47 protein-coding genes and 2 pseudogenes (1 of these 49 running past the window's edge) are annotated in these 57,671 nt (G+C 61.4%); 28 read left to right on the top strand and 21 right to left on the bottom strand.

Going from position 1 to position 57,671, the window contains the following annotated elements; all coding sequences use genetic code 11:
- Nucleotides 1-117 precede the first annotated feature (117 nt).
- Both HX839_RS05105 and HX839_RS05115 read left to right on the top strand, forming a co-directional pair.
- Nucleotides 118-216: pseudogene (locus HX839_RS05105) on the top strand (transposase); the annotation flags it as partial.
- 328 nt (nt 217-544) lie between these two features.
- Nucleotides 545-649, top strand: a pseudogene (locus tag HX839_RS05115) (transposase); the annotation flags it as partial.
- A 323-nt stretch (nt 650-972) separates the two neighbouring features.
- On the opposite strand, the gene gbcB reads toward HX839_RS05115, so the two are convergent.
- Entirely contained in the window at nt 973-2,073 is a 1,101-nt protein-coding gene (gene gbcB, locus HX839_RS05120; protein WP_003216947.1) for a glycine-betaine demethylase subunit GbcB, read from the bottom strand.
- 280 nt (nt 2,074-2,353) lie between these two features.
- Here gbcB and gbcA point away from each other — a divergent pair, with 280 nt between their 5' ends.
- Nucleotides 2,354-3,649 (top strand): glycine-betaine demethylase subunit GbcA, encoded by a 1,296-nt coding sequence (gene gbcA, locus HX839_RS05125; RefSeq protein ID WP_177066818.1) that lies wholly within the window; start codon nt 2,354-2,356, stop codon nt 3,647-3,649.
- An 863-nt stretch (nt 3,650-4,512) separates the two neighbouring features.
- On the opposite strand, the gene HX839_RS05130 is transcribed toward gbcA, so the two are convergent.
- The 6 genes from HX839_RS05130 to HX839_RS05155 form a co-directional block, all read right to left on the bottom strand.
- On the bottom strand, nt 4,513-5,283 hold the full coding sequence (locus HX839_RS05130) for an electron transfer flavoprotein subunit beta (RefSeq protein ID WP_102370063.1): 771 nt from the start codon (nt 5,281-5,283) through the stop codon (nt 4,513-4,515).
- A gap of 10 nt (nt 5,284-5,293) precedes the next feature.
- Entirely contained in the window at nt 5,294-6,514 is a 1,221-nt protein-coding gene (locus tag HX839_RS05135; protein ID WP_008430652.1) for an electron transfer flavoprotein subunit alpha/FixB family protein, read from the bottom strand.
- Entirely contained in the window at nt 6,514-8,454 is a 1,941-nt protein-coding gene (gene dgcB, locus HX839_RS05140) for a dimethylglycine demethylation protein DgcB (RefSeq protein WP_177066819.1), read from the bottom strand. Before dgcB ends, HX839_RS05135 begins: the two co-directional genes overlap by 1 nt.
- 158 nt (nt 8,455-8,612) lie before the next feature.
- Complete coding sequence (gene dgcA, locus HX839_RS05145; RefSeq protein ID WP_177066820.1) at nt 8,613-10,673, bottom strand: dimethylglycine demethylation protein DgcA; 2,061 nt, start codon at nt 10,671-10,673, stop codon at nt 8,613-8,615.
- 15 nt (nt 10,674-10,688) lie between these two features.
- Nucleotides 10,689-11,219, bottom strand: a complete 531-nt coding sequence (locus tag HX839_RS05150) for a DUF5943 domain-containing protein (protein ID WP_008430647.1) — start codon at nt 11,217-11,219, stop codon at nt 10,689-10,691.
- Between the two features lie 76 nt (nt 11,220-11,295).
- On the bottom strand, nt 11,296-12,273 hold the full coding sequence (locus HX839_RS05155; protein ID WP_003216932.1) for a dipeptidase: 978 nt from the start codon (nt 12,271-12,273) through the stop codon (nt 11,296-11,298).
- Nucleotides 12,274-12,492: 219 nt separating this feature from the next.
- Here HX839_RS05155 and HX839_RS05160 point away from each other — a divergent pair, with 219 nt between their 5' ends.
- Both HX839_RS05160 and HX839_RS05165 read left to right on the top strand, forming a co-directional pair.
- Complete coding sequence (locus tag HX839_RS05160) at nt 12,493-12,894, top strand: lysozyme inhibitor LprI family protein (RefSeq protein ID WP_003216930.1); 402 nt, start codon at nt 12,493-12,495, stop codon at nt 12,892-12,894.
- A gap of 42 nt (nt 12,895-12,936) precedes the next feature.
- Nucleotides 12,937-13,353, top strand: coding sequence for a DUF3010 family protein (locus tag HX839_RS05165; protein ID WP_177020216.1), 417 nt, complete (start codon nt 12,937-12,939; stop codon nt 13,351-13,353).
- A 139-nt stretch (nt 13,354-13,492) separates the two neighbouring features.
- Here HX839_RS05165 and HX839_RS05170 read toward each other — a convergent pair whose 3' ends face one another.
- Nucleotides 13,493-14,437, bottom strand: a complete 945-nt coding sequence (locus HX839_RS05170; RefSeq protein ID WP_003216927.1) for a GlxA family transcriptional regulator — start codon at nt 14,435-14,437, stop codon at nt 13,493-13,495.
- Between the two features lie 193 nt (nt 14,438-14,630).
- Between HX839_RS05170 and HX839_RS05175 the strand changes: the two genes are divergently transcribed.
- The 6 genes from HX839_RS05175 to HX839_RS05200 all read left to right on the top strand — a co-directional run bounded on the left by HX839_RS05175 (nt 14,631) and on the right by HX839_RS05200 (nt 20,103).
- On the top strand, nt 14,631-15,575 hold the full coding sequence (locus tag HX839_RS05175; protein WP_003216926.1) for a choline ABC transporter substrate-binding protein: 945 nt from the start codon (nt 14,631-14,633) through the stop codon (nt 15,573-15,575).
- 87 nt (nt 15,576-15,662) lie between these two features.
- On the top strand, nt 15,663-16,550 hold the full coding sequence (locus HX839_RS05180; protein ID WP_003216924.1) for a 3-keto-5-aminohexanoate cleavage protein: 888 nt from the start codon (nt 15,663-15,665) through the stop codon (nt 16,548-16,550).
- Nucleotides 16,551-16,707: 157 nt separating this feature from the next.
- The gene (locus HX839_RS05185; RefSeq protein ID WP_017476440.1) at nt 16,708-17,673 is read left to right on the top strand and encodes an L-carnitine dehydrogenase; all 966 of its coding nucleotides are present in this window, start codon (nt 16,708-16,710) and stop codon (nt 17,671-17,673) included.
- Between the two features lie 140 nt (nt 17,674-17,813).
- Nucleotides 17,814-18,290, top strand: a complete 477-nt coding sequence (locus HX839_RS05190) for a thioesterase family protein (RefSeq protein ID WP_177066821.1) — start codon at nt 17,814-17,816, stop codon at nt 18,288-18,290.
- A 9-nt stretch (nt 18,291-18,299) separates the two neighbouring features.
- A complete protein-coding gene (locus HX839_RS05195) occupies nt 18,300-19,460 on the top strand; it encodes a gamma-butyrobetaine dioxygenase (RefSeq protein ID WP_008430627.1) in 1,161 nt (386 codons plus the stop codon).
- A gap of 379 nt (nt 19,461-19,839) precedes the next feature.
- On the top strand, nt 19,840-20,103 hold the full coding sequence (locus HX839_RS05200; protein WP_003216918.1) for a hypothetical protein: 264 nt from the start codon (nt 19,840-19,842) through the stop codon (nt 20,101-20,103).
- 55 nt (nt 20,104-20,158) lie between these two features.
- Here the strand turns inward: HX839_RS05200 and HX839_RS05205 are convergent, their stop codons facing one another.
- A complete protein-coding gene (locus HX839_RS05205; protein WP_177066822.1) occupies nt 20,159-21,262 on the bottom strand; it encodes a GlxA family transcriptional regulator in 1,104 nt (367 codons plus the stop codon).
- Between the two features lie 540 nt (nt 21,263-21,802).
- On the bottom strand, nt 21,803-23,179 hold the full coding sequence (locus HX839_RS05210) for an L-serine ammonia-lyase (RefSeq protein WP_177066823.1): 1,377 nt from the start codon (nt 23,177-23,179) through the stop codon (nt 21,803-21,805).
- Between the two features lie 436 nt (nt 23,180-23,615).
- Here HX839_RS05210 and HX839_RS05215 point away from each other — a divergent pair, with 436 nt between their 5' ends.
- From HX839_RS05215 to choV, 3 genes are all read left to right on the top strand, one after another.
- A complete protein-coding gene (locus HX839_RS05215; protein ID WP_003216912.1) occupies nt 23,616-24,563 on the top strand; it encodes a choline ABC transporter substrate-binding protein in 948 nt (315 codons plus the stop codon).
- Between the two features lie 68 nt (nt 24,564-24,631).
- Nucleotides 24,632-25,477, top strand: a complete 846-nt coding sequence (gene choW / locus HX839_RS05220) for a choline ABC transporter permease subunit (RefSeq protein ID WP_003216909.1) — start codon at nt 24,632-24,634, stop codon at nt 25,475-25,477.
- Nucleotides 25,474-26,652, top strand: coding sequence for a choline ABC transporter ATP-binding protein (gene choV, locus HX839_RS05225; RefSeq protein WP_177027999.1), 1,179 nt, complete (start codon nt 25,474-25,476; stop codon nt 26,650-26,652). The genes choW and choV overlap by 4 nt, the downstream gene beginning before the upstream one ends.
- A 258-nt stretch (nt 26,653-26,910) precedes the next feature.
- On the opposite strand, the gene HX839_RS05230 is transcribed toward choV, so the two are convergent.
- Entirely contained in the window at nt 26,911-28,845 is a 1,935-nt protein-coding gene (locus HX839_RS05230) for a BCCT family transporter (RefSeq protein WP_371315626.1), read from the bottom strand.
- A 376-nt stretch (nt 28,846-29,221) separates the two neighbouring features.
- On the opposite strand from HX839_RS05230, the gene betI reads away from it, so the two are divergent.
- From betI to yccS, 10 genes are all read left to right on the top strand, one after another.
- A complete protein-coding gene (gene betI, locus HX839_RS05235) occupies nt 29,222-29,815 on the top strand; it encodes a transcriptional regulator BetI (protein ID WP_003216902.1) in 594 nt (197 codons plus the stop codon).
- A 61-nt stretch (nt 29,816-29,876) separates the two neighbouring features.
- Nucleotides 29,877-31,349 carry a betaine-aldehyde dehydrogenase gene (gene betB / locus HX839_RS05240; protein ID WP_003216900.1) on the top strand — a complete coding sequence of 491 codons (1,473 nt, stop codon included), beginning with the start codon at nt 29,877-29,879 and terminating at the stop codon, nt 31,347-31,349.
- 196 nt (nt 31,350-31,545) lie between these two features.
- Complete coding sequence (gene betA, locus HX839_RS05245) at nt 31,546-33,249, top strand: choline dehydrogenase (RefSeq protein WP_003216899.1); 1,704 nt, start codon at nt 31,546-31,548, stop codon at nt 33,247-33,249.
- A 211-nt stretch (nt 33,250-33,460) separates the two neighbouring features.
- Nucleotides 33,461-34,903, top strand: coding sequence for a TldD/PmbA family protein (locus HX839_RS05250; protein ID WP_177066825.1), 1,443 nt, complete (start codon nt 33,461-33,463; stop codon nt 34,901-34,903).
- Nucleotides 34,903-36,219: a TldD/PmbA family protein gene (locus HX839_RS05255; RefSeq protein ID WP_177066826.1), complete on the top strand. Its 1,317-nt coding sequence runs from the start codon at nt 34,903-34,905 to the stop codon at nt 36,217-36,219. Before HX839_RS05250 ends, HX839_RS05255 begins: the two co-directional genes overlap by 1 nt.
- Nucleotides 36,220-36,547: 328 nt before the next feature.
- Nucleotides 36,548-37,438: an alpha/beta fold hydrolase gene (locus HX839_RS05260; RefSeq protein WP_177020220.1), complete on the top strand. Its 891-nt coding sequence runs from the start codon at nt 36,548-36,550 to the stop codon at nt 37,436-37,438.
- A gap of 36 nt (nt 37,439-37,474) precedes the next feature.
- Nucleotides 37,475-38,902: a multidrug transporter subunit MdtD gene (mdtD, locus tag HX839_RS05265; protein WP_003216894.1), complete on the top strand. Its 1,428-nt coding sequence runs from the start codon at nt 37,475-37,477 to the stop codon at nt 38,900-38,902.
- A 130-nt stretch (nt 38,903-39,032) separates the two neighbouring features.
- Complete coding sequence (gene dbpA / locus HX839_RS05270) at nt 39,033-40,370, top strand: ATP-dependent RNA helicase DbpA (protein WP_236260841.1); 1,338 nt, start codon at nt 39,033-39,035, stop codon at nt 40,368-40,370.
- A 164-nt stretch (nt 40,371-40,534) separates the two neighbouring features.
- Complete coding sequence (locus HX839_RS05275) at nt 40,535-41,713, top strand: NAD(P)/FAD-dependent oxidoreductase (protein ID WP_177066827.1); 1,179 nt, start codon at nt 40,535-40,537, stop codon at nt 41,711-41,713.
- A gap of 234 nt (nt 41,714-41,947) precedes the next feature.
- Nucleotides 41,948-44,131, top strand: a complete 2,184-nt coding sequence (yccS, locus tag HX839_RS05280) for a YccS family putative transporter (RefSeq protein WP_003216889.1) — start codon at nt 41,948-41,950, stop codon at nt 44,129-44,131.
- Between the two features lie 104 nt (nt 44,132-44,235).
- On the opposite strand, the gene HX839_RS05285 is transcribed toward yccS, so the two are convergent.
- Nucleotides 44,236-44,973: an ABC transporter substrate-binding protein gene (locus HX839_RS05285; protein WP_102605038.1), complete on the bottom strand. Its 738-nt coding sequence runs from the start codon at nt 44,971-44,973 to the stop codon at nt 44,236-44,238.
- Between the two features lie 220 nt (nt 44,974-45,193).
- Here HX839_RS05285 and HX839_RS05290 point away from each other — a divergent pair, with 220 nt between their 5' ends.
- The gene (locus HX839_RS05290; RefSeq protein ID WP_003216885.1) at nt 45,194-45,646 is read left to right on the top strand and encodes a GNAT family N-acetyltransferase; all 453 of its coding nucleotides are present in this window, start codon (nt 45,194-45,196) and stop codon (nt 45,644-45,646) included.
- A gap of 116 nt (nt 45,647-45,762) precedes the next feature.
- On the opposite strand, the gene HX839_RS05295 is transcribed toward HX839_RS05290, so the two are convergent.
- The 3 genes from HX839_RS05295 to HX839_RS05305 are packed head-to-tail and all read right to left on the bottom strand — an operon-like array spanning nt 45,763 to nt 48,734.
- Nucleotides 45,763-46,059 carry a helix-turn-helix domain-containing protein gene (locus HX839_RS05295; protein WP_003216883.1) on the bottom strand — a complete coding sequence of 99 codons (297 nt, stop codon included), beginning with the start codon at nt 46,057-46,059 and terminating at the stop codon, nt 45,763-45,765.
- 19 nt (nt 46,060-46,078) lie between these two features.
- Nucleotides 46,079-46,579, bottom strand: coding sequence for a M48 family metallopeptidase (locus tag HX839_RS05300; RefSeq protein WP_003216881.1), 501 nt, complete (start codon nt 46,577-46,579; stop codon nt 46,079-46,081).
- A gap of 43 nt (nt 46,580-46,622) precedes the next feature.
- Nucleotides 46,623-48,734, bottom strand: a complete 2,112-nt coding sequence (locus HX839_RS05305) for a bifunctional diguanylate cyclase/phosphodiesterase (protein WP_177066828.1) — start codon at nt 48,732-48,734, stop codon at nt 46,623-46,625.
- A 308-nt stretch (nt 48,735-49,042) separates the two neighbouring features.
- Here HX839_RS05305 and HX839_RS05310 point away from each other — a divergent pair, with 308 nt between their 5' ends.
- The 3 genes from HX839_RS05310 (at nt 49,043) to HX839_RS05320 (ending at nt 51,873) form a co-directional block, all read left to right on the top strand.
- Nucleotides 49,043-49,708: a polysaccharide lyase family 7 protein gene (locus HX839_RS05310; protein WP_003216876.1), complete on the top strand. Its 666-nt coding sequence runs from the start codon at nt 49,043-49,045 to the stop codon at nt 49,706-49,708.
- Between the two features lie 141 nt (nt 49,709-49,849).
- Entirely contained in the window at nt 49,850-51,079 is a 1,230-nt protein-coding gene (alr, locus tag HX839_RS05315; RefSeq protein WP_177066829.1) for an alanine racemase, read from the top strand.
- 500 nt (nt 51,080-51,579) lie between these two features.
- The gene (locus HX839_RS05320) at nt 51,580-51,873 is read left to right on the top strand and encodes a fructose-bisphosphate aldolase (RefSeq protein ID WP_177066830.1); all 294 of its coding nucleotides are present in this window, start codon (nt 51,580-51,582) and stop codon (nt 51,871-51,873) included.
- 59 nt (nt 51,874-51,932) lie between these two features.
- Here the strand turns inward: HX839_RS05320 and fba are convergent, their stop codons facing one another.
- From fba to tkt, 6 genes are all read right to left on the bottom strand, one after another.
- Complete coding sequence (fba, locus tag HX839_RS05325; RefSeq protein ID WP_003177554.1) at nt 51,933-52,997, bottom strand: class II fructose-bisphosphate aldolase; 1,065 nt, start codon at nt 52,995-52,997, stop codon at nt 51,933-51,935.
- Nucleotides 52,998-53,194: 197 nt separating this feature from the next.
- Complete coding sequence (locus HX839_RS05330) at nt 53,195-53,530, bottom strand: MliC family protein (protein ID WP_003216869.1); 336 nt, start codon at nt 53,528-53,530, stop codon at nt 53,195-53,197.
- 60 nt (nt 53,531-53,590) lie between these two features.
- Nucleotides 53,591-53,818 carry a hypothetical protein gene (locus HX839_RS05335; RefSeq protein ID WP_008434073.1) on the bottom strand — a complete coding sequence of 76 codons (228 nt, stop codon included), beginning with the start codon at nt 53,816-53,818 and terminating at the stop codon, nt 53,591-53,593.
- Between the two features lie 29 nt (nt 53,819-53,847).
- The gene (locus HX839_RS05340) at nt 53,848-55,011 is read right to left on the bottom strand and encodes a phosphoglycerate kinase (protein ID WP_003216867.1); all 1,164 of its coding nucleotides are present in this window, start codon (nt 55,009-55,011) and stop codon (nt 53,848-53,850) included.
- A 19-nt stretch (nt 55,012-55,030) separates the two neighbouring features.
- Entirely contained in the window at nt 55,031-56,080 is a 1,050-nt protein-coding gene (gene epd, locus HX839_RS05345; RefSeq protein ID WP_008434077.1) for an erythrose-4-phosphate dehydrogenase, read from the bottom strand.
- Between the two features lie 170 nt (nt 56,081-56,250).
- On the bottom strand, nt 56,251-57,671 hold the 3' portion of the coding sequence (tkt, locus tag HX839_RS05350; RefSeq protein WP_177066831.1) for a transketolase. 577 nt of this gene lie beyond the right edge of the window; 1,421 of the gene's 1,998 nt are visible here — the last part of the coding sequence; its start codon lies off the right edge, out of view; it ends in the stop codon at nt 56,251-56,253.

Below are 57,671 nucleotides of genomic sequence, written 5' to 3' on the forward strand. Positions count from 1 at the left end.
GATCGTTCCCACGCTCTGCGTGAGAACGCAGCCCATGACGCTCCGCGTCACACAGCGGGACGCAGAGCGTCCAAGGAGGCATTCCCACGCGGAGCGTGGGAACGATCGATTCCTGTGAAGCGTGGTTATGTGGACTTGGCCGAGCACTGGCGGTATTCCAGCGCCCGCAACTATGCAGGACAGGATGGCCTGATTGAAATTCAGCGCTGGGCCTGATCGTTCCCACGCTCTGCGTGGGAACGCAGCCCGTGACGCTCCGCGTCACACAGCGGGACGGGACGCGGAGCGTCCAAGGAGGCATTCCCACGCGGAGCGTGGGAACGATCGATTCCTGTGAAGCGGGGTTGTGTGGACTTGGCCGAGCACTGGCGGTATTCCAGCGCCCGCAACTATGCAGGACAGGATGGCCTGATTGAAATTCAGCGCTGGGCCTGATCGTTCCCACGCTCTGCGTGGGAATGCAGCCCGTGACGCTCCGCGTCACACAGCGGGACGCAGAGCGTCCAAGGAGGCATTCCCACGCGGAGCGTGGGAACGATCGATTCCTGTGAAGCGGGGTTGTGTGGACTTGGCCGAGCACTGGCGGTATTCCAGCGCCCGCAACTATGCGGGACAGGATAGCCTGATTGAAATTCAACGCTGGGCCTGATCGTTCCCACGCTCTGCGTGGGAATGCAGCCCGTGACGCTCCGCGTCACACAGCGGGACGCGGAGCGTCCAAGGAGGCATTCCCACGCGGAGCGTGGGAACGATCGATTCCTGTGAAGCGGGGTTGTGTGGACTTGGCCGAGCTGGCGGTATTCCAACGTCCGTAACTATGCAGGACCGGACGGCCTGATCGAGATTCAGCGCTGGGCCTGATCGTTCCCAAGCTCTGCGTGGGAATGCAGCCCGTGACGCTCCGCGTCACACAGCGGGACGGGACGCGGAGCGTCCAAGGAGGCATTCCCACGCGGAGCGTGGGAACGATCATTAGAACTCGATGCGCACATCACCCTTCGGCACGCTGCAGCACGACAGGATGTAACCCTCGGCTTCGTCTTCCTCGGTGATCCCGCCGTTGTGGTCCATCTCGACCTCCCCGCCCAGCTTCAGCACCTTGCACGTCCCACAGATCCCCATGCCGCAAGCTTTCGGAATCAGCAGGCCAAGCTTGGCCGCCGCTGCGTGCACGGTCTCGCCCGGTGCCACGCGAATGCTCTTGCCAGAGGCAATGAATTCCACCTGATGCAGGTCCGCCAGGTCGATCTCCGGTGCATCCGCCGCTTGTTCGGCTTGTTCCACCGCGTCGGCCCGGGCTTCCGGTGGCGTCGCGCCGAAGGATTCTTCGTGATAACGCGCCATGTCGAAGCCGGCGGCTTCCAGCAGGCGCTTTACCGCGTTCATGTAAGGCGTCGGGCCGCAGCAGAAGACTTCCCGCTCCAGGAAGTCCGGCACCATCAGTTCGAGCATCTTGTGGTTCAGGTAACCGCGATAACCGGCCCAGGGCTCACCCAGGCCGTGTTTTTCGCAAATCAGGTGCAGGCTGAAGTTATCAATCCGCGACGCCATATGCTCCAGCTCGCGGTGGTAAATGATGTCCTTCGGCGAGCGGGCGCTGTGGATAAACGTCATGTCGACGTTGGCGTTGGTGTCGTAGAACCAGCGCGCCATGGACATCACCGGGGTAATACCGACACCACCACTGAGGTACAGCACTTTCGGGCTCGGGAAGTCGATGGCATTGAACAGCCCCACCGGCCCGTGCACCGCCAGCTCCTGGCCTTCGTGCAGCGTGTCATGCAACCAGTTGGACACCTTGCCGCCCGGCACGCGCTTGATGGTCACCGAAAAGCTGTAAGGCACCGACGGCGAACTGGAAATAGTGTACGAACGCATGATCGGCTGGCCGTCGATTTCCAGCTCCAGGGTGACGAACTGCCCGGGCTTGAAAAAGAACAGGATCGGCTGGTCGGCCATAAAGCAGAAGGTGCGCACGTCCCAGGTTTCCTGGATGACTTTGACGCAACGGACGATGTGCCGACCATTGGCCCAGGTCTGGGTTGTTACCGGGTTCAGGAAGCTGTTGGACATGCTGTTCTCCATAGCCGTGTGATCGGCCTTATGGTGGCGATTCTGCGTAACGCGCGAATCACCCATTTACCTATCTGCGACATTCACATACTTATCGCGACCAGCCCCCATACCACGGGGGTTGCGCGTCGGGAACAGAGTGGGCCATGTCGTTCATGGATAAGGTTCTGGCCGTTGTGGGGCCCACACTCGCTCCCAACAAAGACGCTTTCTTTACGCCTTGCTGCAAAACCTAGCCACTATTCGCCGGCCACACAGAATGGCCATGAGGACACACACGATGGACGTCACCGCAACCTTAAGCTTGGGCGATCCGCTGGAACCCGCACGCAAGGCCACTGCGCAAATGCTGCAAGAACGCGAGCGGACCTTTTCGCTGCCACAGCCGTTTTACTCTGATGAACGGCTGTTCGATATCGACATGCAGGAAATTTTCCAGAAAGAGTGGTTGATCGCCGGCATGACCTGCGAGATCCCCGCCAAGGGCAACTACATCACCCTGCAAGTGGGCAAGAACCCGATCATCGTGATCCGTGGCGCCGATGGTGTGGTGCACGCATTCCATAACGTGTGCCGCCACCGCGGTTCGCGCTTGTGCACCAGCGACAAGGGCAAGGTCGCCAAGCTGGTGTGCCATTACCACCAGTGGACGTATGAACTGGACGGCCGCCTGCTGTTCGCCGGTACCGAAATGGGCGCCGACTTCGACATGAAGCAATACGGCCTCAAGCCGGTGAATGTGAAGACCGCCGGTGGCTACATCTTTATCAGCCTGTCGGAGAACCCGCCGACCATCGACGACTTCCTGTCGACCTTGAGCCACTACATGGAACCCTACGACATGGAGAACACCAAGGTGGCGATCCAGACCACCTTGTTTGAAAAAGCCAACTGGAAGCTGGTGCTGGAAAACAACCGCGAGTGCTACCACTGCAACGCGTCGCACCCGGAACTGTTGAAAACCCTGCTTGAATGGGACGACGTCACCGACCCGCGGGCCGACCAGGCCTTCAAGGACCACGTGGCCGCCTCCGCCGCCGCCTGGGATGCCGAAAAGATCCCTTACGCCCACGCCAGCTTCGGCCTGCGTAACCGCATCGTGCGCATGCCGCTGCTCAAGGGCACCGTGTCGATGACCCTCGACGGCAAGCAAGGCTGCAACAAGCTGATGGGCCGCATCAAGAACCCGGACCTGGGCTCGATGCGCATCCTGCACCTGCCACACTCGTGGAACCACTGCATGGGCGACCACATCATCGTGTTCACCGTGTGGCCGATCAGTGCCCAGGAAACCATGGTCACCACCAAGTGGATCGTGCACAAGGACGCCGTGGAGGGTGTGGACTACGACGTCGAGCGCATGCGCAAAGTGTGGGACGCCACCAATGACCAGGACCGTCGCCTGGCCGAAGAGAACCAGCGCGGCATCAACTCCACCGCGTATCAGCCAGGTCCGTACTCCAAGACCTATGAGTTTGGCGTGGTGAACTTTGTGGACTGGTACAGCGAGCGGATGCTGAGCAACCTGGGGGCGGCGCCAGCGCCGTATCTGAAAGGCGTCGCCGTACACGAGTAACCGGCTGACACGCCGCCGATCAAAATGTGGGAGCCGGGCTTGCCCGCGATAGCGATTTAACATTCAACCCCTCTGTTGGCTGTTACTCCGTCATCGCGGGCAAGTCCGGCTCCCACACTGATTTGTAACTGTGCAAAATTCATCCAACACCCTGACAGATCGCTGCCCGCCTTACTTCCAGCCATTGCCCAACAACTTATCCACAAAGCCACCCACAGCAATTGTGGGCAACTGCGCTTTCCCGTCGAAATAAAACCAAGAAAATCCGTGACTTATTCAAAGGTACCGGTTTTATCCCACATTGATCATTTTTTGACCTAAAGCCTGAAAGCCACGTCCTGCATGGGCTACAGAGGAACGCAAACACCTTATCCACAGAAGCGCCAACAGACTTTGGGGGCAACTTTGGGCCATCTGTGGAAAACCGGCTTAAACCGAGGAAAATCGCGGCTTTGAGAGCAAAAACCAGCCGGAATAGCGATATTGGTTACATTTTAATCAACGCACTGTAAGCCACGCGTTATATGGCCTACAGCGGATAGCGAACATCTTATCCACAGAAGCACCAACAGACTTTGGGGGCAAGTCTGTCCCGGGCATTTTCCTTATCCACAGAAAAACCCAAGGAAAAACCGTCAGTTAGGTTGGTTATTTTTCGTACAGCGAGCTGGAGGGCTTGATTTGCATGGGGTGTGGACAGCCGCGAACAGGTTATCCACAGGTGGGTTAACAGGGATTGTGGGTAAAGCCACAATCGCCGCAAAACAGTGTGGGAGCGGGCTTGCTCGCGAAAGCGGCGGATCAGTCGGTACATGAGTTACCTGATACACCGCCTTCGCGAGCAAGCCCGCTCCCACAGTGGATCAGCGCACTACACCTTCTTCTATGAGCAATTTAAGAATGGCTTCAGCGCCCGCTTCCGGGCTCACGCCCTTGAGCACCTGCCCACCGCCACCGCTGGCCTTGGCCGTAGCGGCCTTCATCCGGTCGGCACCGCTTTTGGCCTTGATCACCTTGAGGCGCTTGGGCCGAGGCTTGGCCGGCTGCAATACAGCGCCTGTGAATAACTCATCCTCCAACACCTCGACGTCATGGGCCGTCAGCTCACCGCGTTGCGCCGGGCCGTAGGCGCTTTGCCGTGGCTTGGGCGCCGCGTTATCCACCGTGGCCATAAACGGCAGGCGCACCTTCAGCCGCCGCCGTTGGCCGCGAGGCAAGGCCTGCAGCACATGGGCCACGCCGCCTTCGATGGATTCCACCTGGGCCAGGCCGACAATCAGCGGCCAACCCAGTTGCTCGGCCAGCAGGAACGGCAACATCCCCGAGCCTTCGCCGGTTTCCGCCTGGCTGCCGGTGAGCACCACTTGGGCGCCCGCGTCCCGCAGATAGTCGCCGAGCACCGGCAAGGCGTCTGCCCCGGCCGGTTGTTCAAGCACGTGCAACTGCGGCAAGCCCATGCCCAGGTAAGCGCGCAGGGTGGGTTCGCCGATGTCGCCGGCGTGCAGCACTTGCAGGTTATCCCCAGCCAGTTGCAGGCCCAGTTCCACAGCGCGCGCGTCTTGCTCCGCCCGGCGTGGGCGGCCTGAAGTCGGGTGGGCACCGATGGACACCAGGCTGATTACATTCGTCGTCATGGCCATTTCCTTAAGCTGCATCGCGCTTGGCACCGTGGCGGTAGGCCTCGACCGCAACGATCAAGGCTTGCAGTATCGCGGCGCTTTCGCCGATCACCGACAGGTCGGCACGCTTGATCATGTCGCAGCCTGGGTCGAGGTTGATCGCCACCACCTTGTCGCAGGCACCAATGCCTTGAAGGTGCTGGATCGCCCCGGAAATCCCCACCGCCACGTAAACCCGCGCGGTGACCCAGGTACCGCTGGCGCCGACCTGGCGATCGCGCGCCATGAAGCCGTCGTCCACCGCCACCCGCGAAGCACCTTCGGTGGCGCCCAACGCGGCAGCAGTCTGGTGGAACAGCGCCCAGTCCTTGACCCCGTTGCCACCGGAGAAAATAAATTCGGCTTCGGCCATGGGAATCGCCGCCGGGTCCACGGCCACCGCACCCAAATCTTCGATACGCGCAAGGCTGCGGGCCAGGCTTGTGGATAACTCCACCGGCAGCACTTCGTGACGGGTTTCGCTGACGGGATCGGCGCACTCCGCCGCAGCCAGGATCATCCGTGGCAGTGGCCGGGCAAGATCCTCCTGACCCGCGCCTGCACGGCCAATACATTCCTGGCCCTTGATCTGCCAGACCCGCGTGGCCGGGCGCTCCTTGAGGCTCGCGGCAAAGCGCCGCCCCAATTCACCACCGCCGCTGCGGCTGTCCGGCAGCAACCAGTGGCGCGGGTTGAACTGGTTATCCACAGCCCGCAGACCGTGAACCCGTTGCTCCGGTGAATAACCGTCGAACTCATGCCCGTCCAACACCAGCAGCCGATCCACACCGGCAGTGGCGAAGGCGTTTTCCTTGTGTTCGCCGAACACCACGGCCAATACCGCACCGTCGTCGCCGGCCAGCTGCCGGGCCAGGCCCAGCAAGTCGCGGTCGTGGCTGCTCAGGCGGCCGCCGACCATGTCCGGCACCACGTTGATGTAGAAAGCGGGCGCCGGTACCTGATGCAGCGGCAACTGCACTTCCACCGCTGCCGTACGCTTGGCCGCGCCGCCCTGCTGGGCGCCGCTGCGGTCAATACGCTTGATGCCGTTGGGGCCGATAAAGCCGACACCGTGCACGTTCTTGCGGATGACCCCATTGGGCCCCATCCAGCTGTGTTGCACCGGCTGCATCGCCGCGTGCAGCGGGTGCAGGCGGTTACGGGCGATCCATTCGGCCCGTGGGTCGCGGCGAATAATGTCGCTCATCAATGCACCTCCGCAGGTTCGCGTTTCGGCGCCTTGGCCGGTGCCGCGTCTTCAAGCAACGCGTCAGCTACCAGTTCGGCAATGTCCTTGATCAAGGGACGCGGTTCGACCACGCCTTCCAGCATCGCCGTGCACTGTGGACAACCCACGGCCACCAGTTCGGCGCCGGTCTCGCGGATGTCTTCCATGCGCATGTCGGGAATCCGCTGCTTGCCGGGAATATCGGTGATCGGCGCCCCGCCACCGCCACCGCAGCAGCGCGAGCGGAAACCGGAGCGCTGCATTTCCTTGACCTCGATCCCCAGCGCCCGCAGCACTTGGCGCGGTGCCTCGTACTCACCGTTGTAGCGGCCCAGGTAGCACGGGTCGTGATAGGTCACGCTGTTGCCTTTGTGCTGGCCCAGGTTCAGGGCGCCGGCGTCGATCAGTTCGGCCATGTAGGTGCTGTGGTGCTGCACCAGGTAGTTGCCATCGAAGGCGCCGTATTCGTTTTTCAGCACGTGGAAACTGTGGGGGTCGCAGGTGACGATGCGCTTGAAGCTGTACTTGGCCAGGGTCTGGATATTGCGTGCGGCCAGCAGCTGGAAAGTCGCTTCATCGCCCAGGCGCCGGGCCACGTCGCCGCTGTCGCGCTCTTCAAGGCCCAGTACGGCGAAGTCGACCTTGGCGGCTTTCAGCACTTTGACGAACGAGCGCAGGGTGCGCTGGTTGCGCATGTCGAAGGCACCGTCGCCGACCCAGAACAGCACCTCGACGGTTTTCCTGTCGCTGAGCAAGGGCAGGTTCAAATCCGCCGCCCAGTTCATCCGCCCGCCCGGTGCGAAACCGCCCGGGTTGTCGGTGGCGATCAGGTTTTCCAGGACTTCGGCGCCCTTGTTCGGGGTCGCGCCTTTTTCCAGGGTGAGGTGGCGGCGCATGTCGACGATGGCGTCCACGTGCTCGATCATCATCGGGCACTCTTCCACGCAGGCGCGGCAAGTGGTGCAGGACCACAGGGTCTCGGCGTCCACCAGGCCATTGACGATTGGCTGGTGCGGGTTGCCGGCGTGTTCGCCGATGGCTTTGCCCGGATACGGGCTGCCGGCGAACTTGGCGTCGGTGCCACCGGCCAGGCCGACGACCATGTCCTGGATAAGTTTTTTCGGGTTCAGTGGCTGGCCGGCGGCGAACGCCGGGCACGCGGCTTCGCACTTGCCGCACTGCACGCAGGCGTCGAAGCCGAGCAGTTGGTTCCAGGTGAAATCCGCCGGTTTTTCCACGCCCAGGGGCGCGCTTTTATCGGCGAGGTCCAGGGGTTTCAAACCGGTGGAACGGCCGCCGCCGAAGCGTTCGGCGCGGCGGTGCCAGGCCAGGTGCAAGGCACCGGCGAAGGCGTGTTTCATCGGCCCGCCCCAGGTCATGCCGAAGAACATTTCCGACACGCCCCACAACACGCCCAGGCTCAGCAGCGCGGCGAGCAGCCAGCCGCCGAAGTCCGCCGGCAGAATCCCGGCCACCGGCAAGGTCACCAGGAAGAAGCTCACCGAGAACGCCATCAGGCTTTTCGGCAGGCGCATCCACGGGCCTTTCGACAGGCGTGCAGGCGGGTTGCGACGGCGCAGGTAGACGAAGGTGGCGCCGACAAACATCAGCACCGAAGCCAACAGCAAGGCGTAGCCGAGGATGCGGCTATGCAGGCCGAAACCGTGCACCAGGATCGCCAGCAACGCCGAGAGCACAAAGCCCAGGGCGGTGGCGACGTGGGTGTTGGCGATGTATTTGTCGCGGGCGACCACATGGTGCAGGTCGACCATGTAGCGCTTGGGCATGGCCAACAGGCCGCCGAGCAAGTCGACCTTGGAGGACCGGCCGCGGCGCCACATGTTCACCCGGCGCAGCGCGCCGAGGACGGCAAGGCCCAGGGCGGCGAAGAGCAGGATGGGAAGAAGGGTGTTCAACATGGTGAAGCTCCCGAAGACCACACAGGTCTACTGTGAAACTGGCCCGAAATGTGGGAGCGGGCTTGCTCGCGAAGGCAGCGTGTCAGTCGATGCATCCAGTGGCTGACACACCGCTTTCGCGAGCAAGCCCGCTCCCACATTTGACCGAGTACACCTCGTCAGAAATCCTTGCACAGGCGCAGGGCGTCATAGATGGCCGCGTGGGTATTACGCTGGGCCACGCAGTCACCAATGCGGAACAGCAAGTACCCCTCGCCCGGCTCGCTCAGGCACGGCTGCGGCTTGATCGCGAACAAGGCCTCGATGTCCATCTGGCCCTTGTTGCGCGAGCCTGCCTTGAGCCCGTAGTAGAGCTCTTCGTCCGGACGCACGCCGTTCTCGACCACCACCTGGTCCACCACCCGCTCTTCCCTGGCCCCGGTGTATTCGTTCTCCAGCACCGCCACCAGCTTGTCGCCTTCGCGGTAGACCTTTTCCAGCATCATGTCGCCGGTCATGATCACTTCCTTGGGGTACATGCTGCGGTAGTACGTCGGGAACGACGTACCGCCCACGGCCACGCCCGGCTTGATGTCGTCGGTGACGATCTCGACCTGGCTGCCCTTGTCCGCGAGGAAGTCGGCCACCGACATGCCGGTGAACTCGCAGATGGTGTCGTACACCAGCACGTTCTTGCCAGGTAGAACCTTGCCGTCGAGCACGTCCCAGCTGCTGACCACCAGGCCTTCAGCCGCGCCCCAGTGTTCGTTCTGCTCCAGGAACGGATGACCGCCCACCGCCAGCACCACCACGTCCGGGCGCAGGCCGAGGATGGTCGCCGCATCCGCCGCCACGCCCAGGCGCAGGTCGACGTTCAGGCGTGCCAGTTCCAACTGGAACCAGCGGGTGATCCCGGCAATCTGGTCACGCTGCGGGGCTTTCGATGCAGTGGTGATTTGCCCGCCGATAAATTCTTTCTTCTCGAACAGCGTCACGTCGTGGCCACGTTCGGCAGCCACCCGCGCCGCTTCCATCCCGGCCGGGCCGGCACCCACCACCACGACTTTGCGTTTTGGCCCGGTGGATTTCTCGATGATGTGCGGCACGCCCATGTATTCACGGGAAGTGGCGGCGTTCTGGATGCACAGCACATCCAGGCCCTGGTACTGGCGGTCGATGCAGTAGTTGGCGCCGACGCACTGTTTGATCTGGTCGATCTGGCCCATCTTGATCTTGGCGATCAGGTGCGGGTCGGCGATGTGGGCGCGGGTCATGCCGACCATGTCCACGTAGCCGCCTTCCAGGATGCGCGTGGCCTGGTTCGGGTCCTTGATGTTCTGCGCGTGCAGCACCGGGGCCTTGACCACTTCCTTGATGCCGGCCGCCAGGTGCAGGAACGGCTCCGGTGGATAACTCATGTTCGGGATAACGTTGGCCAGGGTGTTGTGGGTGTCGCACCCCGAGCCGACCACGCCGATGAAGTCGAGCATGCCGGTGTCGTCGTAGTACTTGGCGATCTGTTTCATGTCCTCGTGGGACAGGCCGTCCGGATGGAATTCGTCGCCGCACAAACGGATGCCGACGCAGAAATCCGGGCCGACTTCCTTGCGTACCGCCTTCAACACCTCAAGGCCGAAACGCATGCGGTTTTCGAAGCTGCCGCCCCATTCGTCAGTACGTTTGTTGACCCGAGGACTCCAGAACTGGTCGATCATGTGCTGGTGCACCGCTGACAGTTCCACACCGTCCAGGCCACCGGCCTTGGCCCGTGCCGCAGCGGTGGCGTAGTTGCCGATCACACGCCAGATTTCTTCAGGCTCGATGGTCTTGCAGGTGGCGCGGTGCACCGGCTCGCGGATGCCCGAAGGCGACAGCAGCGTGGGCCAATGCTCGCCGTCCCAGCGCGAGCGACGGCCCATGTGGGTAATCTGGATCATGATCTTGGCGCCATGCTTGTGCATGGCGTCGGCCAGGTTCTGGAAGTGCGGGATGATCCGGTCATCCGCCAGGTTCACCGACTTCCACCAGCCTTGCGGGCTGTCGATGGCGACACTGGAAGAACCGCCGCAGATCGCCAGGCCGATCCCGCCCTTGGCTTTCTCTTCGTAGTACTTCACATAGCGGTCGGTGGTCATACCGCCGTCGGTGGCATACACCTCGGCGTGGGCGGTACTGAGCACGCGGTTGCGGATGGTCAGTTTGCCGATCTGGATCGGCGCAAACATTGCTTCGAAAGCCATGGCAGGGTCCTCGACTTACAACGGCTTGACGGTGAACAGGCCGTCGTCGTGGCCCTCTTCGGAGCCGCCGTATACCTGTTCCGCAACGGTGCGGATCTTGCTGCCGCGGGCTTCGAGAATCTGGTCCATCGCGCCGGCAAACCAGCCGGTGAACATGTAGTCGACCTTGCGCCCGACCTTGCCGTACACGTAGACGAATGCCGAGTGCTCGAGCTTGACGCTGGCGGTGCCTTTGTCGAGGTCGATGTCCTGGATCTTGAACAGGCCCCAGCCGCGCTGCGACAGGCGCTTCATGTAGTGCTCGAACACTGCGACGCCTTCCAGGCCGTGGCATTCAGCTTCTTTTTCACACCAGTGCCAGGCGGATTTGTAGCCGGCCTTGTAGAGGATTTCGGCGTAGGCCTCGCTGCCCAGGACTTCTTCGATCCCCATGTGGTTGTTGACGAAGAAATGGCGCGGCACGTACAGCATCGGCAGGGCGTCGGAGGTCCAGACACCGGTTTCGCTGTCGACTTCGATAGGCAATTGAGGGGCGATCTTGGCCATGGAAACTTAACTCCGGAAAATGCTTTGGTAAGCCCCCGACGCATAAGGTTGGGGGAAAAGAGGCGTGAGTGGTGGCTTATTCGCCCCAGACGTCCTTCAGGACGTTGACCCAGTTTTCGCCCATGATCTTGCGCACCACGCGCTCGGGATGGCCGCGCTTGAGCAGGGTCTCGGTGAGGTTCGGGAACTCGCCCACGGTGCGGATGCCCAGCGGGTTGATGATCTTGCCGAAGCTGGTCAGGCGGCGGGCGTAGCCCTTGTCGTGGGTCAGCATTTCGAAGAAATCCTGGCCATGGCCCTGGGTGAAGTCGGTGCCGATGCCGATGGCGTCTTCGCCCACGATGTTCATGGTGTACTCGATGGCTTCGGCGTAGTCGTCGATGGTCGAGTCGATGCCCTTGGCCAGGAACGGCGCGAACATGGTCACGCCGACAAAGCCGCCGTGGTCGGCGATGAACTTCAGCTCTTCATCGGACTTGTTGCGCGGGTGCTCTTTGAGGCCTGAAGGCAGGCAGTGGGAGTAGCACACCGGCTTTTTCGATTCGAGGATGACTTCTTCGGAAGTCTTGGAGCCCACGTGGGACAGGTCGCACATGATGCCGACGCGGTTCATCTCGGCGACGACCTCGCGACCGAAGCCCGACAGGCCGCCATCGCGCTCATAGCAGCCGGTGCCCACCAGGTTCTGGGTGTTGTAGCACATCTGCACCACGCCAACCCCGAGCTGCTTGAAGATCTCGACGTAGCCGAGCTGGTCTTCAAACGCGTGGGCGTTCTGGAAGCCGAAGATGATGCCGGTCTTGCCCTGTTCCTTGGCGCGACGGATATCGGCGGTGGTTTTCACCGGGATCACCAGGTCGCTGTTTTCGCGAATCAGGGTCTGGCTGGCCACGATGTTGTTAATGGTGGCCTGGAACCCTTCCCATACCGACACGGTGCAGTTGGCAGCGGTGAGGCCACCCTTGCGCATGTCTTCGAACAGGTCGCGGTTCCACTTGGCAATGATCAGCCCGTCGATAACGATGCTGTCGGCGTGCAATTCGGCTGGGCTCATCAGGCGTCCCCTTATTGGCGATTCATGCGCCGAATCGTCTGCCGGCGCTTTGGGGCCAGCATATGCCCCGGGGCAGAAGGAGCCGGGTGCAAAAACGACAAGGGAATTGCCGAAAGCGTCAATCCGCGACAAAGGCCAACATGACATCTCTGACGGGTGTCTGTTCTTTGTCTTACGCTTGAGCCAGAATTTGCTCATCAACTGATATGAGACGGCGCAATGAAATCGATTTTCCTGGCTTTGGCACTCATCGCAACCGGCGTACACGCCGCTGAAGACACCGACAGCACGCCCTGCGATGGCATCGAGAACGACAAGCAAACCCTGGAATGCGCCACCTACAACAAAACCACCGCCGAACAACTGCTCAAGGATAACTACCAGGGGCTGCTGGAACGCATGGGTTCGACCTATGGCAGCAACAAGACGCAGCTGGCGGACATTACCGCTCGTCTGAAGGATGCCCAGCAGAAGTGGGAAAAGTTACGTGATGCGGATTGCGCTGTAGATACCTTCCCGGCAGTGGCGGGAAGCAAGGCATATGCGATCCAGCAGAATGATTGTCTGGCGCGGATGAGTGATGAACGGTCGGAGTTTTTGGAGTCGATTGGGCAGGAATAAGCGACAATCCCCTCCACTCTCTACTCAGAACCAAGGCTATTCATGACTATCTGCGGCATCGAAATCAAAGGCAGCGAAGCCATTATTGCTGTCGCCTCGCTCGACGGTCAGGCATTGGGCCATGTAGCCCTGGCCACCAAGAAAATCGCCCTTGAAGACGATGATGAGGCGGCCAACGTCAAGGCCTTCGCCACTCAGGTCAGCGCGTTTGTGCGGGAAAACGGCATCAGCCGCATCGCCATCAAGAAGCGCAGCAAGAAAGGCGAATTCGCCGGTGGCCCGACTACGTTCAAGATTGAAGGTGTGTTTCAGTTGCTGGAGGGCGTTGAAGTGACGCTGCTGTCGCCGCAGACCATCAATGCGCAGAACAAGAAACACGACTTTGCCCTGCCGGCGACGCTGAACAAGTATCAGCATGAGGCTTACAAGGCCGCGTGTTCAGCCCTGCTGAAGAAATAAGCTACATCGCACATCCCCCTGTGGGAGCGGGCTTGCTCGCGAATGCGGTGTGTCAGTCAATACATGTACCGACTGATCCACCGCTTTCGCGAGCAAGCCCGCTCCCACATTTGATCTGTATTGTTCTCAAGAGCGGTGTTCATACCGCTTCCCGGCGCCGATCTTCCCTTGGGCACTTGGCAAACCTTGCCCGGTAGCTGCGGGTGAAATACGACGGCGACTCAAAGCCGCAGGCGATGCTCACCTCCAGCACGCTCAGGTCGCTCTGGCGCAATAGCTGCCGGGCCTTCTCCAGGCGCAAGCCCAGGTAGAAGTTGCTCGGTGTGTCGTTCAGGTGCAGCCGAAACAAGCGCTCCAACTGCCGCCGCGTGACCTTGATCGCCTCCGCCAGCGCCAGTGTGCTCAACGGCGGTTCCGTGTGCTGTTCCATCTCCCCAATCACCTGCACCAACTTCTTGTTGTTGATGCCGTAGCGCGTGGCGATCTGCATGCGTTGGTGGTCTTTGCGCGGGCGGATGCGGCCGAGCACGAATTGCTCGGACACCTGGATCGCCAACTCTGGCCCGTGGGCCTGGCTGATCAGGTCGAGCATCAGGTCGATGGACGCGGTGCCGCCCGCCGAGGTGATGCGCCGGCGGTCGATCTCGAACAGCTCCTGGGTCACCGTCAGCTGTGGATAAGATTCCTTGAAGGCGTCGATGGCTTCCCAGTGCAGGGTCAAGCGGTGGCCGTCGAGCAGGCCGGCTTCGGCGAGTACGCAGGCGCCAGTGTCGATGGCGCCCAGGGTCACGCCGTCGTGGTCAAGGCGGCGCAGCCAGTGTTCCAGTGCGGGCGTGGCGAACTTCAGCGGTTCGAAGCCGGCCACCACCAGTAAGGTCGAGCCTTTCTTCAGCGGCTCCAGCGCGGCGTCGGCGTTGACCGACATGCCATTGCTCGCCAGCACCGCGCCGCCGTCGGCGCTCAAGACGTGCCAGCGGTACAGCTCGCCGCGAAAACGATTGGCGACACGTAAAGGTTCGATCGCGGAGATAAAGCCGATGGCGGAGAAGCCCGGCATCAGCAAAAAGTAGAAATCCTGGGACATGGAGCGCTCTCGTAGGACGGACAGCGTGGTCACTGTGATACGCCAGTTCAATCGGTCATTCAAGGGGGCAGGTCGCTGCAGTGCAAGAGCTGGTCGCCGCCGTGCGTTTTGTCGGGGACCAAGCTGCGTAACTTGGCTGCACGGTGCACAAAGACGCCGGAACCCACAATAACAACCTGCCGAGGGAACCACCATGAACCGACTGATCAGCCGCTGCGTGCTCGCACTCAGCGCCAGCGCCATTTTGAGCACCAACGTCATGGCAGCCGATGCGGCTTCTTGCCAGAACGTGCGCATGGGCGTGGTGAACTGGACCGACGTAATCGCCACCAGTGCCATGACTCAAGTGTTGCTCGACGGCCTCGGCTACAAGACCAAACAGACCAGCGCGTCCCAGCAAATCATCTTTGCCGGTATTCGCGACCAGCGCCTGGACATGTTCCTGGGCTACTGGAACCCGCTGATGACCCAGACCATCACCCCGTTTGTCGACGCCAAACAGGTCAAGGTGCTCGACAAGCCGTCCCTGGAAGACGCCCGCGCGACCCTGGCGGTGCCGACTTACCTGGCCGACAAGGGCCTGAAGACCTTCGCCGACATCGCCAGGTTTGAAAAAGAACTGGGCGGCAAGATCTACGGCATTGAACCGGGCTCGGGCGCCAACACCCAGATCAAGGCGATGATCGCCAAGAATCAGTTTGGCCTGGGCAAGTTCCAACTGGTGGAATCCAGCGAGGCCGGCATGCTCGCCGCCGTCGACCGCGCCGTGCGCCGCAAGGAGGCCGTGGTGTTCTTCGGCTGGGCGCCGCACCCGATGAACGTCAACGTGGCGATGACTTACCTCACCGGCAGTGATGACGCGCTGGGCCCGAACGAAGGCATGGCCACCGTGTGGTCCGTCACCTCGCCGACCTACGCCGAGCAATGCCCCAACGTGCACAAGTTGCTGAGCAACCTGACCTTCACCGCCGCCGACGAGAGCCGAATGATGCAGCCGCTGCTGGATCACAAGGACGCTTTCGAGTCGGCCAGGCAATGGCTCAAGGATCACCCGCAAGACCAGCAGCGCTGGCTCGAAGGCGTGACCACCTTCGACGGCAAACCCGCCGCTGCCAACCTGCAATTGACCAGCAAATAACCTGTCTTGAATCACCGTTTCGCAGCCGCTCCCGGCTGCGAACGGTATGACTACGCCTGAAAATCACGCCTGTAAGGAACCTGCCTCATGAACCACGACGTCATCATCACCTGCGCACTCACCGGTGCTGGCGACACGACCGCCAGAAGCCCTCACGTGCCGGTCACTCCGAAACAAATCGCTGCCGCGGCGGTGGAAGCGGCCAAGGCCGGTGCCACCGTGGTGCATTGCCACGTACGTGACCCCGAGACCGGCAAGTTCAGCCGCGACGTGGCGCTGTACCGCGAAGTGATGGAGCGCATCCGCGAGGCGGACGTCGACATCATCGTCAACCTCACCGCCGGCATGGGTGGCGACCTGGAAATCGGTGGCGGCGAGAACCCCATGGAATTCGGGCCCAACACCGACCTGGTGGGCCCGCTGACCCGCCTGGCCCACGTGGAAGAGCTGCTGCCGGAAATCTGCACCCTGGACTGCGGCACCCTGAACTTCGGCGATGGCGACACCATTTACGTCTCCACCCCGGCCCAGCTGCGGGCTGGCGCCAAACGTATTCAAGAGCTGGGCGTTAAAGCCGAGCTGGAGATTTTCGACACCGGTCACCTGTGGTTCGCCAAGCAGATGATCAAGGAAGGCTTGCTCGACAACCCGTTGTTCCAGCTGTGCCTGGGCATCCCGTGGGGCGCGCCGGCCGACACCACTACCATGAAAGCCATGGTCGACAACCTGCCGGCTGACGCGGTGTGGGCCGGCTTCGGGATTGGTCGCATGCAGATGCCGATGGCGGCGCAAGCAGTGCTGCTGGGCGGCAACGTACGGGTCGGCCTGGAAGACAACCTGTGGCTGGACAAGGGCGTGCTGGCGACCAACGGCCAGTTGGTGGAACGCGCCAGCGAGATCCTCAGCCGCCTGGGTGCGCGGGTCATGACCCCGGCCGAAGGCCGCGTGAAGATGGGCCTGACCAAGCGCGGCTAAGACACACCGCACGACGCCCTGCAGGAACCGAATCAAATGTGGGAGCGGGCTTGCTCGCGAATGCGGTGGATCAGCCACCGAATGCATCAACTGACAGACCGCTTTCGCGAGCAAGCCCGCTCCCACAGGAGATCACCGAACTCTTTAGGAATTTGCCATGAGCTTTATCACTGAAATCAAAACCTTCGCCGCGCTGGGCAGCGGTGTTATCGGCAGCGGCTGGGTATCCCGCGCCCTGGCCCACGGCCTGGACGTGGTGGCCTGGGACCCTGCGCCTGGCGCCGAAGCCGCCCTGCGCAAACGTGTCGCGAATGCCTGGGGCGCACTCGAGAAACAAGGCCTTGCACCCGGCGCCTCGCAAGATCGCCTGCGCTTTGTGGCCACGATTGAAGAGTGCGTGAAAGACGCCGACTTCATCCAGGAAAGCGCCCCGGAACGCCTGGAATTGAAGCTGGAGTTACACAGCAAAATCAGCGCGGCGGCCAAGCCGAATGCGTTGATTGGTTCGAGTACTTCGGGGTTGTTGCCGAGCGAGTTTTATGAAGGCTCCACGCACCCGGAACGTTGCGTGGTGGGCCATCCGTTCAACCCGGTTTACCTGTTGCCGCTGGTGGAAGTGGTAGGCGGCAAAAACACTGCGCCGGAAGCGATTCAGGCAGCAATCAAGGTGTACGAATCCCTCGGCATGCGCCCTTTGCATGTGCGTAAGGAAGTGCCCGGTTTTATCGCTGACCGTCTGCTGGAAGCCCTGTGGCGTGAGGCGTTGCACCTGGTGAACGATGGTGTGGCAACCACCGGCGAGATCGATGATGCGATTCGCTTTGGCGCCGGTTTGCGCTGGTCGTTCATGGGCACGTTCCTGACCTATACGCTGGCGGGCGGTGATGCCGGGATGCGGCACTTCATGGCGCAGTTCGGCCCGGCCTTGCAGCTGCCGTGGACCTATCTGCCAGCGCCGGAATTGACCGACAAATTGATTGACGACGTGGTGGACGGCACCAGCGATCAGTTGGGCAAGCACAGCATTTCGGCGCTGGAGCGCTATCGTGATGATTGCCTGCTGGCGGTGCTGGAGGCGGTGAAGACCACCAAGGAAAAACACGGTATGACCTTCGCCGAATAAGCCCTGTAAAGATCGTTCCCACGCTCTGCGTGGGAATGCAGCCCAGGACGCTCTGCGTCCCAACGCGTGACGCAGAGCGTCACAGGAGGCGTTCCCACGCAGAGCGTGGGAACGATCACGTACCTACCGGGAACCGAACCATGCCCGCACTCACCACCTACACCACCAAAATCCTCCCCGAGTGGGTCGACTACAACGGCCACCTGTGCGATGCGTTCTACCTGCTGATTTTCAGCTACGCCACCGATGCGCTGATGGACACCCTGGGCCTGGACAGCGAAAACCGCGAAGCCAGCGGCCACTCGCTGTTCACCCTGGAGTTGCACCTCAACTACCTGCACGAAGTGAAACTGGGCGCCGCCGTCGAGGTGCACACCCAACTCATCGCCCACGACCGCAAGCGCCTGCACCTCTATCACAGCCTGCACCTGGTGGGCGACGAAAAGGAGCTGGCGGGCAACGAACAGATGCTGCTCCACGTCGACCTCGCCGGGCCGCACTCGGCGCCATTCAGTGAAGCGGTGCTGGGCAAGCTTGCCAGCATCAGCGCCGAACAAACCGACCTGCCGAAGCCCGCCCTGCTCGGCCGCGTGATTGGACTGCCACCCCAAAAATAAGGAATCGCCATGCAAACCGCCGCCGCTGTTGCCGACTTCCGTACTTACCCACTGATCAGTGACCTGGCCGATGTGCAGGTGCACGGCGATCACCTCAGTGTGCGATGGGCCGATGGGCGGGTCAGCCCGTTTCATCACCAGTGGCTGCGGGACAACTGCCCGTGCCCTGTTTGCGTCTACAGCGTGACCCGTGAACAGGTGCTGGAAATCGTCGATGTGGACGAACACCTCACGGCCCTCAGTGCACGTATCGACCAGGGTCTGCTGACAGTGGAATGGAGCGGCGGGCATCGCAGCCAATACGATCCCGGATGGTTGCGGGCGCACGCCTACGACGATGAGTCCCGCGCCGAACGCCGGGCTGCCAAACCGAAATCCCTGCTGTGGGACCGTACGTTCGAGCTGCCCGTATTCGACTACGCAGCGCTGATGGAAGACCCGAAAGCCCTGCTGCAATGGCTGCTGGCCCTGCGTGACAGCGGCCTCACCCAAGTGCGCGGTGTGCCCACCGAACCTGGCTCGCTGGCGCTGATCGCCAAGCGCATTTCGTTCATCCGCGAGAGCAACTTCGGCGTGCTGTTCAACGTGCAGTCCAAGGCCGATGCCGACAGCAACGCCTACACGGCATTCAACCTGCCGCTGCACAGTGATTTGCCGACGCGGGAGCTGCAACCCGGGCTGCAGTTCTTGCATTGCCTGGTGAACGACGCCGACGGGGGCGAGAGTATTTTTGTCGATGGTTTTGCGATTGCGCGGGCGCTGCGGGACGAAGATCCGGAAGCCTTTCGCGCGTTGTGCGAGATCCCGGTGGAGTTTCGCAACAAGGACCGTCACAGCGACTATCGCCGGCTGGCGCCGATCATTGCGCTGGATGCCTTGGGTGAAGTCGCCGAGATTCGCATGGCCAACTTTCTGCGCGGGCCGTTTGAGGCGCCTGCAGAGCAGATGCCGTTGCTCTATCGCGCCTATCGCCGGTTTATTGCGATGACCCGGGAGGAGCGTTTTCGACTGGTCAAACGTCTGAATCCGGGCGAGCTGTGGTGCTTTGATAATCGCCGGACCCTGCATGCGCGCAATGCGTTTGATCCGGCGTCCGGCGCGCGGCATTTCCAGGGCTGCTATATCGATCGGGATGAGTTGTTGTCGCGGATATTGGTGTTGCAGCGGTAGACCGAGGCGCCCCCTTCGCGAGCAAGCACGCTCCCACATTTGACCGAGTTCCTCCTGAAAAAACGCGGTCAAATGTGGGAGCGGGCTTGCTCGCGAAGGGGCCAGCAGCTTCACCTCAAATTTCAGCTCAAAAAAAGCCCCGATCCAGCCGTGACAGGATCGGGGCAGAGTGCTTTGTGTGAGCGGCGCATCCCGAGGGTGACCAAACCTTCAAGCTGCTTGCTTGATGCCAGTGTGCACACTCCCCTGCCTTGCGAGTTAGCCGAAAACGACCTGTTCATAGGTGTGCCGGACATTCATGCATTCAGGCCTTGCCGACTCGGTGATGGCCTACCAGAATCGACTTCAATCCCCCGCTCCCCTAACAAGGATTAACGTCATGATGCACGCGGATTTGATTGACCAGGATGACCTGCTGGGCCAGCTGCGGTCGTTGGGTTTCGAGGTGTCCAGCGGCGCTACCGCCGAGCAGGCTTGCGAGTGTGCGGTGCGCGGTTTGAGCGCGGCGCGGGCCAAGGCGCTCAAGGGTATGGTTGAGCAGATGTACACCGGCAGCGCGACGATCTTGCCGGCGGTGAGGCAGGCGATCGACAAGCAGTTGTTGCCGGCGCTGGTGCAATTTCGGCAGAACTCTGGCGCCTGAACACCTACCTTGTGGCGAGGGAGCTTGCTCCCTCGCCACAAAAGCTCTGGTGGTGTTAGAGCCTTACGCTGGCGAAAGTCGACTCATTCCTGGCCTGGCTCAACGCCGACAACGGCCCGGACAACGGTGACAACACCAGCGCCTGCGGAATCGGCATCATCGCTACCTGCTGCGTGGTGTTGGAACCCACACGCTCATCCCGCGGCGGAATGCCGAAGTATTCGCGGTAGCACTTGGAGAAGTGCGGCGTGGAGACAAACCCGCACACCGACGCCACTTCGATGATCGACATCGGCGTTTGCTTGAGCAACTGCCGCGCACGGATCAGGCGCAACTTGAGGTAGTAGCGCGACGGCGAACAGTGCAGGTATTTCTGGAACAAGCGCTCCAGCTGACGCCGGGAAACCGCGACGTACACCGCCAGTTCATCGAGGTCGATCGGCTCTTCCAGGTTGGCCTCCATCAGCGCGACGATTTCCTGCAACTTCGGCTGGTTGGTGCCAAGCATGTGCTTGAGCGGCACGCGCTGGTGATCCTGTTCGTTGCGGATGCGCTCGTACACAAACATCTCGGAGATTGCCGCCGACAATTCACGGCCGTGGTCGCGGCTGATCAGGTGCAGCATCATGTCCAGCGGCGCGGTGCCGCCGGAGCTGGTGAAGCGGTTGCGGTCGAGGGTGAACAGGCGTGTGCTCATGGCCACGCGGGGAAAGGCTTCCTGCATCGACGCCAGGCATTCCCAGTGCACGCTGCAATCAAACCCGTCCAGCAGGCCGGCGCAGGCCAGGGCCCAGCTGCCGGTGCACACCGCGCCAAGGCGACGGGATTGGCGCGCCTGGCTTTGCAGCCACGACACATGTTCACGGGTCACGGTGCGCTGGATACCCACGCCGCCACAGACGATCACGGTGTCCAGGGCCGGAGCTTTGTGCATGGAAGCATCGGGGGTGATTTGCAGACCGTCGCTGGCCCACACCTGGTTTCCGTCCACACTCAACGTCGTCCAGCGAAACAGCTCGCGGCCGGAGAGTTGGTTGGCCATGCGCAGGGGTTCGACTGCGGAGGCCAGGGAAATCAGCGTGAAATTGTCCAGCAGCAAAAAGCCGATGGATTGAGGCGCACGGTTCTGGGGTTGAGCCCCGGAGTTGAACGACGTCATCGCGGTATCTCCTCACACAAAGCGGGTGATGGCCTCAGGCGAGGCTCTTGTTATTGCACTCATCGCCTTAAGGAAACTCCTATGGCGAGAGGCTTTGTATTGATACAGCAAATGCCATGCCTAAAGTTGAATGCGTATTCAATAACTCCTGAAAACGACCTCATGACGTGTCTATATAAGCCCGCGCATGGAGTGGGGGATATGACCCAGAAAAGACGTGAGAGAACGCAGGCTCAAGGTGTGTGAGCAGATCGGTAGCACTTGTGGGAAGGGAGAGAAACGACGTGGGAAAAGTCTGTCACCACAAGCACGGGTGACCGATGGTCATGAGGGGAAATCGTTCGGGAGCTACTTATCTAATTGCGACGCGCTAAAAGGTGGCGCTTTTGGTTCTGGTGTTCACTTTATGAGCAGTGTTGCCTGGTCTACCGCATTCGCGAGCAAGCCCGCTCCCACACTTGACCGCGTTTTTTCCGTAGGAACTCGGTCGAATGTGGGAGCGGGCTTGCTCGCGAATGCAGGCGACGCGGTCTTTCCGGATCAACACTCCACCGCACTCACCGCCAACCCACCCCGCGATGTTTCCTTGTACTTGTCATGCATATCCGCCCCGGTATCGCGCATGGTGCGGATCACCCGGTCCAGCGAGATGAAGTGCTGGCCATCCCCCCGCAGCGCCATCTGCGCCGCGTTGATCGCCTTCACCGCGGCAATCGCATTACGCTCGATGCACGGCACCTGCACCAGCCCGCCTACCGGGTCGCAGGTCAGGCCGAGGTTGTGCTCCAGCCCGATCTCCGCCGCGTTGCATAACTGCTCCGGCGTCGCACCGAGGATCTCCGCCAACCCCGCCGCCGCCATGGCGCACGCCGAGCCGACTTCACCCTGGCAGCCGACTTCGGCACCCGAGATCGACGCGTTCTTCTTACACAGGATGCCCACCGCCGCCGCGCCGAGGAAATAGTCGACCACGTTGGCCTCGGTCACTTCTTCGCTGAACTTCATGAAGTAGTGCAGCACCGCCGGGATGATCCCCGCCGCGCCGTTGGTCGGTGCCGTGACCATGCGCCCGCCGGCGGCGTTTTCTTCATTCACCGCCAGGGCGAACAGGTTGACCCATTCCATCGCGCTCAAGGTCGAGCCGATCACATTCGGCTTGCCCAGCTCCTGCAAGCTGCGGTGCAACTTGGCTGCACGGCGCCTTACATTGAGGCCGCCGGGAAGGATGCCTTCGTGCTTTAGGCCTTGCTCCACGCAATCCTGCATGGCGCGCCAGAGCTTCATCAGGCCGCTGCGGATTTCTTCTTCCGAGCGCCAGGTTTTTTCGTTCGCCAACATCAGCTCAGCGACGCGCAGGTTGTGGGTCTTGCACAGCTGCAGCAGTTCCACCGCACTGGAAAAATCATAGGGCAGCTCGGTGCGGTCCATGTCCGCCACGCCGCTGTTGGCCTGGGCTTCATCCACCACGAATCCGCCGCCCACCGAGTAGTAGGTGTCGCGGTGCAGCTCGCCGTTATCATCGAACACCACCAGGGTCATGGCATTGGGGTGGAACGGCAGGTTTTCGTCGATCAGGCGCATGTCCCGCGCCCAGATGAAAGGCACCGGCAAACGTGCGTCCAGCAGCAGGGTGTTGGTCTCGCGCAGGGTTTCGATGCGGATGCCGATCTGTGACGGATCGATCGCGTCCGGCCACTCGCCCATCAGGCCCATGATCACCGCGTTGTCGCTGCCGTGACCGATGCCCGTGGCCGATAAGGAGCCATACAGCTGAACTTCGACGCGCCTGACTTGTTCCAACACATCACGTTCACGTAATCCTTGAACGAACAACGCCGCGGCGCGCATGGGGCCGACGGTGTGAGAACTCGAAGGCCCAATGCCGATCTTGAACAGGTCGAAAACGCTGATAGCCATTGCCGTGAAACTCCTCGATGAGCACAGGCCAGGCGCACATAACGCCTGGTGACGGAGCTGCTACGCTCATGTCGCAATCCGCCCAGATGCGGCCATCATCAAGCTTTTGTTGGCGCTCACGGCGTCTCACACCGACGTACCCATGCTCATCAGCGCCGCTGTTGTGGAAGGCGACGTTTTGGCCGTTTTTTGCGGTGCAGATCGGTAAAAAGTGCAGTTTTGCCGTGGAAAAAATCTGTAAGCGACGTCACCGACACTGGATACGACCATCCCTGTACTGGATACGACGCCCCCTGTAGGCGTCAGATTTTCACTGGTACATGATCAGTCTCGACTCGTTTGCACAGTTGCGTGGCAGAGCTGTGCCGCACGCCCAACCGCAACACCTATAAGCGCGGTGTTATTGCCGCCAGAAAAACACCAGGAGTCCACCCCCATGAAAGGTTCCCCGTCGTTGTTGTTGGCCGCCATGCTGAGTCTGCCAGTCGTGGCTCACGCTGCAGAACCGGCGCAATGCCAGACCGTCAACTTCTCCGATGTCGGCTGGACCGACATCACCGTCACCACGGCCACCACCAGCGAAGTCCTCAAGGGCCTCGGCTACAAACCCCGCACCACGATGATTTCAGTACCCGTGACCTACAAGTCCCTGGCCGACGGCAAGAACATGGACATCTTCCTCGGCAACTGGATGCCGACCATGGAAAACGACATCAAGCAGTACCGTGATGCCGGCACCGTGGAAACCGTGCGCGCCAACCTGGAAAACGCCAAGTACACCCTGGCCGTACCGGAAGCGCTGTACAACAAGGGCCTGAAAGACTTCGCCGACATCGTCAAATTCAAGGACGAGCTGGGCGGCAAGATCTACGGGATCGAGCCAGGCAACGACGGCAACCGGACCATCCAGACCCTCATCGACAAGGACGCTTTCGGCCTGAAAACTGCCGGTTTCAAAGTGGTCGAATCCAGCGAAGCCGGGATGCTTTCGCAGGTGGAACGCGCCACCAAGCGCGACCAGGCCATCGTGTTCCTCGGCTGGGAACCGCACCCGATGAACACCCGCTTCAAGATGAAGTACCTGACCGGGGGTGATGATTCATTCGGCCCCAACTACGGCCAGGCCACCATCTACACCAACGTCCGCAAGGGCTACACCCAGGAATGCAGCAACGTGGGCCAGTTGCTGAAAAACCTGTCGTTCACCCTGAACATGGAAAGCACCCTGATGGGTAACGTCCTGGACGACAAAATGAAGCCTGACGCCGCCGCCAAGGCGTGGCTGAAGAAGAACCCGCAAGTGCTCGACACCTGGCTCGCCGGTGTCACCACGGTCGATGGCAAACCAGGACTGGAGGCCGTCAAAGCTTACCTCGCCAAGTAAACCGCTGACCCCGGGCCGGTACGCTGGCCCGGGATGTTTTTCCTCTTCGCATGTGGACATTCACTACCATGCTGACTGAACATAAAATTCCGCTAGGCCAGTACATCGCTGCCTTCGTTGAGTGGTTGACCCAACACGGGGCCGCCTACTTCGACGCAATCGCATCGACCCTGGAAACGATGATCCACGGCGTGACGTTCGCGCTGACCTGGTTCAATCCACTGGCATTGATCGGTCTGATTGCGCTGCTCGCTCACTTCATTCAACGCAAATGGGGCCTGACCGTTTTTGTCATCGCCTCCTTCCTGCTGATCCTCAACCTGGGGTACTGGCAGGAAACCATGGAGACCCTGGCGCAAGTGCTGTTCGCCACCCTGGTCTGCGTGGTGATCGGCGTGCCGCTGGGCATTGTTGCCGCGCACAAACCGATGTTCTACACCCTGATGCGGCCGGTGCTCGATCTGATGCAGACCGTACCGACCTTCGTCTACCTCATCCCTACCCTGACCCTCTTCGGGCTGGGTGTGGTGCCCGGGCTGATTTCCACGGTGGTGTTTGCGATTGCCGCGCCTATCCGTCTGACTTACCTGGGTATCCGTGATGTGCCGCAAGAGTTGATGGACGCTGGCAAGGCCTTTGGCTGCTCGCGCCGTCAGTTGCTCTCGCGGATCGAACTGCCCCACGCCATGCCGAGCATCGCCGCCGGCATTACCCAATGCATCATGCTGTCGTTGTCGATGGTGGTGATCGCGGCCCTGGTGGGCGCCGACGGCCTCGGCAAACCGGTGGTCAACGCGCTGAACACCGCCGACATCGCCCTGGGCTTTGAAGCCGGCCTGGCGATCGTACTGCTGGCCATCATGCTCGACCGCATCTGCAAACAACCCGACGCCAAAGTAGGGGGTGATGCATGAGCATTATCCGATTCGAAAATGTCGACGTGATCTTCTCCAAAGACCCACGCGAGGCGCTCAAGCTGCTGGACCAGGGCATGACGCGCAACGAGATCCTGAAAAAGACCGGGCAGATTGTCGGCGTTGAAAACGCCAGCCTGGATGTCGAGAAAGGCGAGATCTGCGTGCTGATGGGCCTGTCCGGCTCGGGCAAGTCGAGCTTGTTGCGCTGCATCAATGGCTTGAACACCGTCAGCCGCGGCAAGCTGTTTGTGGAGCATGAAGGTCGCCAGATCGACATCGCATCCTGCACCCCCGCCGAGCTGAAAATGATGCGCACCCAGCGCATCGCCATGGTGTTCCAGAAGTTCGCCCTGATGCCCTGGCTGACGGTGCGCGAGAACATCAGCTTCGGCCTGGAGATGCAGGGCCGCCCGGAAAAAGAACGACGCAAGCTGGTGGATGACAAGCTGGAACTGGTGGGCCTGTCGCAGTGGCGCAACAAGAAGCCCGACGAGCTTTCCGGTGGCATGCAGCAGCGTGTCGGCCTGGCCCGCGCATTGGCGATGGACGCCGATATCCTGTTGATGGACGAACCCTTCTCGGCACTCGACCCGCTGATCCGCCAGGGCTTGCAGGATGAGTTGCTGGAGCTGCAACGCAAGCTGAGCAAGACCATCGTATTTGTGAGCCACGACCTGGATGAGGCGCTGAAACTCGGCAGCCGCATCGCGATCATGAAAGACGGGCGGATCATCCAGTACAGCGTGCCGGAAGAGATCGTGCTGAACCCGGCGGATGACTATGTGCGGACCTTCGTGGCCCACACCAACCCGCTGAATGTGCTGTGTGGCCGCAGCCTGATGCGCACGGTGGATAACTGCACCCACGTCAACGGCTCCATCAGCCTGGACCCGGGCGGTGACTCGTGGCTGGACCTGGCCGAAGGCAACACCATCAAGGGCGCGCGGCAGAACGGTTCGGTGCTGAACTTGCAGAACTGGGCACCGGGGCAATCGGTGGAGGGCCTGGGCCGGATGCCGACGCTGGTGGATTCCAATATCGGAATGCGCGATGCGTTGCAGATTCGGTACCAGACAGGCAACAAGCTGGTGCTGCAGGACGACAACAAGGTGGTGGGGATTCTGGGTGACAGCGAGCTCTATCACGCCCTTTTGGGCAAGAACCTGGGCTAACAGACACCGCAAAATAAATGTGGGAGCGGGCTTGCTCGCGAATGCGGTGTATCAGTGTCAGATGTACTGACTGACACTGCGCATTCGCGAGCAAGCCCGCTCCCACATTTTGCTCAGGTGGTGTCAGTTTTGATCGTTCCCACGCTCTGCGTGGGAATGCCGCAATGGACGCTCTGCGTCCGCTCTTGAAATCGTGACGCGGAGCGTCACAGGATGCGTTCCCACGCGCAGCGTGGGAACGATCATCATCACCAACCTTTAGCTATAGACACGGCCAAGGAGCTGCCGATGGCTTTCAAACTGATCGAGCACGTCCCGGGTGATCTGCTCCTGGGTGAAGCCCATCAGGTCGTATTCCTGAGGCCCGTTGTGCAGGTAAACCTCGGCGCGGTAGTAGCGCGTGCGTTCTTCCTCGGGCAAGTCGTTCGGTGCCGACGAATAAGCATCCAGGCTGACCTCGTAGACAAACGGATTGCCCTCTTGCATCTCGATGCGCACACCAATGCAGCGCTTGGATTTGCCGAGCAGGGTCTGCACTTCCAGCCCCTGGTCACGCAACGCAGTCGCCGCTTCTTCCAGCGCCGGCGTGACGTGCTTGTCCATAAAGCGTTGCACGGTACCCTGGCTAGGTTGCAGGTCCAGGGCAGTCAAACGCTCGCTGAAACCACGCCGACCACGCTCGGCCAACTGCGCCTGCTCCAACTCGATCGCCACGTCCTGGCGCATCGCCTTGTGCAGGCCGAACATGAAGAACACCAGCACCACCGAGAACGGCAAGCCCGCCAGCACCACCATGGTTTGCATGGCTTCGAAGTTACCGGCGAACAGCAGGCCGATGGTCACCAGGGTGATCACCGCCGACCAGAAAATCCGCAGCCAGTGCGGCGCATCTTCGTCAACGTTGCCGCCCTTGCAGGACAGGTTCGCCATCATCACCGCGCCGGAATCCGCCGGGGTCAGGAACAGTACGAAGCCCACGAAGATCGACACACCGATGACGATTTTCGACGCCGGGTAATGCTCAAGCAGTTGGTAGATCGCCATGGACGGCTGTTCCAGCGCCGTCTTGCCCAACTCCACCGCGCCATGGTTCACCACCAGGTCCAGGGCCGAGTTGCCGAAGATCGACAGCCACGCCAGGGTGAAGCCCAGCGGGATCAGCAGCACGCCGGCCACCAGTTCACGCACCGTGCGACCACGGGAAATACGCGCGATGAACATGCCCACGAATGGCGCCCAGGAAATCCACCAGGCCCAGTAGAACAGGGTCCACAGGCCCATCCAGCGTTCGGTCTTGTCGGCGTCGCCTTCGTACACGTACAGGTCGAAGGTCTTCAGCACGATGCCGTTCATGTAGTCACCGATGTTCTGCACGAAGCCGTTGAGCAGGTGCAGGGTCGGGCCGAACAGCAGCACGAAAATCAGCAGGCCGCTGAACAGCACGATGTTCAGGTTGGACAGGCGGCGAATGCCGTTCTCCACACCCGACACGGCAGCGATGGTCGCCACGGTGCTCATCACGATGATCACGATCAGCAGGTTGGTGTTGCTGTGCTGCATGCCGAACAGGTTTTCCAGCCCGGACGACACTTGCATCGAGCCAATCCCCAGGTTCGTCACCAGGCCCAGCAGGGTCACGAACATGCCGAAGCCGTCCACCGCGTGACCGGCCGCGCCTTTGACCCAACGCTCGCCCACCAGCGGGTACAGCGCCGAGCGCAGGGCCAGCGGCTGGTTATGACGGTAGGCAAAGTACGCCACGGCCAGGCCGACCAGTGCGTAGATCGCCCAGCCGTGCAGGCCCCAGTGCAGGAACGTCAACTGCAACGCCTGGCGTGCAGCTTCGCCGGTGGCCGACGCGCCTTCAGGCGGGTTGAAGTAGTGGTCCAGCGGCTCGGAGGCGCCGAAGTACAGCAGCGAGATGCCGATGCCCGACGAGAAGAGCATGCCGGCCCAGGCGCCGTAGCTGAAGTCCGGGGTGTCGTCCTTGCTGCCCAGTTTCAATTTGCCATAGGACGAAAACGCCAGGCCCACCACAAACACCAGGTAGGCGGCGATCACGACCATGTAGTACCAGCCAAAGCTTTTCGACAACCAGGCTTGGGCCACACCGAGCATCCTGCCGGCTTCCTGCGGGGCGACGATCAGAATCGCGGTCAACAACAGAATCAGCGCGGTGGAGGTGTAGAACACCCAACCGTTGACCCGCACCTTTTCTGGCGGGGTCTTTATAAGAGAGGCAGAACTCATGGCACAGATGCTCCGGGCAGTGCAGAGAAACACAAGGCAACGCTTGACCCGAGCCATCGATTTTTCGGCAGTCGACGGACGGGTGTATAAAGACACCCCGAAAAACCATAAACCCCCGGCGAACCGCTGTGCCGGGCTGTTTCATGGGTTTTCCCGATGTCAGGTGGCGCCACATGCACGTAGGAAATACCTGTAGGCAGCGACCATTTGTCGCAGATCTTATTCTTTGTTGATTGAACGTTCAATCAAAACAAAATAGACTGGCCCTCAAGCCGACGGACGTTTATCGCCCGTTGGCAGGCCTAAGGAGAGGTGCACGATGCCCAAGGTCGGTATGCAACCCATACGCCGCCAGCAGTTGATCGAAGCCACATTGACGGCCGTCGATCAGGTCGGAATGGGGGATGCCAGCATTGCGCTGATCGCCCGTCTGGCCGGTGTCTCGAATGGCATCATCAGTCACTATTTTCAGGACAAGAATGGCCTGATCGCCGCCACGATGCGGTACCTGATGAACGTGCTGATCGAGAACGTCACCGAGCGCCGGTTGGCGCTGAAAGATGACAGCCCGCGGGCCCATCTTCAGGTGATCATCGAAGGCAACTTCGACGCCAGCCAAGTCAACGGCCCGGCTATGAAAACCTGGCTGGCCTTCTGGGCCACCAGCATGCACCACCCGTCATTGCACAGGCTGCAGCGGATCAACGATCACCGTCTGTATTCCAACCTGTGTTGCCAGTTCCGCCGAGCGTTGCCGTTGCCCGAGGCACGCAGCGCAGCCCGAGGCCTGGCGGCCCTGATCGACGGTTTGTGGTTGCGCGGCGCCCTGTCGGGAGACGCTTTCGACACGGAGCAGGCGCAACGGATCGCTTACGAATACATGGATTTCCAATTGGCCAAGCAGGTGAGTTAGAGCACACATAAACGCTCAACTCCCGAACCGCGCCAACCACTAATGCACTTGCGAGGACTTTATGGCCCGTTTCGAACTGCAAAAACTCTACATTGACGGCGGCTACTCCGACGCTGGCAGCGATGCCACTTTCGAAGCCATCAACCCGGCTAACGGTGAAGTTCTCGCCAACGTGCAACGCGCCACCAAAGAAGACGTCGAGCGCGCTGTGGTCAGCGCCGAAAAGGGCCAGAAAATCTGGGCCGCCATGACTGCCATGGAGCGTTCGCGCATCCTGCGTCGCGCCGTCGATATCCTGCGTGAGCGCAACGACGAACTGGCCGCCCTGGAAACCCTGGACACCGGCAAGCCGTATTCCGAAACCCAATACGTCGACATCGTCACCGGCGCTGACGTGCTGGAATACTACGCAGGCCTGGTGCCCGCCATCGAAGGCGAGCAGATCCCGCTGCGTGACACCTCGTTCGTCTACACCCGTCGCGAGCCGCTGGGCGTCGTGGCCGGTATCGGCGCATGGAACTACCCGATCCAGATCGCCCTGTGGAAATCCGCACCCGCCCTGGCGGCCGGTAACGCGATGATCTTCAAGCCAAGCGAAGTCACCTCGCTGACCACCCTGAAACTGGCTGAAATCTACACCGCCGCCGGCGTTCCGGATGGCGTGTTCAACGTCCTGACCGGCAGCGGCCGTGAAGTCGGCACCTGGCTGACCGAACACCCGCGCATCGAGAAAGTCTCCTTCACCGGCGGCACCGACACCGGCAAGAAAGTCATGGCCAGCGCTTCGAGCTCTTCGCTCAAGGAAGTCACCATGGAACTGGGCGGCAAATCCCCGCTGATCATTTTCGACGACGCCGACCTCGACCGCGCCGCCGACATCGCGATGATGGCCAACTTCTACAGCTCGGGCCAGGTCTGCACCAACGGCACCCGCGTGTTCGTTCCGACCGCCCTCAAAGGCGCGTTCGAAGCCAAGATCGCCGAGCGCGTTGCCCGCATCCGCATCGGCAACCCGGAAGATGAAAACACCAACTTCGGCCCGCTGGTCAGCTTCGCCCACATGGAAAGCGTGCTCGGCTACATCGCCAAAGGTAAAGAAGAAGGCGCCCGCGTGCTGTGCGGCGGCGACCGTCTGACCGACGGTGAATTCGCCAAGGGTGCCTACGTGGCCCCGACCGTGTTCACTGACTGCACCGACGAAATGACCATCGTCCGTGAAGAAATCTTCGGCCCGGTGATGAGCATCCTCACCTACGACACCGAAGAAGAAGTGATCCGCCGCGCCAACGACACCGACTTCGGCCTGGCCGCTGGCCTGGTGACCAAGGACCTGAACCGCGCCCACCGCGTGATTCATCAGCTGGAAGCCGGTATCTGCTGGATCAACGCCTGGGGCGAGTCCGACGCGAAGATGCCGGTGGGCGGCTACAAGCAGTCGGGCGTGGGCCGTGAAAACGGGATCAGCTCGCTGAACAACTTCACTCGCATCAAATCGGTACAGGTTGAGCTGGGCGACTACGCCTCGGTGTTCTAAAACCTGATTGAGCCTGGCATGGCCCATGTGGCGAGGGAGCTTGCTCCCGTCGGGCTGCGAAGCAGCCCCATGCCAGGTACCGCAGTTCTTTCAGACAGAACTCGAGCGCTGACTTTGCGACTGCTGCGCAGTCGAACGGGAGCAAGCTCCCTCGCCACAAAAGCAGCCTGAACCAACTTTCACGAGGGTGCATTTAATGTCCCAAGAATACGACTACATCATTGTGGGTGCCGGCTCCGCCGGTAACACCCTGGCGACCCGTCTGACCGAAGACGAAGGCGTCACCGTCCTGCTGCTGGAAGCCGGCGGCCCGGACTACCGTTTCGATTTCCGTACCCAGATGCCAGCCGCCCTGGCGTTCCCGCTGCAAGGCCGCCGCTACAACTGGGCCTACGAAACCGATCCAGAACCACACATGGACGGCCGCCGGATGGAATGCGGTCGCGGCAAGGGCCTCGGCGGTTCCTCGTTGATCAACGGCATGTGCTACATCCGCGGCAACGCGATGGACTACGACAACTGGTCGAAACTGCCGGGCCTGGAAGACTGGACCTACCTGGACTGCCTGCCGTATTTCCGTAAAGCCGAAACCCGCGACATCGGCCCGAACGACTACCACGGTGGCGACGGCCCGGTCAGCGTGACCACGCCAAAGGCCGGCAACAACCCGCTGTTCCACGCGATGGTTGAAGCCGGCGTACAGGCCGGTTACCCACGTACCGAAGACTTGAACGGCTACCAGCAGGAAGGCTTCGGCCCGATGGACCGTACCGTGACGCCAAACGGTCGTCGCGCCAGCACCGCTCGCGGTTACCTGGACACGGCCAAGAAGCGCTCGACGCTGACCATCGTCACCCACGCCCTGACCGACAAAGTCCTGTTCGAAGGCAAGCGCGCCGTTGGCGTTCGCTACCTGATCGGTGCCGCTGAAGAACGCGTTGAAGCCCGTGCCCGCAAGGAAGTCCTGGTGTGCAGCGGCGCAATCGCTTCGCCGCAACTGCTGCAACGCTCCGGCGTCGGCCCGGCGAAGCTGCTGGAAAGCCTCGACATCCCGGTGGTCCACGACCTGCCAGGCGTCGGCGAAAACCTGCAGGATCACCTTGAGCTGTACCTGCAATACGCCTGCACCCAACCGGTCTCGCTGTACCCGTCGCTGCTCTGGTACAACCAGCCGGCCATTGGTGCCGAGTGGCTGTTCAACGGCACCGGCATCGGCGCCAGCAACCAGTTCGAAGCGGGCGGTTTCATCCGTACCCGTGAAGAATTCGATTGGCCGAACATCCAGTATCACTTCCTGCCGGTAGCGATTAACTACAACGGCAGCAACGGTGTGAAAGAGCACGGTTTCCAGGCGCACATGGGTTCCATGCGTTCGCCGAGCCGTGGCCGCGTGCAGCTGAAGTCGAAGAACCCACGGGAATACCCGAGCATCCTCTTCAACTACATGTCTACCGAACAGGACTGGCAGGAATTCCGCGACGGCATCCGCCTGACCCGTGAAATCATGCAACAGCCGGCACTCGACCAATACCGTGGCCGCGAAATCAGCCCGGGCATCGACGTACAGACCGACGAGCAACTGGACAAGTTTATCCGTGAGCACGCCGAGACCGCGTTCCACCCGTCCTGCTCGTGCAAGATGGGCACCGACGAGATGGCCGTGGTTGACGCCGAAGGCCGTGTGCATGGCATGCAGGGTCTGCGCGTAGTTGACGCGTCGATCATGCCGATCATCACCACCGGCAACCTGAACGCACCGACGATCATGATCGCCGAGAAAATCGCCGACAAGATCCGTGGCCGCAAGCCACTGCCGCGCAGCACTGCGGATTACTACGTGGCAGGCGATGCGCCGGTGCGTGGCAAGCCGATGCGTGAAGTGGGTCCTACAGCGCAGTAACTGATGGACCGAGGTGCTCCCTTCGCGAGCAAGCCCGCTCCCACATTTTTGACCGTGTGAACCCGATCAAATGTGGGAGGGGGCTTGCTCCCGAAGAGGCCCGATCTGACACCGCAAGACCTCCCGCCCGCCTACACTTTCCTTGATCAGCTCCCAGCCCAGGCCTACTCTGTTTGCCTGCCCGCGCCGAGCCGCCCACAAGGAAGGCCCCATGTTCGAACACCACGCCACACTCAAAAAGCAGTTCAGTGCCCTGCGCACTACCGCCGAATTCTTTTCCCTGCGCTACGTCCGCGAGTCCGGCCAGTACCTGTCGGTACGCAAGAACGTCGCCGAGCCGCCACACCTCAGCCAGGACGAAGGCGCGATGCTCACCGTGCGCCTCAATGGCGTCGAAGCCTACGCCGCCACCCACGACATTTCCCTGCCCGGCCTGCAAGCCGCCCTTGAGCGCGCCGAACAGCAAGCCCGGCTCATCAAGCCCCACGCCCTGCTCGACCTGCGCGACCAGCCAGTGTCCAGCGACATTGCCGACTACCTGTCGCCGAGCCTCGACCAGCCCTTCCCGTCCCTGAGCGACTGCTACCAACTGCTCGGCGCCGAATCGGCCGCCGTGCCCAAGGACGAGCGCCTGGTGAACTGGGAAGTCAGCCTGGGCACCACCCACGTCGAACAGATCTACCTCAACAGCGCCGGCGCCGAACTGCGCCAGGCCCAGCGGTTTGTGTTCCCGGGTGTCAACGTCACGGCCTACGACGGCAACGACAGCCAGACCCGCACCCTGGGCGGCAGCAACTTCGGCCAGCAAGGCGGCTTTGATGTGATCAGCCGCTTCGGCCTGGTGGGCGCCGCGCCGCAGATTGCCGACCAGGCGCTGCAACTGCTGCTGGCACCGAACACACCCCAGGGCCCGCGCGACCTGCTGCTGATGCCCGACCAGATGATCCTGCAGATCCACGAATCCATCGGCCACCCGCTGGAACTCGACCGCATCCTGGGCGACGAGCGCAATTACGCCGGCACCAGCTTCGTCAAGGCCAGCGATTTCGGTCACCTGCAATACGGCTCCAACCTGCTGAACGTGACCTTCGATCCGGACATTCCCGAGCAGCTCGCCAGCTATGGGCATGACGACGACGGCACGAAGGCCAGCAAACAATTTCTGATCCGCGAAGGCTTGCTGCTCAAGCCGTTGGGCGGTGCGTTGTCGCAATACCGCGCCGGCATGCAAGGCGTGGCCAACAGCCGCGCCTGCAGCTGGAACCGCGCGCCGATCGACCGCATGGCCAACCTGAATATCGAGGCCGGCGACCAGAACATGGCGCAGCTGATTGGCGGCATCGAGAACGGCATCCTGATGTCCACCAACCGTTCGTGGTCGATTGACGATGCACGCAACAAATTCCAGTTTGGCTGCGAGTGGGGCCAGTTGATTGAAAACGGCGAACTCAAAGGCGTGGTAAAGAACCCCAACTACCGGGCGATTTCCGCGCAGTTCTGGCGCAACCTCAGCGCCGTCGGCGACGCCAGCACCTTCAAGGTGCTGGGCACGCCGAACTGCGGCAAGGGCGAACCCAACCAGGTGATCCGCGTCGGCCATGCCTCACCGGCCTGTGTGTTCAGCAACGTGGACGTGTTCGGGGGAGACGCCTGATGAATAATTTCAAAGCCCTGGTGGATTGGCTCAAGCAGGCCATCACCGAGACAGAACAATTCCACCTCGGCTACGCCGACGAGTCCTCCGAGTTTGTGCGTTTCAACCACGGCAAAGTGCGCCAGGCCGGCCAGGTGCAACAGGCCAGCCTGAACCTGAAGCTGATCAACGACGGGCGCCACGCCGACCTCGGAATCACCCTGGCGGGCGAGCCTGAACTGGATCGCCAGCGCCTGGCCGACGGCCTGCAACAACTGCGCGAGACCTTGCCGTTGTTGCCGCAGGATCCGTACCTGCTGCTCAACCACAACGCCTGGCAAAACAAGGACCAGCAGGACCGACCGCTGCCGGACCTGGCCCAGGTGCTGGAAGCAGTCAACCTGGCCGCTGAAGGTGTGGACATGGTCGGCTTCTACGCCGCCGGCCCTATCAGCCGTGGGTTCGCCAGCTCATCAGGCGCCTTCGGCTGGCACCAGGCCAACAGTTTCAACTTCGACTTCAGCCTGTTCCACGCCAACGGTGAAGCGGTGAAAGCCAGCTACGCCGGCAACGATTGGGACAGCGTGGCCTTCGCCCAGCGTTTCAAGCAGGCCCGTGAGCAACTGGAATACCTTGGTCGCCCGTTGCACCCGCTGGCACCGGGGCAATACCGCGCCTACCTTGCCCCGGCGGCCATGGAAGAAATCATCAGCATGCTCACCTGGGGCGGGTTTTCCGCCCAGGCCATCGCCAGCAAAGGCAGCCCGTTGCAACGGTTGTATGGCGGTGATCAGTCCTTGAGCCCGCTGGTGACCCTGGACGAACAGGTCAGCGGCTCCCTGAGTTCGGCGTTTTCCCGTGACGGCTATCCGCGCAGTGATGTGAAGCTGATCAATGCCGGCAAGGCTGAAGGCCAATTGGTGAACTCCCGCAGTGCTGCCGAATACGGCTTGAGCACCAATGGCGCCAGCGGCGATGAATCTCCCAGCGCCCTGCAGATGGCCGCCGGCGACCTGGCCCAGGCCGATATCCTCAAGCAACTGGGCACTGGTTTGTATATCAGCAACCTGTGGTACCTGAACTACTCCGACCAGCCCGCCGCGCGCCTGACCGGCATGACCCGCTTCGCCACGTTCTGGGTCGAAGACGGCGAGATCAAGGCGCCGGTCAGCACCATGCGTTTTGATGACAGCGTGTACAGCCTGCTGGGCTCGCAACTGGAAGCGCTGACCGCTGATCGGGAATTGCTGCTGTCGGCGAGTACGTATAGCCAGCGCAATACGTCATCCAATCTATTACCGGGGGCATTGGTAAAGCGCCTGACCCTCACTTTATAAACAACGCAAAACCCATGTGGGAGCTGGCTTGCCTGCGATAGCGGTGTATCAGTGCCAGATCTGCTAATGACATTGCGCTATCGCAGGCAAGCCAGCTCCCACATTTAATTGCATTCCACATCCAGATTCGTTTCAGCCTCAAAACCCCACTCCAGACACCTGGCCGTCCGGCCAGTTGTCGCTCGCGAAAAACCTCGTTATAAAGGTTGGTGGCACCTAGCCACGTCCGCGCGGTAAAAAAACTCAAACAACACCCCGCCGTCCTCAACCCACTTGCACGCAAGTGATGCACGACCTTGCCCGGGATAGGGCAAGCTGGAGCGTTGACATGAACCATGGAAGTTTTGTCATTGAAAAGCTGTTCAAGCACTACAACGTTCACGTAGAGCAGCTTGGTAACAACCCAGAGAAGAAAACCGTGCTGTTGGTCAACGGCGCGCTGTCCACCACCCGCTCGTTTGCACGCACCAGCAAGTGCCTGTCCGAGCACTTCAATGTGCTGATGTTCGACCTGCCGTTCTCCGGCTATTCACGCCCGCACAACACCGACCTCGACCTTGTGACCAAGGACGATGAAGTGCAGATCCTGCGCGCTCTGGTGGAACGCTTTGAGGTCAACCACCTGGTGTCTGCCTCATGGGGCGGGATTTCCACGCTGCTGACCCTCGCCCATAACCCGCCGTCGATTGAAAGCTCGGTGGTGATGGCACTGGCGCCCAACCTCAACCAGGCCATGCTCGAATACGTAGAGCGGGTGCGCGTGCTGATCGAGGCCGATGACAAATCCGCCGTCGGCCATCTGCTGAATGAAACCGTGGGCAAATACCTGTCGCCCCGGCTCAAGCGCAACAATCACCGGCACCTGTCGACCATGGCCACCACCGAGTATCGCCAGGCACGCTTCCATATCCATCAGGTGCTGGCGCTGGGTGACGGCAACTACCTGCCGCAACTGACCCGGATCGAAACCCCGGTGCACTTCCTCAACGGCGTGCTGGACGAGTACACCCCGGCAGACGAAGCCCAACTGTTCAAGAAATACGTAGGCCGCAGCAGCTTCGCCACCGCCGAACACACTGGCCATTTGCTTGATCTGGAATCCCGCGAGGCGGCCCTGGCCGTGCACCGCGCGCTGATTGATTTCCTGGTGGGCAAACACGTGGCGTTGTCAGATATAGACGAAGCGCCAGTGGGAAAAGGAGCTGCCGATGGCGCATAATCGCCGACACATAGGCTGCTAACAAAAAGGTAACTCATGCCGAATCGCGCCCCTCTCGATGCCAAGACCGCCCGCTGGCTACCCTGGGTGGTAGCGATTGCCTTCTTCATGCAGTCGCTGGATGGGACGATTCTCAACACCGCGTTGCCGGCCATGGCCCGAGACCTGGCGGAGAACCCGCTGCGCATGCAAGGCGTGGTGATCGCCTACATGCTGACCGTGGCGTTGCTGATCCCAGCCTCCGGTTGGGTCGCCGACCGCTTCGGCACCAAGAAGATCTTCTTCGGCGCGATCATGCTGTTCAGCATTGGCTCGTTGCTCTGCGCGCTCTCCAGCACGCTGACCATGCTGGTGGGCGCCCGGGTGATCCAGGGCCTGGGCGGTGCGTTGATGTTGCCGGTGGGCAGGCTGGTGGTGCTGCGCGCCTACCCGCGCTCGGAGCTGGTGCGGATCATGGGTTTCATCACCATTCCCGGGCTGCTCGGCCCACTGCTCGGCCCGACCATGGGCGGCTGGATGGTGCAATACCTGACCTGGCACTGGATCTTCCTGATCAACCTGCCGGTGGGCATCATCGGCTGCTACGCCGTCTGGAAATTCATCCCCGACCTGCGCGGCAGCGAACGTACGCGGTTCGACGGCGTGGGTTTCCTGCTGTTCGGCGCGGCGATGGTGCTGATCACTATCGCCATGGAAGGCCTCGGCGAATTGCACCTGCCGCACCTGCGGGTGATGTTGCTGCTGTTCGGCGGCCTCGCGTGCCTGGCGGCGTACTGGCTGCGCGCCGGGCATATCGACAACCCGCTGTTCTCGCCGGTGCTGTTCAAGACCCGGACCTTTGCGGTGGGCATCCTCGGCAACCTGTTCGCTCGCCTGGGCAGCGGCGCATTGCCGTTCCTGGTGCCGCTGTTGTTGCAGGTGGCGCTCGGTTACTCACCGTCCGAAGCCGGGATGAGCATGCTGCCCCTGGCGGCGGCGGCGATGTTTGCCAAGTCCATCGCCCGGCCACTGATCGAGCGCCTGGGCTACCGCGTGGTGCTGACCGGCAACACCCTGGCGCTGGGCATCATGCTCGCGAGCATGGGCCTGGTCAGCGAACACACGCCCTACCCGCTGCTGCTGAGCATGCTGGCGATCCTCGGGGCGATCAACTCGCTGCAATTCACCGCGATGAACACCGTGACCCTGATCGACCTCGACGACGCCCAGGCCAGCAGCGGCAACAGTTTGCTGTCGGTGGTGGCGCAGTTGTCCCTGAGCCTTGGGGTGGCCTGCGCCGGTGCGCTGCTGGGTGGTTTTACCGCCGAAGTGGGCAACGACGGGGTCGACACGGTGCTTGGGGCGTTCCAGTTGACCTTCGTCACCGTGGGCATCATGGCGATGCTGGCGGCGGCGATCTTCCTGCAATTGTCACCAAAAGACGGCAAACGCGTGGTCAGCCGTGAGCACGACATTGAGCATTAACAGGCTTCTCGTCTAGAACTTGCAGGGAAAATCCCACGAGGCTGGTACACTGCGCGACATTTTGTTTTGCAGAGCCAGTCCCGTGACTACCATCGCCACCGCTTTTAATACTTTGCCCCTGTCCGCCGCCATGCTGGCTAACCTCGACTCGCTGGGTTATGTCGAGATGACGCAGATCCAGGCGCAAAGCTTGCCGGTGATCCTCAAAGGGCTGGACCTGATTGCCCAGGCCAAGACCGGCAGCGGCAAGACCGCAGCCTTCGGCATCGGCCTGTTGAACCCGATCAACCCGCGCTACTTCGGCTGCCAGGCACTGGTCATGTGCCCGACTCGCGAGCTGGCTGACCAGGTGGCCAAGGAAATCCGTCGCCTGGCCCGCGCCGAAGACAACATCAAGGTGCTGACCCTGTGCGGCGGCGTGTCCCTCGGCCCGCAGATCGCCTCCCTGGAGCACGGCGCCCACGTCATCGTCGGCACCCCGGGCCGCATCCAGCAGCACCTGCGCAAGGGTTCGCTGGTTTTGGACGGCTTGAACACGCTGATCCTCGATGAAGCCGACCGCATGCTCGACATGGGCTTCTACGACGCCATCGAAGACATCATCAGCAAGACCCCGGCCCGCCGCCAGACCCTGCTGTTCTCGGCCACCTACCCGGTGAGCATCAAGCAGCTGGCCTCGAAATTCATGCGCGCGCCGCAGCAGGTCAAGGCCGAAGCGTTCCACTCGGACGACCAGATCGAGCAACGCTTCTACGAGATCTCCCCGGAAGAGCGCATGGACGCAGTGACCAAGGTCCTGGCGCATTTCCGCCCAGCTTCTTGCGTAGCCTTCTGCTTTACCAAGCAGCAAGTGCAGGAAACCGTGGATCACCTGACCGCCAAGGGCATCTCCGCCGTTGGCCTGCATGGCGACCTGGAACAGCGCGACCGTGACCAGGTACTGGCGATGTTCGCCAACCGCAGTACTTCGGTACTGGTCGCCACTGACGTTGCCGCCCGTGGCCTGGACATTGATGCACTGGACATGGTGATCAACGTCGAACTGGCCCGCGACTCGGAAATCCACATCCACCGCGTGGGCCGTACCGGTCGCGCGGGTGAGACTGGCATCGCTATCAGCCTGGTTGCCCCGTCTGAAGCCCACCGCGCCCAGGCCATCGAGCAGTTGCAGAAGTCGCCGCTGAACTGGGACCAGTTGGACAACCTCAAGCCGCAAAGCGGCGGCCCGTTGCTGCCGGTGATGAGCACCCTGTGCATTGCCGCCGGCCGTAAAGACAAGGTTCGCCCGGGCGACATCCTCGGCGCACTGACCGGTGAAGCCGGGATTCCGGGGGCCCAGGTCGGCAAGATCGCGATCTTTGATTTCCAGGCGTTCGTGGCCGTTGAACGCGGGATCGCCAAGCAGGCGCTGCAGCGTTTGAATGACGGCAAGATCAAAGGCCGTTCGTTGCGCGTGCGTATCCTGTAAAAAAACCGCGTTCCTGTTGAAGGAACCGAATCAATGTGGGAGCCGGGCTTGCCCGCGATGCAGGCGACTCGGTCTGACAGATTGACCGAGTTGATGCCATCGCAGGCAAGCCAGCTCCCACATTTGATTGCATTTCAGATCAATATTTTTGTGAGGACATGGCTGTGCGCTCGACCGAAGTTGTGATCATTGGCGCCGGCGCCGCAGGCTTGATGTGTGCGCTGACCGCCGCCGGGCGTGGGCGCAAGGTAATGTTGATCGACCACGCGAACAAGGCCGGCAAAAAGATCCTGATGTCCGGCGGTGGCCGCTGCAACTTCACCAATATGTACACGGAGCCTGCCAACTTCCTCTCCCACAACGCGCACTTCTGCAAGTCCGCCCTGGCCCGCTACACCCAGTGGGATTTCATCGGGCTGGTGGCCAAGCACGGCGTGCCGTACCACGAGAAAAAACTCGGCCAGCTGTTCTGCGACAACAAGTCCAGCGACATCCTCGGGATGCTGCTGGATGAGTGCATCCAGGTCGGCGTGAGCATGCACCTGGACACCTCGGTGCAGGAGATTGCCAAGGTCGATGGCGGCTATCAGTTGCAAACCACCCTGGGTGAGTTGCGCTGCGAATCACTGGTGATCGCCACCGGCGGGCTGTCGATCCCGACCCTGGGGGCCACCGGCTTTGGTTATCAAGTGGCCAAGCAGTTCGGCCATGAACTGCTGCCAACCCGCGCCGGGCTGGTGCCGTTCACCATCACCGACCAGCTCAAGGAATTGTGCGCCGAGCTGTCCGGTACATCCGTGGATTGCCTGGTGAGCTGCAACGACCAAAGCTTTCGCGAGAACATCCTGTTTACCCACCGTGGCCTGAGCGGGCCGGCGATCCTGCAGATTTCCTCCTACTGGGAACCCGGCGACACCGTGGAAATCAACCTGCTGCCCGACCACGACGCCCACACCTGGCTGCAAGCGCAACAGGTGGAGCGCCCGAACAGCGAGCTGAAAACCCTGCTGGGTGAGATCTTCACCAAGAAGATGGCCAACCTGCTGGCCGAAACCTGGTTCGTTTCCAAGCCGATGAAGCAGTACACCCACGCCGAGATTGCCGACATCGCCGGCAAACTGGGGAGCTGGCAACTGGTGCCGGCGGGTACTGAAGGCTATCGCACCGCCGAGGTCACCCTGGGTGGCGTGGACACCCGGGAAGTCTCGTCCAAGACCATGGAATCCCTGAAAAGCCCCGGTTTGTACTTCATCGGAGAAGTGCTGGATGTGACCGGTCACCTGGGCGGGTTCAATTTCCAGTGGGCGTGGGCCTCCGGTTATGCCGCTGCCCAATTTGCCTGACGGAACGCGGTAAAAAAATGTGGGAGCGGGCTTGCTCGCGAAGGCGGAGTGTCAGCTAATACATCAGTGACTGATACACCGCCTTCGCGAGCAAGCCCGCTCCCACATTTGGTTCGTGGTGTGCTTGGAAGTAATGACTGGAATAAATTTTGCTCTCAGATGTGATCGCCACGCTTGCCGTGGCGTCATTACTGGCTCAATTTAGCGGCATCGTCCCGGAAGACCCCAGACTTCATGTCATCGACCTCCTTCAAGCAGTCCATGCGGCGCCTTTGGGCACTGGATAAGTTCAGTTACAGCGTACGGGTATTCATCGCCCTGACCGGCAGCATGGCGCTGTGCTGGTACCAGAATGAAATGGCGCTGCTGATCCCGCTGTTCCTGGGGATTATCGCCAGCGCCCTGGCCGAGACCGATGACAACTGGCAAGGCCGGCTCAACGCCCTGGCCGTGACACTGGTGTGCTTCAGCACTGCGGCACTGTCCGTCGAACTGCTTTTCCCTTATCCCTGGATCTTCGCGATCTTCCTGGCTCTATCCAGCTTCGGCCTGACCATGCTCGGTGCCCTCGGCGAGCGTTATGGGGCGATCGCTTCGGCCACCCTGATTCTCTCGGTCTACACCATGATCGGCGTGGACCAGCGCGGTGGCGCCGTCACCGACTTCTGGCATGAACCCTTGCTGCTGGTGGCCGGCGCCGCGTGGTATGGCGCGCTGTCGGTGTTGTGGCAGGTGCTGTTTTCCAACCAGCCGGTGCAGCAGAGCCTGGCGCGACTGTTTCGGGAGCTGGGGCGTTACCTCAAGCTCAAGTCGTCGCTGTTCGAACCGATCCGCCAACTGGATGTGGAAGCGCGGCGCCTGGAACTGGCGCAGCAGAACGGCCGGGTGGTGGCAGCACTGAACGCCGCCAAAGAGATCATCCTGCACCGGGTCGGCAATGGTCGCCCGGGCTCCAAGGTCAGCCGCTACCTCAAGCTGTACTTCCTGGCCCAGGACATCCACGAGCGCGCCAGCTCCTCGCACTACCCTTACAACGCCCTCGCCGAAGCCTTCTTCCACAGCGACGTGCTGTTCCGCTGCCAGCGCCTGCTGCGCCAGCAAGGCAAAGCCTGCCAGACCCTCGCCGAATCGATCCAGATGCGCCAGCCTTTCGTCTATGACGACAGCTTTGCCGAAGCCCTGGGCGACCTGAATGCCTCCCTGGAACACCTGCGCATCCAGAGCAACCCGGCCTGGCGCGGCCTGCTGCGCTCCCTGCGCGCCCTGGCCGCCAACCTGTCGACCCTGGACCGCCTGCTGGGCGACGCCGCCAACCCCGACAGCCTGGCCGATGCCACCGACAGCAGCCTGCTGGACCGTGCACCGCGCAACCTCAAGGAAATGTGGACACGCCTGCGCACGCAGTTGACGCCGACTTCGTTGCTGTTCCGCCATGCCCTGCGCCTGCCCCTGGCGCTGAGTATCGGCTACTGGATGGTGCACTTGATTCACCCGTCCCAAGGCTATTGGATCATCCTCACCACGCTGTTCGTGTGCCAGCCAAACTACGGCGCCACCCGACGCAAGCTGGGTCAGCGGATCATCGGCACGGCCATCGGCCTGACCATCGCCTGGGCGCTGTTCGACCTGTTCCCCAACCCGCTGATCCAGTCGATGTTCGCCATTGCCGCCGGCCTGGTGTTCTTTATCAACCGCACCACGCGCTACACCCTGGCGACCGCTGCGATCACGCTGATGGTGCTGTTCTGCTTCAACCAGGTGGGCGACGGCTACGGGCTGTTCCTGCCACGGCTGTTCGATACCTTGCTCGGCAGCCTGATCGCCGGGCTGGCGGTGTTCCTGTTCCTGCCGGACTGGCAGGGCCGGCGCCTGAACAAGGTGCTGGCCAATACCCTGACCTGCAACAGCATCTACCTGCGCCAGATCATGCAGCAGTACGCCGCGGGCAAAAGCGACGACCTGGCTTACCGCCTCGCCCGGCGCAATGCCCACAACGCCGACGCCGCGCTGTCCACCACCCTGGCGAACATGCTGATGGAGCCGGGGCATTTCCGTAAGGAAGCGGACGTGGGGTTCAGGTTCCTGGTGCTGTCCCACACGCTGCTCAGCTACCTGTCGGGGCTGGGCGCCCACCGGGAAACCCAACTGCCGGCGGAAGTGCGCGAGCACTTGATCGAAGGCGCCGGGAAGACGCTGGCGGCGAGCATCGACGAGATCGCCACCGGGCTGGCGAACAAGCAGCCAATTGCGATTCAGAGTGATGCCGAGGAAGCCTTGGCAGTGGACCTGGAGCAGATGCCGGATGAAATTGACGAAGGGCAGCGGCTGGTGCAGACGCAATTGGCGCTGATCTGCCGGCAACTGGGGCCGTTGCGCACGTTGGCGGCTCACCTGATCAAAGATACCAGCGAAGCCTGAACCCTCTTCGCGAGCAAGCCCGCTCCCACATTCGGCCGAGTTCCACCTTTGGAATGCGGTCGAATGTGGGAGCGAGCTTGCTCGCGAAGGGGCCATTAGCCTCACTACATCCCGTGCTGCTTCATCAACCGCGCATAACTGCCATCCACTTTCATCCTGGCAATCTCCCGATCAAACCCGGCAACAATCTGCTGATGCTGAGGATTTTTCAGGCTAACCAGAATGTGCAGGCTGTTTTCGCTCAGCGGCACCGGCAAAAACTCCACCGCGTTGCGCACGGTGGCGGACTCCCGAGCCAGGTAGTAGCGGGCGACGAATTCGTCCTCCAACGTCAGCCGCACCCGCTGCGCCGCCAGCATGCGCACGGCCATGGCGAAGTTATGCACCGGGACTTTCTGCAATTGCGGATCGGCATCGAACGCCGCTGAATAGGCATAGCCACGCACCACCGCGACGGGGTAGTCGTGCAACTGCTCCAGGTTCTGGTAGTCGATGGGATCGTCGCGGCGCTTGAGAAACAGCACCCGGTTGAGCAGGTATTCACCGGAAAACTGCCCCAACTGAGTACGCGCATCGTCGTACCAGGCGTTCACCAATACGTCGTAACGCCCATCGCCCACACCCATCAGGGCGCGGGCCCAGGGCACCTGTTCAAACTCACTGGCGTAGCCGGCACGGGCCAGGGCGGTGGTCACGATGTCGGTGGCCAAACCACCATTGACCAGGGTGGCGTCAGTGAACGGCGGCCAGGCATCCGCCACCAGTCGCAAGCGTTCTGCCGCCACCGCCTGGGCCAGCAACAACAAACCGATCAAAGCAACGGCACGAGAAAATCGCGGCATGCTCAAGTCCTTGGCGGGCATTCTATGGCCTGACCTCTGGGGCAACCCGAGGATTTAACAGTAGCTCATCAATGAGCCTGTACTGCAGATTACACAAAGACGGCAGCGTCGCATGCAGAGAATGATGGCAAATTGATCTCACTCACAAAAAAACCGCAATTTAGACACTCGCCTCCCGCGCGCTTACTATCCTGACCAGACAATCAGCCGAGAGAACACCATGACAGTCGAATGGGTCTGCAAACACCACAGTGACCTGGGCAAGGAGCAGCTGTACGCCATTTTGCGCCTGCGCTCGGAGGTCTTCGTGGTCGAGCAGAAATGCGTGTACCAGGACATCGACGGCCAGGACCTGGACGGTGATACCCATCACCTGATGGCCTGGGATGATGGTCAACTGCAGGCCTACCTGCGCCTGCTGGATCCTGAATCACAGGGTGGTGATGTGGTGATCGGCCGGGTGATCGTTGCGCCGAGCGCGCGGGGTACCGGGCTGGGCCACCAGATGATGGATGAGGCCCTCAGGCAGGCAGAGAAACAGTGGCCCGACGTGCCGATCTATCTGTCGGCCCAGGCGCATTTGCAGGGGTATTACGGGCGGTACGGGTTTGTGGTGGCGGGTGAGGAATACCTGGAGGATGACATTCCACATATAGGCATGCGCCGGGCATGAGGGGCCTCTTCGCGAGCAAGCCCGCTCCCACATTTGACCGAGTTCCACCTTTGGAATGCGGTCGAATGTGGGAGCGGGCTTGCTCGCGAAGGCGTCAGCCCGGTCACCACAAGCCTTCAGGGGTAATCCAACACCTGTTTAATGCTCGCCAGGTTCGCCTCGATCCAGCGCCGATCAATCGCGCCCCAATCACGAATCCGATAGCGCCCGGCATGATTGCGGGCGCCGTCTTCCTGTTCAAACTCACACACGATATCCAGGTCCGCCAACGCCGCAATCGTGTCCTGTGCAGTACGCCGGGGCATGCCCGTCACCTCGGTCAGTGCCGGCACGCTGCTGGCCAGCTGGCTATCAATCAGGTACGCCACATACAGGCGCCGGTAGAAGCTGCTTTTGGTCTTGCTCACATCCATGCTCGATCGCCTTTGAAGGTCAGGGCTTGCCCTGCAGGTCCCGCCAGGTCAGGTACACCCGCAGGTCGAATTCCACCTGATGGTAGCCCGGCAACATGTATTCACAGAGTTTGTAGAACGCCTTGTTGTGGTCCGATTCCTTGAAGTGCGCCAGTTCGTGTACCACGATCATGCGCAGAAATTCCGGCGCGGCTTCCTTGAACAGCGAGGCGATACGGATTTCTTTCTTCGACTTGAGGTTGCCACCCTGCACCCGAGAGATGGTGGTGTGCAGGCCGAGGGCGCGGTGGGTCAGGTCCAGGCGGTTATCGAACAGCACCTTGTCGATGGCCGGGGCGTTGCGCAGGTGTTCCTGCTTCAGGGCCTGGGCGTAGCTGTACAGCGCTTTGTCGCTCTGCACACCATGTCGCTCGGGGTAGCGCTGAGTCAGGTAGTCGCCGAGTTGGTCCTTGGCAATCAACTGGCGCACTTGCTCCTGCAATGCTGGGGGGTAGGCCTGGAGGTACTTCAGCGCGGTCATGGGGTCAACAACGGGTATTTGAATGGGCGCCAGTGTAGCGAATTCAGCGGGCCGCTGCGCGCAGGCGCCAGTCGGCAATTTCATCCGCGATCAACGGCGGCGCCACCTGCGGGCCCTGGATGAACTGGCAGCCGTTGGCCTTGAGCCACTCAACTTGCTCCTGGGTCTCGACGCCTTCGGCAATCACCAGCAGATCAAAATGCCGGCACAATTCGATAATGCTGCGCGCCATCGCCGCGTCCCGGGATGAACCCGGCAGGCGGGCGATCAGCTTCGGGTCGAGCTTTAGGGTGTCGAATTCCAGGTCCCGCAGGTGGGCCAGGGAGCAGTTGCCCGCGCCGAAATCATCCAGGGCAATCCGCACGCCGGCCCGGCGCAACAGCTTGAGCTGCTTGGTGGACTCATCCAGATTGTGCATCAGGCTTTCTTCACTGATCTCCACCTCAAGCTGCCGGCCTTGCAACCCATGTCGCTCCAGCACCTGCTGCAGCTGGCTGGCCAGGTTCGGCATATTGAACTGGCTGCTGCTCAAGCTCACGCTCAGGACCAACTCATCGCTGAACACCCCTGCCCATGCCTGCCGCTGGGCGGCCACCTGCTGGTAGATCCAGGTGCTCAACTGGCTGATCAGCCGCGCCTCTTCGAGCAACGGCAGAAACAGCCCCGGCGGCACATCGCCGACACTCGGGTGCTGCCAGCGCAGCAGCGCTTCGACGCCCCGCAGATGGCCGTCGTGCAACGACACCTGCGGCTGGTACACCAGGGTGAAATCCTTGCTGTCGATGGCGCTGCGTACGCTGTCTTCGAGCATCAGGCGCGAGCGGGCCCGGCCGTTCATTTCCTGGTCGTAGTAGCGATATTGCTGACGCCCGGCGCGCTTGGCCTCGTACATCGCGACGTCGGCCGCGCGCAGCAGGCCGTTGAGGTCCGAGCCGCAGTCCGGGAAAGTGGCGATGCCGATACTGACGCCCAGCATCACATCCAGACCGTCGACCTGCTGACAGATCGACACCCGTTCGATCAGTTTTTCCGCAATCTTGGCCGCCTGCTCCGGGAATTCCAGCTCCAGCAGCGCGGTGAATTCATCCCCGCCCATGCGCCCGAGAATGTCGTAGGAGCGCAGGCACGCCTTCAACTGTTCCGAGACCCAGCGCAGCACGCGGTCTCCGGCGTCGTGGCCGAGGGAATCGTTGACCCGCTTGAACCCGTCCAGGTCCAGGTACAGCAGCACCAGCGACTGCTCGTTACGCTCGCTGCGCAACAGCACATTCTCCACCGACTGGTGAAACCCACGCCGATTGAGCAGGCCCGTCAGCGGGTCGGTGACGGCCTGGAACTCCAGTTGCTGATGCAGATGGCGCACCTCGGACATGTCCAGCACCGTGACCACCATGGCTTTCTGCTCGGCCGGCAGCGGGGCGCACGACATCGCCACGGGCAACTGCTGGCCGGGCGCGGTGCGCAAGATGGCGTCGTGCAGGCGCCAGGTTTCACCACGTTTGTAGCCTTCATACAAGGCAGAATCGGACCACCCAGGCACATGGGGCTTCTGTAGGAAGCCCAGGAACTCGGCACCCTGGATCTCAGCGACCGGCGCATTGATCAGCCGCGAAATCGCCGGGTTGGCGTAGCTGATCACGCCGTCTTCGCCCACCACCAGGATGCCTTCGGCGGCATTGTCGAGCACCGAGGCATTGAAGGCCCGGGCCGATTCCAGATCGTGACTCAGGCGCTGCAAGGCACGGCGGTTGCGCTGGTGCTCCAGCAGGGCCTGGACCTTGGGCTTGAGGATATTCGGGTCGAAGGGTTTCAGCAGGTAGTCGATCGCGCCGCTGGCATAGCCTTCCAGAATCGCCGCTGGCGATTGGGCGTGAGCGCTGAGAAAGATGATCGGGGTCATTTGTGTGCGCTGGCTGCCGCGCATCAGCCGGGCCACCTCGAACCCGTCCATGCCGGGCATCATCACATCCAGCAACACCAGGTCGACGTCGTGTTCGAGCAGCAATCCCAGGGCTTCCACCCCGGAGGCCGCCGTCACCACATGCCAATCTTCACGCTGCAATAGCGCACGCATGCTGATCAGGTTTTCGGGATAGTCATCGACCACCAAAAGCACTGAACAACCATCGCGAGGCTTGATTGGAGCGCATTCCATTGCTGCTTCTCTTTCGTCGGAGTCATTCCGGTCATTTTTGCGACAAAACCGGATAAACAATAAGGGCTCACTCTAGCCCTGGATCCCATAAAGCAGAAGCCACGACGGTGCCATCATTGCGCCAAAGCCCAGACAACCGACTAACGGTCAGTGCCTACAGCCCGCGGTTTACGGGAAACATGGCTTTTTGACATTTCATTGGCGCCAACAATCCGCCACAAAGCCATTAACAATCCATTTCGAGCCACCTATAAAGAAAGTGCCGGCTCCCGAGCCAAGGCCTTCTCTCCCCGTTAAAGGCGTATTCAATGATTGATCTGTCCACCTGGAACCTGAGCATCCCCGTCGGCTCCCCGCCCTCGACCATCGACACGCCGAAACTGCTCAGCGGGTTCAAGGACCAATACTTCCAGGCCGAAGGCAGCAGCGTGCAATTCTGGACCCCGGTCACCGGCACGCGTACCGAGAACGCCGTTTACCCTCGCAGCGAACTGCGGGAAACCTACGCCGACGGCCGCCTGCGTAACTGGCTGTACAGCGACGCCGACAATTTCCTGCGTGCCACGTTGGCGGTCAACAAGGTGCCGTCGTCCGGCAAGGTGGTGATCGGTCAAATCCACGCCTACGAAAGCCAGAAGCCACTGATCAAGGTCGAATACCAATACAAGGAAAAAACCCAGACCGGCAACATCGTCGCCAAGGTGCGCATGCGCCCTGACGAGTCGGAAGGCCGGGTGATCATCGTCGCCGAGAACGTACCGCTGGACCGCGACTTCACCTATGTCATCCACCTGAACAAGGCCGGATTGTTGAGCGTCGACGCTGCCAATGGGCAATGGAACGAACGCATCGGCGCTGCGTGGGGCAAACAACCGCTGTACTTCAAGGCCGGTGCCTACGTGCAGGACAACAGCGGCAACAGCAAGGAAGGCGCCCGCGTGACGTTTGCCAAGCTGGACATTGACCACGACTGAAGCTGATTCGCTTCAGCGACCGGTCCCACGACGCTTTAGGACAGAACCGCGACCCAGGGTCTCGACTTTCTTGTAGGACAATCCGAGTATGGCGCCGCGCACGCGCACTACCCCCTACAAGAAAGTCATGGAGACTGCCCAATGCCCTTTTCCCGCACCCTGCTAACCCTCTCTATGGGCATGGCACTGCTGCAAAACCCGGCCTTTGCCGCCCCGCCCCTCTCGATGGCCGACGGGGTGGCCCAGGTCAATATCCAGGACAGCAACGCCTGGGTCGAAATCAACAAGGTCGCCTTCGAAAACAATATCCGCACCCTCCAAGCCAGCCTCGCTGACAAGTCGAAAATCTGCGCCGTGCTCAAGGCGGATGCCTACGGTCACGGCATCGGTTTACTGATGCCCTCGGTGATCAAACTGGGCGTGCCCTGCGTCGGCATCGCCAGCAACGAAGAAGCCCGCGTGGTCCGTGAAAGCGGCTTCAAGGGCCAACTGATCCGCGTACGCACCGCCGCCCTGAGCGAGCTGGAAGCTGCGTTGCCGTATAACGTCGAAGAGCTGGTGGGCAATCTGGACTTCGCCGTGCGCGCCAGCCTGATCGCCGAAAACCACGGCCGCCCACTGGTCGTGCACCTGGGCCTGAACTCCAGCGGCATGAGCCGCAACGGTGTGGAAATGACCACCGCCCAGGGCCGCCGCGACGCCGTAGCCATTACCAAGGTGCCAAACCTGCAGGTGACGGCGATCATGACCCACTTCGCCGTTGAAGACGCCGCCGACGTGCGCACCGGCCTCAAGGCGTTCAACGAACAAGCCAACTGGCTGATCAACGTCGCCCAGCTCGACCGCAGCAAAATCACCCTGCACGCCGCCAACTCCTTCGCCACCCTGGAAGTGCCCGAGTCGCGGCTGGACATGGTTCGTCCGGGCGGCCTGCTGTTTGGCGATACCGTACCGTCGTTCACCGAATACAAGCGGGTGATGCAGTTCAAATCCCACGTGGCGTCGGTCAACAGCTACCCGAAAGGCAACACCGTAGGCTACGACCGCACCTACACCCTGGCGCGGGATTCGAAACTGGCGAACATCACCGTGGGTTATTCCGACGGCTATCGCCGAGCGTTTACCAACAAAGGCATCGTGCTGATCAACGGGCACCGGGTGCCGGTGGTGGGCAAGGTGTCGATGAACACCCTGATGGTCGATGTCACCGACGTGCCGACCGTGAAGAGCGGCGATGAGGTCGTGTTGTTCGGCAAGCAGGGCGCGGTGGAGACCAGCCAGGCGGAGGTTGAAGACATCAACGGTGCGTTGCTGGCGGATCTGTATACGGTGTGGGGTAACTCGAATCCGAAGGTGCTGGTGGAGAACTAAGTCTCCTCACATCTCGTAGGCACTGTCCTATGGACCCAAGGATCATTCGGTGATTAACACAATCAATTAAACAACACTTATCCCTGTGGGAGCTGGCGGTGCGACGATTCGACTTGCCCGCGATGGCGGTGTATCAGCCAACTTATTCTTCGACTGGCACACCGCCATCGCGGGCAAGTCGAATCGTCGCACCGCCGGCTCCCACAGGGGTTCTGTGTCCTACAGGGCCGTTGCGGTGAATCGGAGCGCCGCTTATAGTTCGCCCCGTCGCCGGCATTGAACGGCGATAGGGTTTCGCAGCCCTACAGAGTTAATACCGTACCCGTCAAAATACGACATAGGCAGTCCTGCCAATGCTCGGCTTTTTATGGCGGTTGTACGTGGGAGACCTTCGGGTCTGCCGGGTCTTAACTCCTCGGTCTGCGAACCCGCGTACAGCTGCCACCCTATTTGTTTCGCAGCAAACGGTGGCCAATTTTCTTTTGAGTTAAGGATTTGCCATGAAGCCACAACTCCCACCCCGCCGTTTCACCCCTTGCACCGAAACAGCCACCGAATACCCCGTGCTATTGATCGACAGCGATGCACCACTCACGGACCTGCACGCCTGCCTGCGTGAACGCCTCAACGCCGCCCTCGAACACCTCAACTTGATGGCCTGCTCCAGCCTGCCCGATTTTGCGGAGCGTGACCTGAACCACGTAACCAACACCGCCCGCATCCTGGTGCAGGACGTAAGCGACGTATTCCGCGTCATCGAATACCGCGGCTTCGACACCCCCGCAGCCGCCTGATCAAATTTCAGCCACAAAAAAGCCCGCATCGCTGCGGGCTTTTCATTAACGCGTAAGGCTTAGTTGACCTTGGCGTTCAACTCACCTTTCAGGTAACGCTGGTACATCGCTTCCAGGGAGATCGGCTTGATCTTCGAAGCGTTGCCCGCAGTACCGAAGGCTTCGTAACGTGCGATACATACATCACGCATGGCCGTCACGGTAGCGCCGAAGAATTTACGTGGGTCAAATTCGCTCGGGTTCGTGGCCATCAGGCGACGCATCGCACCGGTGGAGGCCAGGCGCAGGTCAGTGTCGATGTTGACCTTGCGCACGCCGTACTTGATGCCTTCGACGATTTCTTCAACCGGCACGCCGTAGGTTTCTTTGATGTCGCCGCCGTACTGGTTGATGATCGCCAGCCACTCTTGCGGTACCGAGGAAGAACCGTGCATCACCAGGTGGGTGTTCGGGATGCGCTTGTGGATTTCCTTGATGCGGTCGATGGCCAACACGTCGCCGGTAGGTGGCTTGGTGAATTTGTAGGCGCCGTGGCTGGTGCCGATGGCGATGGCCAGGGCGTCAACTTGGGTCTTTTTCACGAAGTCAGCAGCTTCTTCCGGATCGGTCAGCATTTGGCTGTGATCCAGCACGCCTTCGGCGCCGATGCCGTCTTCTTCACCGGCCATGCCGGTTTCCAGGGAACCCAGGCAGCCCAGCTCGCCTTCAACCGAAACGCCGCAGGCGTGAGCCATGGCCACGGTTTGTTGGGTGACGCGTACGTTGTATTCGTAGTCGGTCGGGGTCTTGCCGTCTTCGCCCAGGGAACCGTCCATCATTACCGAGCTGAAGCCCAGCTGGATGGAGCGCTGGCACACGTCAGGGCTGGTGCCGTGGTCCTGGTGCATGCACACCGGGATGTGCGGGAATTCTTCGATCGCGGCGAGGATCAGGTGACGCAGGAACGGGGCACCGGCGTATTTGCGCGCGCCGGCCGAAGCCTGGACGATCACTGGAGAGTCAGTCTTGTCAGCGGCTTCCATGATGGCGCGCATCTGCTCAAGGTTGTTGACGTTGAAGGCTGGAACGCCATAGCCGAATTCGGCTGCGTGGTCCAACATCTGGCGCATGCTGATAAGTGCCATTGTGAGTCTCTCTCCCGGTCGAGGGTCGTTAATCGTGCAAGCCTGCCGTAGCGGCGGCTGCTATTCAAGTTATTGAAGGTCAGGCTTTCAAAGCCTGCCCTGCTTAATCGTTAAACCTGTCTGTAGGACCCGGCTTGCCGGCGATGGCGGCTGACGCTATCGCCGGCAAGCCGGCTCCTACGGGTGATCGCGGCGTGTTATTGCGCTTTACAGCCACGCCCGATCAAATCATCGGTGGCAACCCAGTAAACCAGGCCTTCCTCACCTTTTGTGTGAAACGCCAACTGGCCGTCGCTGTACAGCACGCCCGAGGCCGCCACATCCTGCTTGAGGCGATACACCTGGTCCGAGCCGCCGAGGCGCACATCCACCTGGGTGCGGGCCTGGTCGGCAAATCGCCAGTTGACTTGCGCCTGGCTGTCACACGTCCAGGTGGTCCACTTGTCTGCCGGCTCTGCCTTCTTGTCGAACATGTTCAGGTTGGTGCATCCGGCCAATAACGCCAGTGCCGCCAGGGCGAAAACGCCTTTCATTGCCAATCCTCAAGCGGCGACCTGCGGCCACCGCGGCTGTCGGTTAGTGAATCAGACCCGTCAAGGGCAACCCTGTTCCTGACCGTTGGGCGCAGAGTCGTATTTCTCCAACCCGTCCGGCCCGATGCGCTTGTTGATCACCGGCATGGTTTCGGCTTGCCAGTCAGCCTGATAGCAACTCTTTTGCCGAGCCGCCCCGGCCTTTTCAGACTCGGGCGCCGCTTTCGGCGTGCTGCCGCAGCCGGCCAGCAGGCCCGCTGCAATCACCAGTGCCAACGACCTGATCATCGGAATGCTCCTTTTCCTCAGCAAGTGCCTTATCCCTTGGCCCGGCTTTCCAGCACTTCGACAGCCGGCAGTACCTTGCCTTCAACGAATTCGAGGAACGCACCACCCCCCGTAGAAATGTAGGAGATCTGGTCAGCAACGCCATATTTATCGATGGCCGCCAGGGTGTCGCCACCGCCAGCGATGGAAAATGCCGAGCTTTCAGCGATGGCGTGGGCCAGCACTTTGGTGCCGTTGCCGAACTGGTCGAACTCGAACACGCCGACCGGGCCGTTCCACAGGATGGTCTTGGACGACTTCAGCAGTTCAGCGAAGTTGGCTGCCGTTTGCGGGCCGATGTCCAGGATCATGTCGTCAGCGGCAACGTCAGCGATCAGCTTGACGGTGGCTTCGGCGCTTTCAGCGAATTCCTTGGCCACCACCACGTCTACCGGCAGCGGCACGCTGACCTTGGCGGCAATGGCGCGGGCAGTGTCCAGCAGGTCCGGCTCGTACAGCGATTTGCCCACCGGGTGACCGGCAGCCGCCAGGAACGTGTTGGCAATGCCGCCGCCGACGATCAGCTGGTTGCAGATCTGGCTCAGGCTGTTCAGCACGTCGAGCTTGGTGGACACCTTGGAGCCGGCAACGATGGCGGCCATCGGTTGGGCCGGAGCGCCGAGGGCCTTGCCCAGTGCGTCCAGTTCAGCCGCCAGCAACGGGCCAGCTGCGGCAACTTTGGCAAACTTGGCCACGCCATGGGTCGAACCCTCGGCACGGTGAGCAGTACCGAAAGCGTCCATCACGAACACGTCGCACAGGGCAGCGTATTGCTGGGCCAGTTCGTCGCTGTTCTTTTTCTCGCCCTTGTTGAAGCGCACGTTTTCGAACAGCACGATGTCGCCAGCCTTCACGTCCACACCGTTCAGGTAGTCGGCTACCAGCGGCACGTCGCGGCCCAGGGCCTTGCTCAAATATTCAGCTACAGGCTTGAGGCTGTTTTCTGCCGAGAATTCACCTTCGGTCGGACGACCCAAGTGGGAGCAGACCATCACGGCCGCACCTTTTTCCAGGGCCAGCTTGATGGTCGGCAGCGAGGCCAGGATTCGCGCATCGCTGGTGACAACACCGTCCTTGACTGGGACGTTGAGGTCTTCGCGGATCAGTACGCGCTTACCTTGCAGATCGAGGTCGGTCATCTTCAACACGGTCATGGGGGGCAATTCCTGAGAGCTAAAGTTGTGGAGAGGCTGTTTGCAGATAGTGTTCTGCAACGTCCAGCATTCGGTTGGCAAAACCCCATTCGTTGTCGAACCAAGCCAGGATGTTCACCAGCCGTGGGCCGGAAACGCGGGTCTGGCTGGCATCGACGATGGCCGAATGCGGGTCGTGGTTGAAATCACAGCTGGCGTGCGGCAACTCGGTGTAGGCCAACAGGCCTTTGAGCGGGCCGCTGGTGGCGGCGTCGCGCAGGATCCGGTTGACTTCGCCGGCATCGGTGTCGCTGACGGTTTGCATGGTGATGTCCAGGCAAGACACATTCACCGTCGGTACCCGTACGGCTTTGGCCTGGATTCGCCCGGCAAGTTCCGGCAACAGTCGCTCGATACCGCGCGCCAGGCCGGTGGACACCGGAATCACCGACTGAAACGCCGAACGCGTACGGCGCAGGTCTTCATGGTGGTAAGCGTCAATCACCGGCTGATCGTTCATTGCCGAGTGAATGGTGGTGATCGACACGTATTCCAGGCCAATCGCCTGGTCCAGCAGGCGCAACAGCGGCACGCCGCAGTTGGTGGTGCAGGAGGCGTTGGACACCAGCAATTCGGCACCGGTCAGGCAATCCTGGTTCACGCCGTAGACGATGGTGGCGTCGACATCCGCCTCGCTGGCCATCGGCTGGGAAAACAGGACCCGTGGTGCGCCGGCGTCGAGAAACCGCTGGCCGTCGGCACGGGTGTGATAGGCACCGGAGCATTCCAGCACCAGGTCGACGTCCAGCGCCGCCCAGTCGATGCCCTCAGGGGTGGCACTGCGCAGGACCTTCACGCAGTTGCCATTAATATGCAGACAATCGTCCTCGACCCGCACTTCGCCGGGGAACCGGCCGTGGGTGGAGTCAAAGCGTGTCAGGTATTCGATGCTGGCCATGTCCGCCAGATCGTTGATCGCGACAATTTCAAACCCGGCCGCCGGCCCTCGCTCGAACAGAGCACGCAAGACGCAACGACCAATCCGGCCGTAGCCGTTGAGTGCAACTTTGTAGGGACGCGGTTGAGGCATGGGGTTCTCGCATTGTGGGCGACACAAACCATTGTAGGAGCGAGCTTGCTCGCGAAGAACCCGAGAGCGCCGCGTTAAACCAGAAACGCTGCGATATCGTTGACGATCTTCGCGAGCAAGCTCGCTCCTACAGTGGATGCGGCAACCAAAGGGTCACCGCGTTCGAGCTTTTAGTCTTCCAGCAGCTCTTCAGCCTGACCCAGGATGTTTTCCAGGGTGAAACCGAACTCTTCGAACAACGCTGGCGCCGGCGCCGACTCACCGTAGGTGGTCATGCCGATCACGCGACCTTCCAGGCCCACGTACTTGTACCAGTAGTCGGCGTGAGCCGCTTCGATGGCGATACGTGCGCTGACCTGCAACGGCAACACCGATTGCTTGTAGTCGGCGTCCTGGGCTTCGAAGACGCTGGTGCACGGCATCGAAACCACACGCACGTTACGACCGGCGGCAGTCAGCTTGTCGTAAGCCTGAACCGCCAGGCCCACTTCGGAACCGGTGGAGATCAGGATCAGTTCCGGCTCGCCGATGCAGTCTTTCAGCACGTAGCCACCACGGCTGATGCCTTCGATCTGCGCCGCGTCGCGGGTTTGGTGCTGCAGGTTCTGACGGGAGAAGATCAGCGCCGAAGGACCGTCCTTGCGCTCGATTGCGTGCTTCCAGGCCACAGCCGACTCGACTGCGTCCGATGGGCGCCAGGTGTCCAGGTTCGGCGTGGTGCGCAAGCTGGTCAATTGCTCGACCGGCTGGTGCGTCGGGCCGTCTTCGCCCAGGCCGATGGAGTCGTGGGTGTAGACGAAGATCACACGCTTTTTCATCAACGACGCCATGCGTACGGCGTTGCGCGCGTATTCCATGAACATCAGGAAGGTCGCGCCGTAAGGCACCAGGCCGCCGTGCAGGGCGACGCCGTTCATGATGGCGCTCATGCCGAACTCGCGCACGCCGTAGTACATGTAGTTGCCGCTGGCGTCTTCCGCCGAGACACCTTTGCAACCTTTCCACAGGGTCAGGTTGGAACCGGCCAGGTCAGCCGAACCGCCGAGGAACTCAGGCAGCAGCGGGCCGAACGCGTTCAGGGTGTTCTGGCTGGCTTTACGGCTGGCGATGGTTTCGCCCTTGGCCGCCACTTCGGCAATGTAGGCCGAGGCTTTTTCAGCGAAGTCGGCAGGCAGGTCACCGGCCAGGCGGCGAACCAGTTCGTTGGCCAACTCAGGGAATTCGGCGGAGTAGGCCGCGAAACGCTGGTCCCACTCGGCTTCGACCGCCAGGCCGGCTTCCTTGGCGTTCCACTCGGCGTAGATGTCAGCCGGGATTTCGAACGGGCCGTGGTTCCACTTCAGCGCAGCGCGGGTCAGGGCGATTTCCGCGTCACCCAGTGGGGCGCCGTGGCAGTCTTCTTTACCTTGCTTGTTCGGCGAACCGAAGCCGATGGTGGTCTTGCAGCAGATCAGGGTCGGCTGCTCGCTCTTGCGGGCGGTGTCGATGGCGGTCTTGATCTCTTCAGGATCGTGGCCGTCGACGTTGCGGATCACCTGCCAGTTGTAGGCTTCGAAACGCTTTGGCGTGTCGTCGGTGAACCAGCCTTCGA

The sequence above is a fragment of the Pseudomonas sp. I8001 genome, from assembly GCF_013385345.1.
GTDB lineage: Bacteria > Pseudomonadota > Gammaproteobacteria > Pseudomonadales > Pseudomonadaceae > Aquipseudomonas.

Bases quoted from the DNA above. Each gene is read 5' to 3' on its own strand.
- betB (WP_003216900.1), top strand. From the start codon at position 29,877: ATGGCCCGTTTCGAACTGCAAAAACTCTACATTGACGGCGGCTACTCC.
- HX839_RS05300 (WP_003216881.1), bottom strand. From the start codon at position 46,579: ATGACCGCGCTGAAGTACCTCCAGGCCTACCCCCCAGCATTGCAGGAG.
- dgcB (WP_177066819.1), bottom strand. From the start codon at position 8,454: ATGTTGAACACCCTTCTTCCCATCCTGCTCTTCGCCGCCCTGGGCCTT.
- yccS (WP_003216889.1), top strand. From the start codon at position 41,948: ATGTCATCGACCTCCTTCAAGCAGTCCATGCGGCGCCTTTGGGCACTG.
- HX839_RS05335 (WP_008434073.1), bottom strand. From the start codon at position 53,818: ATGATCAGGTCGTTGGCACTGGTGATTGCAGCGGGCCTGCTGGCCGGC.
- HX839_RS05175 (WP_003216926.1), top strand. From the start codon at position 14,631: ATGAACCGACTGATCAGCCGCTGCGTGCTCGCACTCAGCGCCAGCGCC.
- gbcA (WP_177066818.1), top strand. From the start codon at position 2,354: ATGGACGTCACCGCAACCTTAAGCTTGGGCGATCCGCTGGAACCCGCA.
- HX839_RS05160 (WP_003216930.1), top strand. From the start codon at position 12,493: ATGAAATCGATTTTCCTGGCTTTGGCACTCATCGCAACCGGCGTACAC.
- dgcA (WP_177066820.1), bottom strand. From the start codon at position 10,673: ATGGCTTTCGAAGCAATGTTTGCGCCGATCCAGATCGGCAAACTGACC.
- betI (WP_003216902.1), top strand. From the start codon at position 29,222: ATGCCCAAGGTCGGTATGCAACCCATACGCCGCCAGCAGTTGATCGAA.
- HX839_RS05290 (WP_003216885.1), top strand. From the start codon at position 45,194: ATGACAGTCGAATGGGTCTGCAAACACCACAGTGACCTGGGCAAGGAG.
- choV (WP_177027999.1), top strand. From the start codon at position 25,474: ATGAGCATTATCCGATTCGAAAATGTCGACGTGATCTTCTCCAAAGAC.
- HX839_RS05200 (WP_003216918.1), top strand. From the start codon at position 19,840: ATGATGCACGCGGATTTGATTGACCAGGATGACCTGCTGGGCCAGCTG.
- HX839_RS05320 (WP_177066830.1), top strand. From the start codon at position 51,580: ATGAAGCCACAACTCCCACCCCGCCGTTTCACCCCTTGCACCGAAACA.
- choW (WP_003216909.1), top strand. From the start codon at position 24,632: ATGCTGACTGAACATAAAATTCCGCTAGGCCAGTACATCGCTGCCTTC.
- HX839_RS05165 (WP_177020216.1), top strand. From the start codon at position 12,937: ATGACTATCTGCGGCATCGAAATCAAAGGCAGCGAAGCCATTATTGCT.
- HX839_RS05135 (WP_008430652.1), bottom strand. From the start codon at position 6,514: ATGAGCGACATTATTCGCCGCGACCCACGGGCCGAATGGATCGCCCGT.
- HX839_RS05170 (WP_003216927.1), bottom strand. From the start codon at position 14,437: ATGTCCCAGGATTTCTACTTTTTGCTGATGCCGGGCTTCTCCGCCATC.
- fba (WP_003177554.1), bottom strand. From the start codon at position 52,997: ATGGCACTTATCAGCATGCGCCAGATGTTGGACCACGCAGCCGAATTC.
- HX839_RS05305 (WP_177066828.1), bottom strand. From the start codon at position 48,734: ATGGAATGCGCTCCAATCAAGCCTCGCGATGGTTGTTCAGTGCTTTTG.
- HX839_RS05330 (WP_003216869.1), bottom strand. From the start codon at position 53,530: ATGAAAGGCGTTTTCGCCCTGGCGGCACTGGCGTTATTGGCCGGATGC.
- HX839_RS05215 (WP_003216912.1), top strand. From the start codon at position 23,616: ATGAAAGGTTCCCCGTCGTTGTTGTTGGCCGCCATGCTGAGTCTGCCA.
- gbcB (WP_003216947.1), bottom strand. From the start codon at position 2,073: ATGTCCAACAGCTTCCTGAACCCGGTAACAACCCAGACCTGGGCCAAT.
- HX839_RS05250 (WP_177066825.1), top strand. From the start codon at position 33,461: ATGTTCGAACACCACGCCACACTCAAAAAGCAGTTCAGTGCCCTGCGC.
- alr (WP_177066829.1), top strand. From the start codon at position 49,850: ATGCCCTTTTCCCGCACCCTGCTAACCCTCTCTATGGGCATGGCACTG.
- HX839_RS05205 (WP_177066822.1), bottom strand. From the start codon at position 21,262: ATGACGTCGTTCAACTCCGGGGCTCAACCCCAGAACCGTGCGCCTCAA.
- HX839_RS05190 (WP_177066821.1), top strand. From the start codon at position 17,814: ATGCCCGCACTCACCACCTACACCACCAAAATCCTCCCCGAGTGGGTC.
- epd (WP_008434077.1), bottom strand. From the start codon at position 56,080: ATGCCTCAACCGCGTCCCTACAAAGTTGCACTCAACGGCTACGGCCGG.
- HX839_RS05260 (WP_177020220.1), top strand. From the start codon at position 36,548: ATGAACCATGGAAGTTTTGTCATTGAAAAGCTGTTCAAGCACTACAAC.
- HX839_RS05155 (WP_003216932.1), bottom strand. From the start codon at position 12,273: ATGAGCCCAGCCGAATTGCACGCCGACAGCATCGTTATCGACGGGCTG.
- dbpA (WP_236260841.1), top strand. From the start codon at position 39,033: ATGCTGGCTAACCTCGACTCGCTGGGTTATGTCGAGATGACGCAGATC.
- HX839_RS05130 (WP_102370063.1), bottom strand. From the start codon at position 5,283: ATGACGACGAATGTAATCAGCCTGGTGTCCATCGGTGCCCACCCGACT.
- HX839_RS05295 (WP_003216883.1), bottom strand. From the start codon at position 46,059: ATGGATGTGAGCAAGACCAAAAGCAGCTTCTACCGGCGCCTGTATGTG.
- HX839_RS05285 (WP_102605038.1), bottom strand. From the start codon at position 44,973: ATGCCGCGATTTTCTCGTGCCGTTGCTTTGATCGGTTTGTTGTTGCTG.
- mdtD (WP_003216894.1), top strand. From the start codon at position 37,475: ATGCCGAATCGCGCCCCTCTCGATGCCAAGACCGCCCGCTGGCTACCC.
- HX839_RS05180 (WP_003216924.1), top strand. From the start codon at position 15,663: ATGAACCACGACGTCATCATCACCTGCGCACTCACCGGTGCTGGCGAC.
- HX839_RS05310 (WP_003216876.1), top strand. From the start codon at position 49,043: ATGATTGATCTGTCCACCTGGAACCTGAGCATCCCCGTCGGCTCCCCG.
- HX839_RS05255 (WP_177066826.1), top strand. From the start codon at position 34,903: ATGAATAATTTCAAAGCCCTGGTGGATTGGCTCAAGCAGGCCATCACC.
- HX839_RS05340 (WP_003216867.1), bottom strand. From the start codon at position 55,011: ATGACCGTGTTGAAGATGACCGACCTCGATCTGCAAGGTAAGCGCGTA.
- HX839_RS05195 (WP_008430627.1), top strand. From the start codon at position 18,300: ATGCAAACCGCCGCCGCTGTTGCCGACTTCCGTACTTACCCACTGATC.
- HX839_RS05185 (WP_017476440.1), top strand. From the start codon at position 16,708: ATGAGCTTTATCACTGAAATCAAAACCTTCGCCGCGCTGGGCAGCGGT.
- HX839_RS05210 (WP_177066823.1), bottom strand. From the start codon at position 23,179: ATGGCTATCAGCGTTTTCGACCTGTTCAAGATCGGCATTGGGCCTTCG.
- HX839_RS05150 (WP_008430647.1), bottom strand. From the start codon at position 11,219: ATGGCCAAGATCGCCCCTCAATTGCCTATCGAAGTCGACAGCGAAACC.
- betA (WP_003216899.1), top strand. From the start codon at position 31,546: ATGTCCCAAGAATACGACTACATCATTGTGGGTGCCGGCTCCGCCGGT.